Source organism: Rheinheimera sp. A13L (genome assembly GCF_000217935.1).
Classification (GTDB): Bacteria; Pseudomonadota; Gammaproteobacteria; order Enterobacterales; family Alteromonadaceae; genus Pararheinheimera.
Genome location: NZ_AFHI01000071.1, coordinates 57,672 through 115,098, shown reverse-complemented (window position 1 = coordinate 115,098; position 57,427 = coordinate 57,672). Strand labels below are relative to the sequence as shown.

The following is a 57,427-nucleotide window of genomic DNA, read 5'->3' as shown; positions in this document are numbered from 1 at the left end:
GACGGGCTGCATCTTCGCAAAACATCAGGTTTTGACCGTTTAAGCGGGCAAACTCTTGTTCGTCAGCGCGTTTAACTGCAGCCTGAACCGGCGTTTGCAAAGCATCTTCAATAGCGTCTATTAAAGCTATCACAGGGAAGTCAGCCACTTTATTATTCAGCTGTACTTTTATTTCAGCGATGGAGCGCTGACTGTGTGGTGTTGCTACTATGCCCTGAGTGGTGCCTAACCAGTCTTTTACCAGTTCAGCACTCACTTGCTGGTGACCGGCAAACTTAGCGACAAAAGCTTCCTGAATAAGCTGACGGGCTAAAGCTGCAGAGCAAGGGCAAGTGGAAGAGTAAGGTACGTTCACCTTCATCTCTACACCTAATTTTCCGTCTTTTAACTGGCCAGTGATAGTCACAGGGTAGGCTTTCCAGCCTTGTTTTTCTGTGATTAAAGCTTTACGGCGTAAATGCAATTCGAAATCAAACTTTACAAAAGCATGAGTACTTAAGTCTTCGTGACTGCTGATAAATTCGTGCAGCAGTTCGCTTAATGTGGCAAAACTTAAACTGGATTCAATCGACAGCTGATCCAATAACAGATAAAGCCGCGACATATGAATGCCTTTGGCCTTTGGATCTTTTAAGTTCACAAAAGCTTCAACTTTGGCGCTGACCTGGCGTGGTGCTTCGCCTGCCACACTAAACATCAGTGGCAGTTCAATATGGCTCATGCCAACCCAATCCAATACACCTTCAGTGGTGGCGGAAGAATGGTTAGCTACATCTGGCATAGTGGTCGGCATGAATACTCCAATGTCCGTCAAATGCAAGATTTTCTGTCTCCGCCGTTCCTGAAGCCGTAGCATCATTTCGTTGGTTGTATAGAAAACCTTGCTGAAAATTTGGCGCACTTTATACCATATTTTGCTGCGTGGGCCGGTATAAAATATGTGCTCTATAAGCTGATTTTTTTCGAATAGCTTAAGCGAAAAAAGCGAATACCCGACTAAATCTGTCGGATATTCGCTAAATTGGGATGATGGAATGGAAAATCAACTCTTAACGGAGGCTTTTACTTTTCAAAAGTACCTTTTACCAGCGCCTTGCCGTCTTTCACCAATTGACGGCCTTTGGCAAAAACATCACGGATGGTCAAATCACTTTTATGCAAAAGCACTAAGTCTGCGTCCATTCCTGCTGCAATACGGCCTTTTTGCTTCAACCCCAATACTGCTGCTGGTGCTGCAGTAATAGCAGTGATGGCATCAGGTAAAGAGACCCGGTATTCAAGCACTGCCTGGCGGGCGACCTGATATAAAGTTTGTACCTGACCTACCTCAAGCCCAACTAATTCTCCATGGTCGTTATAGACAGGCAAACTGGCATTGCCATCTGAGCTTAATGTCAGATTCATGGCCGGAATACCTGCCTCTAAAGCTCTGGCTAAAGCTGCTGCAGCTGCTACTTCGCCATGTTGTAAGTCGTAGCTGGTGGTGCTGGTGGTAAAATCAATAACACCACCCGCCTTAGCAAACTCAAGACCGGCCTGAAATACAGCTTCATTGCGGTTAATATGAGTAGGGTAGAACTGTGACAGTTTAAGCTCTGTACCTTCAACTGCTTGCCATAGCGGCTGTAATAAAGAATCTCCGCTCCCTACATGCACACTGACCAGGCCAGCTTTGCCTGATAAAATGCCACCCACTTTAGCCGCAGCTGCCACTTTACGAATTTCGTCTTTAGTGGGCTGAGAAGAACGGAAATCGCTGATGGCTATTTCGCCTACTCCAATAAATTTGTCGATCAGGATCAGGTCGTCTGTGATGGAGCCCATTAAAGTCCGGCATGGAATTTCGTAAGAACCTGTATGGCAATAAGTACTGATACCTTCAGTTTCCAACGCATGAGCTTTGGCCAGCAGATTAGTTAAAGTTCTGGTGGTGGCGTCAGTGCCCAAAACGCCAATGGCTGTGGTGACTCCGCCTAAAGTGGCATCTGTTAGCTGCATTTCAGGAGTGCGGCTGGCAAAACCACCTTCACCGCCACCACCAATAAAATGCACTAAAGAATCAACAAAACCCGGCACTAAATAGCAATCGCTGGCATCAATCACTTCGATGGGCAAATTACTGCTGCCGGTATCAAAACCAGGCTGCAAAGCTGCGATCTGTGAACCTGCTACTAAAAGATCCATTGTGCCCAAATCCACAGGGCTTATCAGATGGGCATTTTTAAATAGTTTTACTGTGCTCATTTTATGTCCTTATTGATATCCAATGGCTACTGCTACCAGTATTGCTGTACTTGCAAGCGCAAAAAGCCAAAGCTGCAAGCGCCAGGCAAACTTTGCCCATAACATCCAGTCAACCCGCACTACCCCTAAACAACCAATTAAAGAAGCTGATGTAGGCACTATGCAGTTGGTTAAACCATCACCCAGTTGAAAGGCCAAAACGGCAATCTGCCGAGATACACCCACTAAATCGGCCAAAGGGGCGACCAGAGGCATAGTTAAAGCAGCCTGACCTGAACCTGAGGTGACAAAGAAGTTAAATACCGATTGGAAAATCAACATAAACCAGGCAGAAACATAAGCTGAAAAACCATCAAAGCTACTGCCGGCATAATGCAGTAAAGTATTAAGTATTGAAGGTTCTGTTGCATCGTCTCCCCCTAAAAGCAGCACTATGCCTTTGGCCATACCTACTATCATGGCGGCAGGTAATAACTCAGCTGCGCCGTGTTTAAAGGCATCAGCTGATTCGTTCACCGTCAGTCGTTTGCCAATTACAGCCAATATGGCTGTGGCGACACCCAATGCAAAAAACTGAGTGGCAATTTCAGGAATATAATATCCCCTGGCTACTACACCCCAAATTACCCAGATAATGCCTGCAACAAAGAGCAATAAAATAGCGGCGTCTAAGGTACCGAAGCTACTGCTTTGTTGTTCCTGCTGCACAGCCCGCAGTTTTTGATCTGAAGCAAAGCTGACAGAAAGTTCGGGGTTCTTTTTAATTTTCGCGGCATAACGCATGGTAAAAATAATGCCAAACAAGGTGAACACTGCCCAAAGCGCAATACGATAATCAGCCCCTGACATAGGGGGCAATCCAGCTATACCCTGAGCTATAGACACACTGAATGGGTTCATCCAGGAGGTGGCAAAACCAATTTGGGTCGCTATATAAGTAACCAGTACAGTGGTAATAGCGTCGTAACCTAAAGCCAGCATTAAAGGTAATAAAACGATACAAAAGGCGATGGCTTCTTCACCCATGCCAAAGACAGCACCACCTAAAGAAAACAGAAAAAACATCAAAGGTATAAACAAAAAGTCTATGTCTTTGGTTTTTGCTATTAAAGCCAGAATGCCATTATTCACAGCTCCCGTTTTCATAATGATGCCAAAGGCACCACCTGTCAGCAGAATAAAGGCAATAACCCCTATAGCTGCGCCCATTTTGTCGCCTGAAACCATACCCTCAAAGGCATAGTTCAGAAAGCCAACTTCACCTCCTTCGCCAAACAAAGGCACTGCTTTATTTTGTTCAGCCGCCAGTTGAAAACTATTTGGGTCAATACGTGCTTTAACCGTTTCACCTGCTGCATTTACTGTTTCCGGTAACATCTGAAAGTAACCAGCCGGAATAAGGTGAGATGCAATAGCTGCCGCTATCATCACAAAAAAAAGTATGACAAAAGCGTCCGGCATGCTGACCGGTTTTTTGCTTGTAACTTGCATGAGATTTACCTGTTAAATGCAGCCGGGCTAAAAGCCCGGCTAATTATTCGCCGCCATCCATGGCGTTCTAAGGCCTGTGGGCCATTGTCGCGTTGCTCCGATGTCAGAACTTGTGGCTTAGTGCAATACGGAAGCTGCGGCCTAAAGCATCATGATTAATAGAGTCAAAACCACGGCTTGAACCATAAGCTGCTGGTGGATCCCGATCAAGCAGATTGTCGATATTAAAGCTGATTGTGGTTTGGGCAAAATCATATCCCAGATTCATACGCCAGGTAGTCCAGGATGAGACCTGACGGGTACCTTCTGCGTTTAAGACGCCAAGATCATCAAGTTCTGAAAGCTCTCTGCGGCGCAAGCCGGAGATATCATCTTCATAAGAATCCGTGTAGTTTGCCGAAATACTGCTGAAGAAGTCACCTTTGGACCAGCTAAAACGCACGCCAGCTACGGTTTCAGGGTAACGCCAGCTGCCAATCAGCTCTTCAATTTCATCTGAACCTGCTTTGTTGCGTTCAAAAGATAAATAACGAGTGGCATCCAGGCTCAGGCCAAAGGTTCCAATTTCAGTATTAAACCTGTGATCGTAGGCCAGATCGATACCACTGACAGTTTGTTCACCGGTATTATCCAGTAACAGTACATGGTCACGATAGAGCGGCAATTCCTTATACAGTGGGTTATCTAAAGTAACCCATTCATCCAGTATTTCAGCCATATTGGCGCCGTCTTGCGTTATATTAAGGCCCGCGTTGTCCGTAACATCACAAAGCTCTTCATCAAAAGAAATACCCTGGGCACCTGCTGGCACCAATCCACAATGGCGTAAAGAAGCATCCCCAATAGCGCGGGCCAGAACACCTGTCATATTGGTATCGACCAGATTTTCATGCTCAAAGCGCCAGTAATCCACTGTTAAAGTACTGTCTTCTGTCAGGCTTAAAGCAAAACCTAAACTGATGGAGTCTGATTCTTCAGCCTGCAGTTGTGGGTTCCCCAACTCCAGTACGTTGTTGCCGCTGCGCTCATCACCAAAACCTTCGCAGAATAAATCTGCAACAGCCTGGTTGGCGCCACAATCAAAACTTGCTGTGGTGGTTCTTAGTTTTACTCCAGCCTGAGTTAAGGAAGGTGCTCGGAATGACGTAGCGTAAGAGGCTCTGACAATCAGTTCTTCTATAGGGCGATAACTAAAGCCAATTTTAGGGTTAAATGTACTGCCAAAATCGTCAAAATGATCATAACGTGCCGCCAGTTGCATATCTAAAGTACTGGCCAGCGGTACGTTAAATTCTGAAAACGCAGCCCATTGGGTACGTTCTGCTGCAGACAGACTGGAACCAAAACCAAATACATCAACCAGATAACCATTTTCAGCACGTGCTACAGCATTGTCAGACGGTGTGTCGGTAATTTTTTCTTTACGAACTTCCAGGCCAAAAGCAGAGCTAATGACGCCATCGTTAAATTCCATCAAATCGCCGTTAAAACGCGCATCCCAGCCGACCACAGTGCTTTTACCTTTGCGGCTTGGCATTTCCTGAGCCAAAGCTAACAAGGTATCGTTGTTGCTGTCATTTTGCAGGAAAGGGTTATACATAGCGCCTAAAGAGCCGCTGCTGCAACTTAAGCTGTCGTTATCAGCGTCGTAGCTGGCGATGCTGCCATTGGAGCAAAGTTCTCCTGCTAAAGCTGCATGATATTTATATCTGTTATAAATACCCTGAGTGGCCAACTGATCAGATTTTGATTCAGAGTAGATTACGGCTGACTCCCAGCCCCAATCGCCGATAGAACCAGACAAAGCACTGACTAAACGCAAAGCATCAGTTTCTACTTCTACTGTACGAGGTGTGCCAAAACGGGCATCAAAAGCAAAACCACGAAGCTCGCGGCCAGCCAGTGTTTCAAAGCGGGATATCCTTAACTGGTCGAGTAACTCGTCACGGATGGCCGGTTCAAAAACATCCAGAGCGCTTTCGTCAACATAAGGGCCTTCACTGTCATCCAGTTTGTTAATTGGCGCCGGGCTTGAGATGGCCACTGATTTGGTATTGCTGAAAAATACATCTGTATTCCAGCTGATATCGCCAAAATCTTTTTGGAAAATAGCGCCAGTGGAGTAACTGGTTAAATCTGAGTTCAGTTGGTCATCTTCATTGGGGTAATAAGCGCAAATTTCTTCACCAAACTCTGTGGTTACAAGTGCTGTCGCACAGCCGGGCGTGGCCAGTTCATCACCTGAACGTACTGAGCGGTAATAAATATTAGGTGTGTTTTTTGGCAGATAGGAGTATGAGCTTTGCAAGAGTGGAGAGCGGGTAAAATCTCTGTCCTGAGCACTAAAGGCATTACGGTCAAAATAATCCGCGAATACAGTCAACTGACCACCAGCTACTTGTTGACCAACTACCAGATTCAGGTTACGGCGGCTCTCATCGCTGGACGCCATGCTGTCACCATAAGAGGCATTAAGCTCCACGCCTTCGTAATCTTTTTTCAGTATGTAGTTAATAACACCAGCTACGGCGTCGGCACCATAAACGGCCGATGCGCCTGTGGCTAATACTTCAATACGCTCTACAGCAGCTAAAGGAATGCTGTTAACGTCAACAAAGTTCTGAGTGCCAGCGGCAAAAGAGCTGGCTGCAACACGACGCCCGTTAATCAGTGTCAAAGTAGAAGCCGGGCCTAAACCACGCAATGATGCTGCAGCCTGACCTGCTGGTGTTGAAGTTGAGGTAGCGCCACTTTCAGAGGTAGAAAAAGTGCCTTCGCCGCCTCTCAATTGGCCTACGTCTTTCAATAAATCAAAAATAGTATTAGCGCCGGATTTCTTAATATCGTCGCTGCTGATCACGACCAGTGGCTGAGCGCCCTCTAAATCAACCCCCTTGAGGCGGGAGCCTGTAACTTCGATTTTTTCTATTGAATCGTTTTCTGTTGTAGTTTCAGTTTGAGCAGATACGGAAAAGCAGCAAGCCGCAATGGCCAGCGAAAGCATAGATGGTTTAAACATTTTTTTATTACCTGTTGCTTCATTACAGCACTGTCTGCTCTGGCAACCGGGTTGCAGAGTGATTTTCAGCAGGCTGTTAGTTGTTATGGTTTAGTTTTAAATAGCAAACACCCAGCAGTGAGCTGGTGGTTTGGCTACTCGTTAAACCACTCCGACAGGTAGTAGGACGAGTAGTAATATGTAGAGAGCGATACCGCTTTTTTTAGCATATTACTTTGCAGATGAATAAATTCAGATGGCTTTAAGATTTAACCGCTCTGTCATCTTCTGTCAATCATTCTTCGTCAGTAAAACTGATGTTTGGTTAAAAAATGCTCACAATCATGGGTCTTTACCTGTTTTAGCTCTGTAGAGGACAAAATTTAGCAGGACAAAAAGCTGCAGGATCTGGCAGACTTGCTGGACTAAAACAACACTATGTATCGGGTAGCTTGCCCCTTGTTGTGACGAATTGATTTTCAAAGGCAGATAATGCAGCAAAGTGTTCACCCGCTAGTCCGGCGTTTAGCCGGGTTTTTAACTCAATGGGGCTGGTTACAGTGTTTTTGCCTGTGCTTTATCCTGTTGCAGGCGCTGACAGGTGTAATGACAGGCCTGTACAGTCTGTTGATCCACGATATGGTGCTTTGGTCCATGGTTCTGGGCGCTTTACTGTTTTCTGCTTCTGTAACTCCTGCCTTTTTGTTAAGCAGTTTTTATCTGGTTCGGCATTTAGACGAGGCGTTGTTTTATTTACAGGATTCTATCCGGCAAGAAAAACTACTGAACCAGAACATGCAGGAAACCATTCGTCAGCTGAACTTTGAAATTGAAGAGCGGAAAAAAGCTTTTCAGGCCAAACGCCGCGCTGTGGACGAATTACGCCGTGAAATTACTGAACGCCGTAAAACTCAGCAAGAGCTGGAAGAACAAAGTTTATTAATCCGCTCTATAGTGGACAGCTCGCCTGACTTATTTTATTACCGTGACGAAACCGGCCGTTTTGTCAGCTGTAATAAGATGTTTGAAGTCATTATGGGTAAATCCGCCAAAGAGTTGATAGGTCATTATCCGGCAGAACTCTATGACGCTGAATCAACCCCTATAGCTATCCTGACGGATCAGGAAATTTCTGCCAGTCGGGTAGAGCTGACATTGGATGTGGATTATCAAACCCCTGATGGCCGCATGTTATGGTTTGAAATGCGCAAAGTACCATTTTTTGATAAACAAGGCCGTTATATAGGTTTGCTTGGTTTTGGCCGGGATATCACCTCCCGTAAACTGGCTGAACAGGCACTGGAAAAAGCTTATCAGGACAAAGGCAAGTTTATTGCTACCTTAAGTCATGAACTGCGTACGCCGCTCAACGGTATTGTAGGTTTAACAAGGCGTTTGTTGGAGAGTCCGTTATCCACAGAGCAGCGCAGCTGGAGCAATACTATCTTCAGCAGTGCAGAAACCTTAGGTAATATTTTTAACGATATTATCGACTTAGATAAAATAGATCGTCAGGATTTGGATATTGTTTATCAGTCTGTGCCACTGAATGATTTTGTCCACGATATTTGTAATTTTGCCCACTTAATCTGTCAGCAAAAAGGCCTGTTGTTTATTGAGCCTGCAGCTCTGCCAGGCCAGCTTTATGTCCGTTTGGATCCAACCCGGGTTCGGCAAGTGTTATGGAATCTAATTAATAATGCAGTGAAATTTACCGCCCGTGGTTCTGTGCAACTGGAGGTTTCATTAACTACTGATGATCCGGCTAAGCTTTGTTTTAGTGTCACAGATACAGGCATAGGTATAGCTGAGGCTGAACAGCAGCGTATTTTTGATATGTACTATAAATCCAGCGACGGCAGGCGTTTAAGTATAGTGGGCTCAGGCATAGGTTTATCTGTGTCCCGTGCTTTAGTTGAAGCTATGTCCGGTCAGATTAAACTGAGCAGTGTGCAAGGTCAGGGCAGTACTTTTAGCATGTCTTTACCTGCTCAACTGACATCAGCGCCAGTTGCCGTGCCGCAGGCTATGTATCCGGCTTTAACTATATTGCTGGTAGAGGATGTGCCTTTAAATGCTGAAATTGCCACTAATTTGCTGGAGCAGCGTGGTCATCAGGTCATTCTGGCAGAAACTGGCGAAGATGCTATGGCTTTGCTTGAAACCGAAGATGATATAGATCTGGTGCTGCTGGATATGCAATTACCTGATATGTCAGGTGATCAGGTGGCGCGTTTTATCCGCTCTGAACCCGCTTTAGCCAGACTGCCGGTGGTGGTATTAAGTGCTAATGTGCGTAAAGCCGAGCAACAGTTGCAAGACGTGCGGGTGGATGGCTCTTTAGCTAAACCCATTAATACCAATAAGCTGGACCAAATTTTACATCAGCTGTTTGGCGCTCCTGCACCTAAAGAAATCACCGCTGAAAAAGCTCATGACCAGCAAATTCTTGATCAACAAACCCTGGACGACTATCTGCAATCTTTAGGTAAAAAGACCATGTTACGCAGTGTGCAGTTATTTACTCAATTGTTGCCTGGTTATGTGAATAAAATGATGGAGACTGCTGTGCAGCAGGATGTCACAGAGTTTCAGGAGGCGGCTCATAAACTAAAAGGGGCTGCAGCTTCGGTAGGACTATTGTGGGTGCAACATCAGGCAAAACTACTGGAACAAAGTACTGAACTGCAAGGTATGGAAAATCAGTTGATCAATTTCCATATAACAATAGAGCGGCACCTGGCCGCTCTGGAGGAATATATAGAAAGCTGGACTTAATCCGTTTGTTTCTATTTGAATTTTAGAGGGGCGGGGATAAACCCTATCCGGCATCGGATTGGAATTTGAGACGGGCGGGTACAAGACCCGCCCCTACAGGATTATTTTTCCAGTTTACCTACAAAGCGGTAACCTTCACCGTGAATGGTGCTGATTAACTCCGGGCTATCCACGTCGGACTCAAAATGCTTACGGATACGGCGAATGGTTACATCCACAGTTCTGTCGTTTGCTCTGAGTTCGCGGCCTGTCATATGGCGGATCAGTTGTTCACGGGTGAAAATTTTACCCGGGCTGTCCAGCATTAAACGTAAGGCACGGTATTCACCTTTAGGTAAACGGCGTGACACACCTTCAGGAGATGTCAGGTTGCGGCTGTTTTCATCCAATACCCAACCATTAAATTTCACCACACTTTTATGCTCTTCCACTACTGGTTGAGAGACTGTGCGGTTTAACAGGTTGCGGGCACGAATTGTCAGTTCACGTGGGTTAAAAGGCTTGGTCAGATAATCATCTGCACCAATTTCCAGGCCTAAAATGCGATCGACTTCACTGTCACGTCCGGTCAGAAAAATCAGACCTACATTTTCTTTCTGGCGTAATTCACGGGCAAGGATCAAGCCGTTTTTGCCAGGCAGATTGATATCCATAACAATCAAATTGACTTTGTGTTCGGACAGTTTCTGGTTCATTTCTTCACCATTCACTGCTTCAACCACATCATAGCCTTCGCCTTCAAACAGGCTGACCAGATTCAGTCGTGTTACTTCTTCATCTTCAACAATCAGAATAACAGGGGTCTGCATTATGCTTAAACCTTATGTGAACGTAGTTAAGTATTTGATTTGTATATTTTTAGAAAGAAAGTGACCCATGGTCATTGTCTGAGCAATTATATAGACCACAGATTTTGTTAACAAGTTTATTTGTTAACAATTAGCCGAAGCTAAATTAAGTGGTTGAAAAATATATTGTTGTTATAGAACCTGTTGACGTTTCAGGGGTGTTTTTGCAGCAGTCTGGCCGGTTTTTATGCAAGGCAGCGCGAGTGCAGTGCAGTTAATCTACATAAACGAGTGCTAACGCAGCAGAAAGGCCGGCCAGGCGCTGCCCTTCGGGTTCGTCTGGCGGCGCCCTGAGCTTTGTTGCCTACATGGATGTAGGTAAGGGGCGTGAGCAGGAGCGGAAGCTTCACTCGTCACTCATTTAGAATAACTAAACTTCGCTCCTCCTTTCGCGCTCAAAGCGGCGCCAGAACGAACAAAATTTAATCTCGAAACGTCAACACGTTCTAGCATTTATCTTATTTAGGGATCACAGGGAAGTCGATTTGAATGTCGATACCATGATCCAAAGAGCTTTCCAGCTGAATTTTTCCGTTTAAAGCCTGTGTCACCAGGTTATAAACCAGATGCATACCTAAACCGCTGCCACCTTCGCCTCTTTTTGTAGTGACAAAAGGGTCAAAAATACGCTTTTTAATATTCTCGGGTACACCAGCACCATTATCCTGATAATGCAGGTAACAACGGCTATTGGCCAGAGTCACACTGATGGTCATAGTGCCTTGTTCTTTGTTTTCAAAGGCATGGATCAGGCTATTCATAATAAGATTAATCAGGATCTGGCTGATAGGACCTGGTTTACTTTCCAGCTCCAGTTTTTCATCACAATTAAGTATCACCTGATGCTGAGTTTTTTTCAGGTTAGGCCGCAGTGACAACAGCACTTCATTGAGCAACTGATACATATTAAAGTATCTTCTGTTGTCGTTGGATTGATCCACAGCCACTTGCTTAAAGCTACGGATAAGGTTAGCTGCCCGTTCAAGATTTCGGTAAATAATGCCAAGGTTTTCAGCGCTGTCACCAAGAAATTTTGCCAGTTGATTTGAGGTTAACTTCTTATCGTCAAAAGCTTTTTGTATCTCCGCTAGCTTGTCCTGCATTAAAGTTGAAGCTGTAACTCCAAGTCCTATAGGCGTATTTACTTCATGGGCTACACCAGCCACCATTTGGCCTAAACTGGCCATTTTTTCAGTTTCAACAATTTGATTCTGATACTGGTGCAGAGTGGATAAAGTGTTTAATAAATCCTGATTTGAAGTTTTCAGTGCCAGGGTTCTGTCATTAATTTTTTGTTCTAAATCCTGGTTCAGCTGACGTATTTCACTTTCGGCGCTGCGCAGTTTGGTCATTTGCTGCTCAGTTCTATCCAGCATAGTGTTGATCGCCCTGCCCAGATTATGAAACTCAACTATTTCCATAGAAGGTACACGGATTTGATAATCTTTTTCTTTGGAAATTTTTTGTACTAAAGCCAGCAAGCTGTACAAGGGTTTGGTAAAACGCCGTTGTAATCTGTTGGCAATAATAAAAGCACCTATTAAAGAGCAGAGGGCAATTAAAATATCGAATAACACTCTGTTTTGAACATAGCGGCTCAGTTCATCCAAACTGGCACGCATATAGACATAACCTATTAATTTACCGTCAGACTCTATTTTTTTGGTCAGTTCCATGACCCCATCGCCTATGGTGGCGTTTTGGTACTGTTCTACTTTGTTGAACTGGGTAGGATAGGGGCCAACGTCTCTTCTGTTGTAACTGGCAAAAAAGCTCAGCTCGCCGTTTTCCTGAACTTTATAAATATGAATATTGTGCAGTCTGGATTCGGCGGCAAAAGACGCGATACGTTTGTCTTCTACTTCTGAATCATCTGTTTCGATAGAGCCTACAGCGTTAAAGGCAATGATGGCGGCGTAAGAGTGCAGTTGTTCAGACAGGTTTTTCTTTTCAGCTTTCACATCTTGTAAGGTGGCAATGGTCAGGGACACACACAGAGTGATACTGCAAATCAGCATCACAACCCAGATCAGTGCGCTTTTAATTGAACTCACTTTTAACGCTGGGCCCATTAATCCTTCCGTCATCCGTCAATCTTCTTTCAAAGCTATAATATTGAAGTTACACGCATTTGCAAACTTTCACCAGTAACAGCAGCTAATCCCCTGACAAAAAATAAAAACAGGTTTATAGTTGACGCACTTGTGGCGATGAGGACAAACCATGGACTTATGGGATAACTACAAAACGAGTGTTTTTTTGTGCCATCAACCCCTTGGTGATCAAATTAACTTTGCTATTATCAGTGCCCAAAATCCTTGTGGCCATCTGCAAAATCCTTCCAGAAATCTATTACTTGATAATCACTTTGCCAACACCCTCGACAGCATGAATGTGCCTTACCGCGAAATTGTCGGTTGTTCACCAGATTTAAGTTTTCAGGAAAAAAGCTGGGCTGTGCTTTGTGATAAAACCAAAGCCATTAAGCTGGCTATTATGTTTGAACAAAATGCGATTTATTGGGTAGAGCAGGGCAAGTTATTTTTGGTTCCGGCGCTGTTGCAACAAGCCGAAGAGTATTTAGGCGAGTTTAATCCACGTCAGATTATAGTGGGACAATAAGCAAAATTAGTTTCTCAGTACTTGCAGTATGGGTTCTATTTTTTGACCTAAAGCGTACTCCAGCTTCAGGCGCTTCAGCTTTTGTTTATGGGCTTCGTCTTCGTCGGCAGGTACAGTTAAAAATTCTTTAAAATCAGCGGCGCAGATACATAACATGGCGGGTTTTGCCATGTTCTCCAACTGACCAAGACGATAGATCTGATGAGGACAGGCCTGGGTTCTCTCCGGCGACTGAATACAGTTTGCCAAAGCGCCGGTGCTGAAGGTTAATCCAGCCAGAACAACCAAAACCAGTCTCATCAGCAGATCCTTTTATTTGCGGTCTCTTTTACAATAATAAACCACAAAACCATCGCGACGACCAAGCTCTTTTACCTGCCCAAAAATTTCGGTCAGCTGAGCCACATAGGGTAAATGCACGTTTGCTACTAAAGTTAATGTGCCACCTGGCTTTAATTCATTAAAGGCGTCACGGAAAAACTGCTCACTGATGTGATAGTCCGTTTTTAAGCCTGTATGGAAAGGTGGGTTGCTGACAATATGGTCGTAGGCGGCGCTGCGTGACGGAATACCATCAGCTGCAATAGCTTCGCCTGGCAACTTATTTGCCTTTAAAGTAGCTGCTGTGGAGCTGACTGCCAAAGTACTGATATCAGAAGCTGTCAGTTTAATTTCCGGATGCCTTTTCACTAAAAATGCACCTATAAAACCTGCACCACAAGCAAAATCCAACACTTTACCTTGCTGAATATGGCCCAAATGTTCCAGCAATAAGTTAGTGCCTAAATCCAGTTTGCCGTGGTTAAACACGCCAGGCAGAGAGCATAGTTTTAAGCTGATACCAGCTTTTTCGATACTAAACTCGTTAAACTCCGCGGTTTTTAACTCGCTTTGTAATAAACCATCCAGCTCAAACCATAAGCAGTGTTTGGCATTGTCGTGTTTAAAAGCTTTTAAGCCGAGTTTTTCTGCCTGATTACCTAAGCTTTTAATACCACCTTTGTTATCCCCAACCAGATAAACTTCGGTTTTATCATTCAGTACTGTTTTAATTTGAGCTAAAGAGCTTTGCAGCTGATCTTTGCTTTTAGGGTAAAACAGCACCACTTTGTCTACTGTTAAATCAGCAGGTAAAGCGTCACCCAAATAACAAGGGCTTTTACTTTGCTGCTGCCAGTTATTCGCCACAGCTATGTTGGAGGTTAAACAAAACAGCTCCAGCTCTGGCGCTTTTTGTTTTAACTCTGCCGCCAGACGGTCGGTCATAGGTTCTACCAGCAGCACTTTGCCTGATAAAAAATCAATATTGCGCAGCAACAGCTGACTGGTATTGTCCAACATATTAATCAACCTTCTTAAACATCAGATCCCAAACACCATGGCCTAAATTAACACCACGGTTTTCGAATTTAGTCAGAGGTCTGTGATCAGGGCGAGGCACATAGTCATTGGTTTCTGACAGGTTGCTGTAACCTTCGGCAACTTTCATCACTTCCAGCATATGTTCAGCGTAGTTTTCCCAGTCGGTTGCCATATGAAATACACCACCGACTTTTAACTTACGGCGTAATAACTGGGCAAACTCTGCCTGCACTATACGTCTTTTATGGTGACGCTTTTTATGCCATGGATCAGGGAAAAACAGCTGTACTGTGCTTAAGCTGTTGTCTGCAATAGAGTCGTTTAAAATTTCGATAGCATCGTGTTCAAATACCCGCAGGTTTTTCACGCCTTCAGTTTCGGCTTCACCTAAACAAGCACCTACACCTGGTTTATGTACTTCGATACCAATAAAGTCTTTATCCGGCGCTGCTTTGGCCATTTGCACCAAAGATTTGCCCATACCAAAACCAATTTCGAGTACTAGGTCGGCTTCACGGCCAAAGACTGCTTTCATATCGTAAGGCGTGGCCTGATGTTCAAGCCCCATAGTTGGCCAGAATAAATCTAAACTACGCTGCTGGCCTTTGGTCAGACGACCTTCCCTTAAAACAAAGCTACGGATACGGCGCAGGTATTTGTTTTCCTGAAGCTCTTGGTCCTGTGGCTCTGTGTTTGGTTGTTCCGGGTGGGTCATCTTGGTCTCCAAAAAATGTGATGCAGCTTGTTTTTATAGCGCTGCGAATGCGGCGCACATTATCCTTGTTCTGCCGCTAATGCTCAACCGCTAATCTTGATTCAACAAAAATGGCAAAAAATGCTAGGCTAAGCGCCGTTTCGAAAAACTAATTTTGAGTGCTTACCGCTGTGCTGACTTCTGAGTATTTAACCTGCGCTGATCTTTTTGCCGACACTGTAGTCGACTGGCAAAAAACCGATGGCCGCAATGCATTGCCCTGGCAACAAGACCCAAGCCCTTACAGAGTGATGGTTAGCGAACTGATGTTGCAGCAAACTCAGGTCACTACAGTGATCCCCTATTTTCAGCGCTGGATGCAAAAGCTGCCTGATATTCATGCTTTAGCTGCAGCGGACACCGACACTGTCATGGCGTTATGGCAAGGTTTAGGTTATTACGCCAGAGCCCGTAATTTACATAAAGCCGCTAAATATATAGTTCATGATTTAGGTGAGTTTCCTTTTGAATTAAATGACTTATTAACCATCCCCGGCATAGGCCGCTATACAGCTGGGGCTATCCGCTCCTTTGCTTATGACGCTTATGGCCCCATAGTGGATGGTAATGTCAGGCGTTTATTCTGCCGTTTATTTGGCATTGAAGGTGTACCAACAACTTCTGCTGTAGATAAAAAACTCTGGGCTTTGGCTGATTTATTAACGCCAAAACAAAACAACAGACGTTTCGCTCAGGCCATGCTGGATTTAGGCGCTACTGTTTGTAAGCCTAAGCAGGCCGATTGTTTAAGTTGCCCGCTGAAAACCCAGTGTGTGGCTTTTAATACGGGCCGGGTAACAGAGTTGCCAACAGCTAAACCTAAAAAGATGACTCCAACTAAAGCAGGGCATTTTTTGTGGATAGAGCAAGGCGATAAACTCTTACTGCAAAAAAGACCGGATTCCGGCATTTGGGCTGATTTATGGTCTTTACCCCAAGTGGATGAAAGCGCTGAAGCCTTGTTGCAAGCTAAGCTGCAAGGTCAGTTTCAGCATGTGTTTTCACATTACAAGTTAGATGCTTCGGTCTGGCATCCTGCCTCTGGTGTGGCAGAACCAGCAGCTAGCAGCTGGTATAACAAAGAGCAGGTGATGGAAATTGGTTTACCTGCTCCTATTCGCAGCTGGATTGAAAAAAACTGGCTGAATAAAAACTAACTGCTTGCGATGAAGTCGTTTACAATATCGGCCTTTTTAAAAGCTAAGCAATGAGGTGAATAATGTCCCGTCAGGTATTTTGTGTTTATTTGCAAAAAGAAGCAGCAGGTTTAGATTTTCAGCTGTACCCGGGTGAGCTTGGCAAAAAAATATTCGACAGCATCAGCAAAGAAGCCTGGGCCTTATGGCAGTCAAAACAAATTATGCTGATCAATGAAAAAAAGCTGAATATGATGAATCTGGAGCACCGCAAATTGCTGGAAGAACAGATGCAGCAATTTTTATTTGAAGGCAAAGAAGTTCAGATCGAAGGTTACGTTCCTAAAGCTAAATAATTCTGGCAGATCCCGAAGGCGTGGCTGGTTTAAAGTCGCGCCTTTCTTTATAATTCGCATTAGAAAAATTAATTCTATTTTACCTAAGGCTGCAGGCTATGGCTCGGCGCTTACCCCCACTTAACGCGTTAAAGGCTTTTGAAACTGCGGCACGCCATCTTAGTTTTACTAAAGCGGCTGAAGAGATGTTTGTCACTCAGGCTGCTATTAGTCACCAGATCAAAGCGCTGGAAGACCATTTAGGCTTAAAGCTGTTTATGCGGAAAAACCGCTCCTTGCTTTTAACTGAAGAAGGCCAGAGCTACTTTTTAGATATTAAAGAAATTTTCCTGCAGCTGCATGAAGCCACAGAAAAGTTATTAGCCCGAGGTGCTAAAGGCTCCTTAACCGTCAGTTTGCAGCCAAGTTTTGCGATTCAGTGGCTGGTACCACGTTTAAGTTTATTCAGTGAAGAACATTCTGATATAGACGTAAGGATTAAAGCTGTCGACTCAGACGAAGGTTCGTTAACAGACGATGTGGACGTAGCCATTTATTATGGTCGTGGTAGCTGGCGTAATTTGCATGCCGATAAACTGCATACCGAATATTTGCTGCCTGTTTGTTCGCCTTTGTTATTAAATGGCAGCAAACCTTTAAAAGATGTGGCCGATTTACGCCACCATACTTTATTACACGATGGCTCACGTCAGGCCTGGAAAGACTGGTTTGTCAGTCAGGGCTTTAAAAACTTTAATGTGAATCAGGGGCCAATTTTTTCGCATACAGCTATGGTATTGCAGGCTGCTATTCATGGTCAGGGTGTGGCTTTGGCGCATAACGTTATGGCAAGGCCCGACATTAACTCAGGCCGCTTAATAGTGCCCTTTCACCATGTATTGCTGAGCAAAGACTCGCATTATCTGGTGTGCCGTGAAAACCAGACTGAGCTTGGCAAAATTGTCGCGTTCAGGCAGTGGATGGCCAAGCAAGTAGAGCTGGATCAGCAGGATTTTGCTGAACAACATTTTAATAATTCGACACCGGATTAATAAATGCCAGAGCAGTTAGCCCAGAGTGTTCTTGTTAAAGCCCCAAAACCTGTTGCCAGATTGCTGTTATGCCATGGTGCCGGAGCGCCGGTGCAATCAGAGTTCTGTCAGCTTTTAGCGCAGCAACTGGCAAATCAAGGTATTGAAGTCTGGGGTTTTAACTTTGCTTATATGCAAAAGACGCTGGCTGGCAAAAGGCAACTACCGGCCAAAATGCCGGTATTAATGGCTGAACTTTTAGAGCAAATAAGCCAAATGCCGACAGATTTACCTTTAGTTATTGCAGGTAAGTCGATGGGCGGTCGGGTTGCTACTCTGCTTGCTGCATCTGATTTGCTGCCGGGCGCAGTAAAAGCAGTGATAGCTTTTGGTTATCCTTTTCACCCGCCGAAAAAAGACAGTTGGCGTACAGAACATTTTGTAGATTTAAAAAGGCCTGTATTGGTGTTGCAGGGGGAAAGAGACCCTTTTGGCAGCGTCCAGGAACTGGCAGATAAGAGCTGGCCTTTGATCAATATAAAGTGGCTGGAAACTGGCGATCATGATTTTTCGCCGCTGAAGAAATCAGGTTTTAGCCAACAGCAGCTTATTGAACAAGCTGCTTGTATCAGCAGGAGCTTTATTAATGCATCTATTCTGGAAAATTAACACTAGTCTGGCCGCTTTTTACGGCGCCGTGACTGTAGGTTCAGCCGCTGCTTTAATGCATTTATGGCGTGGCACCATAGCGACAGAACAACTGGCTGTGCTTTTAAGTGCAGGTTTTATTTTAGCTTTTCATGTTGTTGCTTTATTGGCTTTATCAGCCTTTGACAAGCTGCAACAACAAAGTCCATGGCTAAGCCGCATTGCAGTAACTGCGATGCAAGTTGGGCTTTGGTTATTTGTTTATACTCTGGTGGCTGGCGTATTTAAGCTACCTTTACATTTTTCAGCTCTGGCGCCTTTAGGTGGTCAGTTGCTTATTTTAAGCTGGCTGGCTTTGGCCATCAGCCCTTGGATCAGGAAATAACATGAAGCAACTTTTGCTGTACTGCCGTTCAGGTTTTGAGAAAGAATGTGCCGGCGAAATTCAGGATAAAGCAGCGCAGGAAGAGGTGTTCGGTTTTTGCAAACTGACCAAAGACGCAGCTTTTGTCATTTTTGAAGCCTACGACAGTGAGGCATTAGCTGCCTTTTATCGTGACTATGATTTCACTAACTTTATCTTTGCCCGCCAGTGGTTTTTGCTGGTGGAAGACATGCTGCAACTGGATCCGGCCGACCGTATTACTACAGTGGTCGAATCGGCAATAGCTGCTGAATTATCTGCTTTTGGCGAGCTTCGGGTCGAATACCCTGAAACCAACGACGGCAAAACTTTATCTACTTTAGCCCGTAAACTGACAGTGCCACTGCGCCAGTCGTTACGTAAAGCTGGCGTATTGCTGCAAAAAGAAAATTCCCGTGCCCCTGTACTGCATTTGTTTATGCAAAGTGGCAGCAGCGCTTATTTAGGTATTTCTTACCCTGAAAACAACAGCCCGCTGGAAAACGGCATTATGCGGCTGAAATTTCCATCTGATGCACCTAGTCGTAGTACCTTAAAGCTGGAAGAGGCCTTTATTCAGTTTATTCCTAAGGACGAATGGGAAACCCGTTTAACTTCAGGTATGAGAGCAGTGGATTTAGGTGCTTGTCCTGGTGGCTGGACTTATCAGCTGGTTAAACGCAGCATGATGGTAACAGCTATAGATAACGGCATGATGGCCCAGTCTTTAATGGATACAGGCCAGGTTAAACACTTTCAGGTTGACGGCTTTAAATTCAGCCCGGACAAACGCAATGTGTATTGGCTGGTCTGTGACATGATTGAAAAGCCACAACGTGTTGGCAAACTGGTCTGCGATTGGCTGATCAATGACTGGTGTCAGGAAAGTATTTTTAACCTGAAACTACCTATGAAAAAACGCTACGAAACTGTGGTTGAAGTGCTGGATATGATGCAGCATAACTTCAACGAAGCAGGGCTGGACGTTGAAATTCAGGCCAAGCACTTGTACCACGACCGCGAGGAAGTGACAGTGCATGTGCGTAAGGTTTAATGCCGCTTAAACAAAGAGGGCAGGGATAAACTCTGCCCCTTAAACATCAGATATCCCATCAAACATAAGGCTTAACCAGCCCATCATAATCCATCACTTTTTGTACTGCAGGGCGGGCTAATACCTTTTGTACCCAGAGCGCTATAAAAGGGAAATCACGGGCTTTTTTCTCGTTGAAGTGGCGGGTCCAGCGGCATAACATCATGGCGTAAATATCTATCAGCGAGAATTCTTCGCCTAAAAACCATGGGCTGCAGTGGCTGGCTAGATGTTTATCCATTTGCTCCAGCAAGCCTTGGGCTTTTTGTTCTGCATGACGTTTTACATCTGCTGCATTTTGCTCTGAACTCACCCAGCGCTCCGGATAAAAATACACCACTAAAGTGCTTTGTAAGGTGGCGGATAACCAAATCAGCCACTTGTAAGCTTCAGCGCGTTCAAGAGTTCCTGGGGCTGGGAATAAGTTCTTTTCCGGGTGGCTATCCACTAAATGCAGGCAAATGGCTGCAGTTTCAAAAATCACCTGACCGCGATCCACTAAAGTTGGAATAGTGCCATTAGGGTTTAACGCCAGATAGTCAGCTTTTTTATGTGAACCGATGGCTGTGTCTGTTAAAACCAGCTCGTAAGGAACAGAGAGTTCTTCCAGCAGAATATGGGGTGCCATACTGGCTGTGCCTGGTGAATAATACAGTTGGTACATCGATATAACTCCTCAGAGAAAAACCTATCGGAGCATAGTAGTGTGAAGCGCAGATGATGGCAAAACTATCTTTGGAGCGGACTGACGTATAAGGTGGGGGAAAATAAATGGGTCAGAGCCAAGGCTCTGACCCAAAATATTACAAACGTTCCAGCATAGCTGCTGTAAAGTCTGTAGTGCCGTGGCTGCCACCTAAGTCGCGGGTGGTGCGGTCGCCTGATGCAATCACATCAGTTAAAGCGGCCAGAATCTTTTCTGCTTTGTCTTTCATGCCCAAATATTCCAGCATCTGAATAGAAGCTAAAATCACAGAGCTTGGGTTTGCCAGGTTTTTGCCTGCAATGTCCGGCGCGCTGCCGTGTACTGCTTCAAAAATGGCGCAGTCTTTGCCGATATTGGCGCCTGGTGCCATACCTAAACCACCGACTAAACCAGCACATAAGTCAGATAAAATGTCGCCAAACAGGTTGGTGGTAACTATTACATCAAACTGTTGTGGGTTCATCACCAGCTGCATACAGGCGTTATCAACGATCATCTCGCTGGCCTGAATATCAGGGTAACGTAAAGCCACTTCACGGGCTGTTTTTAAGAACAGGCCAGAGGTAGATTTCAGAATGTTGGCTTTGTGAACAATAGTCACTTTTTTGCGGTTTTCGCGACGTGCCAATTCAAAGGCGAACTCAACAATACGTTCAGAACCTTCACGGGTCACTACGCTCATGGCTTCAGCCAGCTCGCCTTCGTTTTTCACGATTTGGCCAGCACCTGAGTACATGCCTTCAGTGTTTTCACGTACTGTAATAATGTCGATATTTTCGTAACGGGCTTTAGTGCCTTTAAACGAAATCACTGGACGTACATTCGAGTACAGGCTGAATTTTTTACGTAAAGTGACGTTGATAGAAGTGAAACCTTCACCTACAGGCGTAGTTAATGGGCCTTTTAAAGTGATTTTGTTACGGGCAATAGCGTCAAGCGTGGTTTGAGGCAGCAACTCGCCAGTAGTTTCTAAAGCAGTTAAGCCAGCTTCAACATATTCATAGTTAAAGTTACAGCCTACTTTATCCAGCACCTGGATAGCTGCTTCTACTATGCTTGGGCCTATGCCATCACCTTTGATAACAGTAATAGTTTGTGAACTCATAACCTTCCTTAATAACTTAATCTGATGTGGACTCTGGTACTCAACACAACGCTGGATTTATACCCGTCGCCCTTGAAGTTGCTGCTTTGTTGACTGTGCCATCTCGCCCCAGTCACATAGCTTTACTATGCTCCTGGGGTCTCACTGGCTTGTCGCTTCGCCGAACCTTCAAGTAACTTGGGTATATACATTATTCTTATGACAGCTGTTGTAGCAGTGGTTGTGGAAAAACGCCGAAAATATACCAGTTTTGGTGTTTATTTTCCAGTTTATGCCGATATCTGCGACAAATCTGTCACTTCCTGCGGCATAACTTTAGAAAATGGAGAAATAAAACTACAACTGGCAATAAGTTGGGTAACAGGCTGAGTTTGTTCAGTCAATAAAGCCTGCCAGGCTGCTGCGGAGCTTGCTGTCTCTGGTTGTGTTGTGAAATGAGGTTCTACAAATTTATAGCTATGATCCAGCCTGCTCTGATCTTCCTTGTCGGAGAACACTGAATCTGTCAGATCAAAAGCAAAAGCCAACACAAAAGCCATAGGGTAAGAATGAGTGGCTGTCGGCAAGGCTCTGTAATGCAGGCAGGCATCTTGCCAACTTTGATTAAACTGCAAATGCTTCAGAGTTTTTACTGCCAGTTGTTGGTAGTGTTCACTTTGCCATAACTGCTGTTTTAACCAGGGGCTGATAAGGCTGACGGGCTCTGCAGGATGCGACAAGGCCAAAAAACGCAGATCGGATTGTTGCCACAAAGGCCAGCATAAACACCAGGCCAAAAGCTCAGCTTGTTGTGAAGTTAAGGCATAAAACTTTACGGGTTGTGTCAATAAGTACAGAGCTTTAGCTAATACCCGTCTGAACTCCAGCAACCAGTGGTGATGAGGTTGGTGTTGCTGCTGGCAATGTTGCTCCAGCCAGGCCTGTTTTAATAAGGGGAGTAATTGCTCCTGTCCCAGCATGGCAATAGCATGTTGAGTGGACTGAATTTTCTGTTGTTGCCTGCTTTGTGCTGAAGCCTTTTCCTGTAGTTGTTGCATCAACCAGGGATGTTGCTCAATCAGTTCTGCCTGCTGGCTTACTTTGGCTGCATGACACAATTGCTGTAACCAGCTTAAAGCCGGTAAGTCAGTGGCTTCTGGCCATTGTGGCAGTAGTTTATTCTCTTGTTGCCAGCCGTTTAGCCAGTCATCCTGACTGTATTGTCTGGGGTTTAGTAACTGCCAGTCTGCTGCAGTTACAGTCTGTGCCGGCAATAGTTGTTTTGTACTTTTATCATAAGGTTGCAGCAGTAACTGCATTTGTTCTGTGGTTTGAATTTCACAAAGCAGCAAGGCAAGGTTGGCATCAGAGTCACGCACAAAACGCCCTGTGCTGTAGCTGCTGCTGTTTAAACAAGACAGAGCCTGCCAGAACTGCTGCTCTGTAGTTGTGGCTTGTGGCAGCAGCATAACGGCAATTTTTTCCAGTGCTATCAGTTTGCCGGCACCTGGTAACATCAAACGTGTGACCTGCCAGCAAAAACTAATCAACTGGCTGAAATAGGGGCTTTGCCAGGTCGCCAAGCCTTTATTTTTGCCATAACACTGGCGCAGCAGCTTTAATACTCCAGCTTTTTCCGCTAATTCTTTATGTTGTTTAATAGTCACTACAGCAGGAAATTTCAGCTGTTGTTGTTCTAAAGCGCTTAGCTCTTCAGCTTTGGCCGACTTTTCCAATAAAGCAGTGACAGACAAATGCTGTAGCAGACAACTTTTTAACAGAGGTATTAATAATTCTTCAGGCCAGCGCCCGGCCATAGCAATAGCTGTCAGCAGCGCCGCTTCTTTGATAAAGACTTTACTTGAAATGCAACCAGTGGCTGGGGTCAGAGATAACTGGGATAACAGCAACAAAGGAGACTGATACGCCAGTTGAGTGCAAAGCTGGCAGATCTGTTGCAGCAAATTTAGTTGCTTAGCTAAACTAAACTCATGATTTTTTGAGTAAAAATCACTGCAGTCCTGATAGAGTGCTGTTAAAGATCCCAAAGTTGCCATCTTAATCCAGTTGGTTAAATTGCGCGACTGCGGTTTCACCTATAGCAATGAGTTGCTGATTCTTAAATAAAATAGCGGTGCATTCATCTTTGGTGGTGATGCCGTCAGTTTTTGTTCTGTGAGTGCGGTAATACAGTACCTGATAAACCTGTTGCTGGTGCTTTTTAGCTTCAGTAATGTCAGGCCCACCTAAATAATCAATCACCTGATTTCGGCTGATGGCTTTGGTTAAATCCAGTTTATAAATATATTTGGTGTTAAAGGCTTCTCTGTCCTGCCAGTTCATCTGATCAGGATCGTCTTTGTAAAACATCAGGGTAATACTGGTTAAACCGGCATACAGCACTAATCCTGCAAGTAAGAAGGCTATGGTTTTTACTTTCATCTTCTGCCTCAGCATGCTGTAAAACGTACTTGCTGCAAGTTAAGCCCCAACTGCAAATCAGTTTTCAGGCTTAAGATCTGCATAAACAGCTGCAGTTCAGCACGTGACGCCACAATCTTGTCTTTTAGTTTGGCCGGACAATCCGGATGAGCCAGAGCCGTTTTAATATCGGGCCCCAGTTTTAACAGTTCTGTTGCCGTTTTTGGCCCTATACCTGTCAGACCACTAATGTTATTCGTTTTATCACCCACCAGGCTCCAATATCGGACTAACTGCTCTGGTAACACGCCAAACTTCTGCTGCACTGTCTCAGCGCTATGCTGCTGGCGATTAAAATGGTCGTACACAGCCACACCTTCGGCCAGCAAAGGTAAATAACCTTTGTCAGTTGAAACTATAGTGACTTGCTGCTGATGTTTACACATCGTCATAGCCAGGCTGGCTATTACATCATCGGCTTCCTGAGCGGGCATTTGAAAGCTTTCGATGCCTGTATCGGCCAGTTTTTGCTTCAGTGCAGGCAAAGCCGTTTGTAAATGCTCCGGCATGGGCAGGCGATCTGCTTTGTAAGCAGGGTACAGCTGGGTGCGCCAGTTCAGGTGAGTCACTTCAAACACCGCCAGTGCGTGGCTGGGTTTAAATTGCCGTGTCAGCTTAACTACGATTTGTTGCAGTTGCTCTGCTGTATTGTGCAGCAGTTGTTGGCCTGTGGCTTCGCTGTATGGGGCAGGGGAGTTATGAAAAGGTCGTTCCTGTGCTGCGTATAAACGACGGACTAAGTTGAGTCCGTCGAGTAATAACAAATGTGCCATATCAGTTCAGAATTTGATAACAAGGCTCATATTTTGAACCTGGTAATTTCATCCGGCCCTGAGCAACAAAAGCCTGCAGCAGTTTATCCATCAGGTTCATTAACACAGGTTCACCTGACAGCTGAAAAGGCCCGTTTTGTTTGATGGCTCTTATACCTTCATCTTTGACATTACCTGCCACTATGCCAGAGAAAGCACGGCGCAGATGAGCTGCTAATTTTGCTTTATCTTGCTCCAGATGCAGATCCAAAGACGCCATATTCTGGTGAGTAGGAGCAAATGGATGCTGGAAGTCAGGCGCTATATGTAAGGTCCAGTTAAAGTGATAGGCATCACCACAACTCTTGCGATACTGCCGCACTTCAGTACAACCATGTTTCAGTTTGCGGGCTACTTCAGCCGGGTCGTCTATCACTATTTCAATCAGATCCAGTGCTTCTTTACCTAAAGTTTGTTCAATAAAACTGGCTAATTCAGCAAAATAAGCAGCGCTTTGTTGTGGTCCTGTCAGGATCACTGGCAACTTCTGATTTTTGTTTTTTTCGTGCAGCATAATGCCCAACAAATACAGCAGCTCTTCTGCTGTGCCTGCACCACCAGGGAAAATAATAATGCCGTGTGCTACCCGGATAAAAGCTTCAAGACGTTTTTCGATATCAGGCAAAATCACCAGCTCGTTCACTATAGGGTTTGGTGGTTCAGCTGCAATAATGCTTGGCTCTGTTAAACCTAAATAACGGCCTTTGGTATTACGTTGTTTGGCATGGCCTATGGTTGCACCTTTCATCGGGCCTTTCATAGCGCCAGGGCCACAGCCAGTGCAGATATCCATGCCACGTAAACCTAACTGGTAACCCACTTCTTTGGTGTATTTATATTCTGCTTCGTTAATCGAATGGCCACCCCAGCAGACAATCATATTTGGCTCTACTGCTGAATCTATCACGCGGGCATTACGCAAAATGTCATATACCGTATGGGTAATATGATCGCTGTTTTGTAAATCCAGTCTGTTAGCGTGGGTCAGTTGAGTGTGGAAAAACAGAATGTCACGCAAGACTGCAAATAAATGCTCATGAATACCACGGATGATTTGGCCGTCAACAAAAGCGCTTTCTGGTGGATTAAATAGCTCAATTTTGATACCGCGTTCACGGGCTAATAAATTCACATCAAAGCTTTTAAATTGATCATAAATTTCGCTGGAACTGTCGGTGTGGCTACCTACGTTTAATACGGCAAGGCAACAATTACGGAATAAGCTAAAGGCGTCAGTGCTGGTGTTATTCTTCAGGCGGTCAACTTCAAGTTGAGACAAAAGCGCCATGGCGCCCAACGGATTCAGTTGTACATGCATAGATTACTTCCTTATGACCCGGCTTGCGCCGATGCTTAGCTTTTTAATACGACTAAATCCCTGCCTGCACGTTTGGCTTCGTATAAAGCTTCGTCTGCACGGTCAAAAGCTGCTCTGTTATTGTCAGAGGCCTTGAGTTCAGTCGCACCAAAAGAAATTGAAATGGGCACGTTCTGGTCTTTGAATTTAAAGGGGATTTTCTTGATCCTTTCCCTCAGATTATTCAGAGGCTGTTTAAGTTCAGATAAATGTGTTTCCGGGAACAAAATAATAAACTCTTCGCCACCATAACGGGCGATAAAGTCAGTTTCACGTAAGCTTTGTTTTAACGCCTGAGCTATGACTTTTAAGGTTTTATCACCAGCGCTATGGCCATAGTTATCGTTAATTTGTTTAAAGTGATCCACGTCAGCCAAAGCTATAGCCAAAGGTTTACCATAACGTTGAGCGCGGCGGATTTCCAGCTCAAAACGTTCGTCAAAAGCTGCTCTGTTAGGTAATTCTGTTAAGGCATCCTGCAGGCTTCTGAATTTTTGCTCGGCCAGACGTTTTTTAAATTGTGTTGCTTCCTGTTCCAGTTCAGACAGGCGGGATTCCATTTGTCGTAAGGTGGTTAACATCAGCTCACGTTCGTCTTTTTCCAATTGCTCTTTTTCACGCAAAGAATTGGTAATAGCACCCAGTTTAGTGCTGACCAAAGACTGCAACTGCTCCAGCGAAGTGGCTGATTTAGTGTCTGCAGTTAAATTGGTGATTTGCAGCTCTATTTGCTGGTTCAGCAGCTGCATTTTTTCTTTAATGCTGTTGGAGCTATTTAGCGAAGAAACAACAGCTTGCTGCACCCCGGTCAGGGCTTCGTTTAGTTTTAGCAGAAAATGTTGAGCCGACTGACGCTCGTCTGTCACTGAAGCAATAATAATTTCAATAGTGCGTAAGCAGGACTCCAGCAGGGACTCAATGCTGACATCGGACAATAAAGTTAAGCGAATTCTTTCTATATCCTGGCCATATTTACCTTCAAAGGCCAATTCACTCAGCAGGTTAGTCAGTTCAACAGAAATTTGCCGGCAAATAGACTGATACTTCTTGTCGTCCTCAGTACCGCTTTGCTCATTTTGTTGTTTAGTGGCCAAAGCTGATTGATACAACTCTGTTAAACGGGTGATATGAGGTAAAAATGCCTGCACAGTAGAAGAAGGCTCTTCGACTTTCGTCAGCAAATCACGTAAGTCGCGCCTTAACTGATCCGGTAAACCACGTTGTTTCTGCAACATTTTTCCGGCATCTGTTAAAGTGCTTTGGGCTTTTTTCAGATCGGATAGCTGCCGGGCTTCCAGTGTTTTCAGAGTTTCAACGGCGCTTTCTACCAAAGGCAGAATTTTTTCCAAATCAGTACCCTTGGCAAACTCCTGACGCAAACGCGCCAGCTTATTATCCAGCTCAATATCTATGCCTTTACAGGCCAAAGACAACCTGGAGACAAATTGAGACAAAATTTTAAACTGACTTTCGTAAGTATCTTCCAGCTGTTTGCGTGCTTTTACTGCATTTGCCAGCTGTTGTTTTACATCACTTTGCTGCTCGGCCACCAGAATCATTCCCCAGGTACAAAACCCGCTCGGTTTGAGCTAAGTATATCTGCAATAATGATAAAAGCGACAGCTTAATCTGGCAGGAAATGAAAAAAGCGGACTAAAAGTCCGCTTAAAATCAGCAATTATGTAGGGTATTTTTTTGTGGTTACTTTTTGGTTAAATAGTATGGTAACCAGCTTTGTTCTTCAGCAGAGGTCAGATAGTTCATCTTGTTCACTTTTGGTCTGAAGTTAATAGGGTTGTCCCTGTCAGGACGAGGTGCATTAAAGCAGAATTTGATCTGAAAGTAAAAGTTAAAATGTAATAGTACGAAGTGGGTTACATAATTTTGATCGCTTTTATTGGGCCTTTGGTGGTGTTTTATTAGCTATTTGTTTGAATTTATGGTTGTTTTTCATTTTTGGTTTTGGAGGTTACAGCGTGAGATTTCTGAAAGTATTTTTTGCACTGATCATAATTTGCAGCTCAGCTTACAGTTGGGCACAAGTGGATTATCAAATCAGTATCACTGAACCAGAGCATCATTTAGCAAAAGTCCGGATGGAGCTGAATGTAACAGAGGCCAAAGCTCTGACTTTGATGCTGCCGTCCTGGCGCAGTGGTAAATATAAAATTCTGGATTTAGCTAATGGCATCAGTGGCTTCAGCGCTGTAGACGCGCAAGGCAAGGCCATCAGTTGGCAAAAAACTGAGAAAAGCAGCTGGACTTTAGAGCCAACAGCAGCGGGTAAAGTTGTAGTGGAATATACAGTCTATGCCAATCAGCTGGTGGAACGCACCCGCCATATTGATGAAACTCATGCTTATATCAACGCCAGCGCTTATTTAATGTTTAGCCAGCCACACAAAGCTGAGGCTGTATCAGTGCAGTTGGAAGTACCACAAGGCTGGCGCTCTTTTTCCGGTATGGATAAAAAGGATAACGAGCATAAATTTATTGCCGCTAATTATGATGTGCTGGCTGATTCACCTATAGAAACAGGCATCAACCAGCACCACAATTTTCAGGTGGATGGCCGTGATTACGATCTGGTGATTTGGGGCGAAGGCAACTACAACGCGACCCAGATGCAAAAAGACTTAGCAAAGCTGGTGCAGCAAACGGACTCTATCTGGCAAGGTTATCCTTACAGCCGTTATTTGTTTATTGTGCATGCCACAGACGGCGTTCGTGGAGCCACTGAGCATTTAAATTCAACTGTGATCCAACGCGACAGATTTACCTTTGCACCCCGGGCTAATTATCTGGAGTTTTTAGGTACGGCCTCACATGAAATAGTGCATACCTGGAACGTCAAAGCTTACAGGCCGGCTGAGTTAGTGCCTTATGACTATATCAACCCTAACTACAGCAAGCTGTTGTGGCTAGCTGAAGGCTCTACCAGTTATTTCCAGAACCAGTTGTTACTGCGCGCAGGTTTAATGACAAAAGCCGAGTTTTATCAGGATCTGACAAAACGTCTGCACAGATTTATGCATAGCCCTGGTCGTTTAGTGCAGTCGGTGGCTGAAGGCAGTTTTGACAGCTGGATAAGCTCTGGCGGAGATCACGGCGCTAACTTTAATGTCAGTATTTACTCTGAAGGTTATATCGCCAGTTGGCTGATTGATGAATTAATTTTACGGCAGTCAGGGCGCAAAGCCAGCTACCGCGAATTGCATAACCAGCTGTATCAGCGTTTTGCTAAAACCACAGCTTTTACCGCCGAAGACGTGATCCAGATTGCTTCCGAGCTGACAGGTGAAGATCAAAACTTATGGTGGCAACAACAAATAGAGCAGCCGATGAAATTTGAGCCTGAACAGCTGTTAGCCAGCTTTGGTTTGCAATGGCAAAGGGGCAAAGAACGTGAAACCTTTGCTGGTATTACAGCTGAAGACAAAAGCGGTTTTGCGCTGGTGCAAAGGGTTGAACGTGATAGTCCGGCCTGGAAAGCTGGTTTTACTTCTGAAGATTTAATTGTTGCTATCAATGCTTTGCAGTTAAAAGGCGATTTGAGCCATCGTTTGCAGGATTTTAAAGCGGGCGACAAAGTACAAGTCAGCTATTTCCGCCAAGGCAGATTACAGCATCAGCAACTGGTGTTGTCTGATAAGCCTAAAGGGATGGGGAAAATTGAGCCTGTGGCTAAACCAAGCCGTCAGCAAAAGGCGATGCATAAGGCGTGGTTGGGTGTGGATTTATAGGGATATGTTGGGGCAGGGTTTATCCCTGCCAGTTTGTACTATCCAATCTTAAATTAATTGCTTCTGTACCTCAGAGAGCCAATGTTCTTCCTAACAGCCGAAAGCATGTCTCAGTTTTTTCTTATTGTGATTATTTAGTTATTGCAACTTTACCTGAGAGGCTCTCAATTTCGGCCACTTTCTTTAAGGCTATGGCGAGGTCACGTAATACTTGTGGGGAATCGCCGAGACTGGCTTGTAGCTGCTGACGAATGGCCAAGCTTTGAGTATAGGCCGCTTTAGCGGCGTGTAAATCGCCTAGTTGCTGCTCGATATCACCCACTTTCTCCAAAGACACCGATAAATCGCGCAATACTTGTGGAGAGTCGCCCAGACTGCTTTGCAGCTGCTGAGAAATGGCCAGGCTTTGTGCATAAGCCGCTTTCGCGGCATGTAAATCGTCTAGTTGCTGCTCTATATCACCGACTTTCTCCAATGACACCGACAAGTCGCGCAATACTTGTGGAGAATCGCCCAGACTGCTTTGCAGCTGCTGACAAATGGCCAGGCTTTGTGCATAAGCCGCTTTCGCTGCTTGTAAATCACCTAGTTGCTGCCCGATATCGCCGACCTTATTCAATGACACCGACAGGTCACGCAATACTTGTAGGGAATCGCCCAGACTGCTTTGTAACTGCTGACGAATGACCAGGCTTTGCGTATAGGCCGCTTTAGCGGCTTGTAAATCACCTAGTTGCTGCTCGATATCACCGACTTTATTCAATGACACCGACAGGTCACGCAATACTTGTAGGGAATCGCCCAGACTGCTTTGTAACTGCTGACGAATGGCAAGGCTTTGTGCATAGGCCGATTTCGCGGCGTGTAAATCGCCTAGTTGCTGTTCGATATCTCCGACCTTATTTAATGACACCGACAAGTCGCGTAATACTTGTAGGGAATCGCCCAGACTGCTTTGCAGCTGCTGACAAATGGCCAGGCTTTGTGTATAGGCCGCTTTCGCCGCTTGTAAATCGCCTAGTTGCTGCTCGATATCACCGACTTTCTCCAATGACACCGACAAGTCACGTAATACTTGTGGGGAATCGCCCAGACTGCTTTGCAGCTGCTGACAAATGGCCAGGCTTTGTGCATAGGCCGCTTTCGCCGCTTGTAAATCACCTAGTTGCTGCCCGATATCACCGACTTTCTCCAATGACACCGACAGGTCACGCAACACTTGTGGAGAATCGCCCAGACGGCTTTGTAACTGCTGACGAATGATCAGGTTTTGCGTGTAGGCCGCTTTAGCTGCTTGTAAATCGCCTAGTTGCTGCTCGATATCACCGACGTTATTCCAAGATACCGACAGGTCACGCAACACTTGTGGAGAATCGCCCAGACTGCTTTGCAGCTGCTGAAAAATGGTAAGGCTTTGCACATAGACCGCTTTCGCGGCGTGTAAATCGCCTAGTTGCTGCTCGATATCACCGACGTTATTCCAAGATACCGACAGGTCACGCAACACTTGTGGAGAATCGCCCAGACTGCTTTGTAACTGCTGACGAATGGCTAAGCTTTGCGTGTAGGCTGCTTTAGCTGCGGGTAAGTCACCTAGCAGCTGTTCGATATTACCCACTCTATCCAATGATACGGATAGATCGCGTAATACCTGTGGGGAATCGCCAAGGCTGCTTTGTAACTGTTGGCAAATGGATAAGCTTTGTGCATAGGCAGCCTTAGCCTCTGTGTATTGGCCAACGTTACAGAGTAAGTCTCCTAGACTACTTAAAGCAATACAATATTCCCGTTTGGTTTGGATTGAGTTTACACTTTTCAGTTGCTCAACCTTAGTTCTTACTTTATAGAGTGCCGCATCCAGCTGAACCGACGATAATATTGGCTCATTAGCAGCTTGTTCAATATTGGGTCGTACCTGGCTGTCGTTAGAGAGGATATTCAACTTTAACTCAATTGTTTGCTGCCTTACACTCCACAGGTCAGGAGCCCAAGTCACTATATGAGCAGCACATGCATAGGGGAGCTCAATAAAAATAGGACTCTTGATGGTTTTTTCTAACTGTGAGCGACGCTTGTTTAGAGTTGCTAAGGTTTTGGCCCTGAGAGCGTCCCATTCCCCGTTATTATCTAATTCAGTTAAGTCTAACCAAATGGGAAGGCTTTGAGTATCGTTCAGCGAAAAAACTGTATCAATAGTATTGCTTGGCAAATCACTTTTTGTTTGAGGCTTAATACGCCGCAATGGTTTACTATGGCTACGCATGTAATCGTCAAGGCGTTGCTTTAGGGCAATGCTGGCTTGAGTGTCTTCAACGAAGACAAAAAATAATGAGAAATCATCATGCCACTCAAGAGTGAGTTTTAGTTCAGCCCAAATGGCTTCAAAATCAGGGTTGTGCATCAAAAAAATCGTTCATGATTGGAGGAACCTGATACCAGATATTACCATTTTGGTAATTGAGTACTAATGAGTGATCAAATAAACGAATGATAGGCGATAAGTCGGCTGTGAGATCATTTATATGTTGTGCCAAATTACCGCTGTCGTTTTTACAGTGGCGCAGCCACTGTCGATCCTGAGCATTTAACCATTGGTAATTTTTGGTTTCTTCTAAAATAGCTTGCTGTACGGGCACAGATTTCACACTATCTACCGGAAATGTCACTTTACCCAGCACCGCCTTTTTGACTGTATGTCTGATTAAAGCAAACATGCGGCGTATATTACCGCCACAAAGCCAGGCGAATTCTTCAATCACTGGTTTGGTTATAAATTGTTCCCATTCTGCAAAGCGCTTCTCAACCACTTTCACCATTTTTGCTATTCCGTCAGGGTTAGGCTCAATTTTTTTATCTTTTTCAGGCGTTTTCATAATTTTAAAATTTGGTAATGAAAAACAGCCTGAATAAAACTGATTAATGCTTGGCAGTACTGCGTGAATATAAGGCGGTACTGTATAAATAACAGTGATGTTGGCAAAAGACAAACGGGCAGGAAAGTTGAAAAACAGATCTTTTAAAGATTCAAACAACGTATTTTCTTGACCATTGGGTGCTGACAAGCGCTCTAAAGAGTCCACGATAAGAACAATTTTCTGTTGTCCAGTTTTCTGCTGGATTAAACGTGCCACATCGTTTGCAAATAAAGTTGCATCTTGAAAAAACTTGTTAGAGCTATTGGCGAACTTGACAAGTTCTTGTTTAAAAGTTGGATTTTCTTTCAATGTAAACTCAACTTCGGCTGCGGGAGTTGTTACTTTTGATTTTAACTCAACCTCGGAGTTCATGGTTCGCTTGGTACGTTCCCAGATGGTTTCTTTAAGAAAATCTTTACCGTAGGTGGCATTAACCGCACGCGATAAACCCGCCAAAGCGGTAAATATAAGCTCGGTTTGTGTTATCTGAGGTTCGTTTAGGTCTAAAAAATCGTCAGCGTCACAGAAAAATACGGGGATATTTTCAGCTTCCAGCTCTGCTTGTAGGCGCAGTAATTCAGTGGTCTTCCCCGCGCCTCTAAGACCTGAAAACAAGTAACAGCCTGGAGTTTCCTCCCATTCGATGGCTTGTTTCATCTCTGCAACACTATCATGAGCAGCATCAGGAGCACGATTTACATAATAGGACATAACATCAGCTGGTCTAGAGGTATCGATAAATGCATTATGAAAGTCTTTAGCTGTGGATATAGTCATTACCTGTCCTGCTTATTTGTAATTACGAATATATACAGTGCGAGGTTAACATGGCGCTAAAGTAAGAGTCACTATAGCAATTTTCTTTTTAACCCCATAACCTGCAACTTATTGAAACTCACTGAGTTGGAGCATGCTCAAAGGCTCAGTCAACATAGAGCTGTGGGCAAGTGTATTTTGGGATTAAATCTTTCTAACACAAGTGCTTTTTGACCCATAGTTGTTTTTACAGTATGAAGCCACCATAGATGGTTTTTAATAACGGAAAACCATGGCAATCCAACTGAATGTTGCTTCAGAATGTGTATGAACAAACAGCTGGATCGGAATTCCCTAAAAAGCATATGCAGACATAAGGCACCAATTTTACTATCTAAATAAAAAACGCTGTTAGCCAATGAACAGAAGATTTTCTTTCAATTGGCACAAAACCGCCTTTTGGGTTCGATTTTACTCTGGCACTTTGGGGGCAATAAAACTTACCCCCACTTATCACTGCCGTGTTAACCGTAAATTAGGCTGGTCGCAAGCTTCGCTGCTGCGTAGTGGGTTGATATCCAGGCCGCCTCTTCTGGTGTAGCGGGCGTATACCATTAGAAATTCTGGTTCGCACAGCTTCCATAAATCGAGATAAATTCGCTCTACACATTGCTCGTGAAACTCATTGTGGCTTCTGAAGCTAATCAGGTACTTCAGCAAGGAAGCATGATCTATAGCCTTGCCTTTGTAATGAATATAAACACTGGCCCAGTCGGGTTGGGACGTGATTAAGCAGTTGGACTTGAGCAAGTGCGAATGCAGCTTTTCATCCACCAAAGCGCCTGTAGGGTTTAGTTGCAGCAGCTCTGGTTTGTAGTCGTAATGCTCAACTTCAATATCTAAATCGTCGATGCAACGGCCTGGCAACCAGGTCGGTTGAAAGGCGGTCAGTTCATTGACGTTATGCAAAGTGATTTGCACAGGGCCACCGGCACAGGCCGATAAATCGGTTTTCATAGTGCGGTACAGCTGGCTGATATCGGCAAATTTACTTTGGTTTAAGCTGTTTAAATACAATTTAAAGGATTTGGATTCAATCAGGTTCGGCGTATTAAAAGGCACCACAAAAGTGGCTAAAGCCACCATAGGTTTACCTTTAGGGGTCAGCCATGACAACTCGTAGCCATGCCAGGTATCCTGACCAACAAAAGGTAATTCTTCGCCTAAACCTATAGCCTGACGGCCTAAAGTGCGTGGCACAGCCTGCAATAATTCAGGACTGTAGTGATCAATATAAGCAGTGGCCTGGCCTAATGTCAGTCCAGATAACTGCTCTGTTTGTATTTTTGTCATAACACCAACAACCAAGTTAGAATGGCGGCAATTTTAGCACAGAAGCGAATCACCATGCCGGGCCAATTCCATCAGCAATTCACAGAATTTGTAGAGTCTTATCAAAAACAACATCCGACACTTCTCAGTTGGCTTGACCCTGAACATCATTCTCCTTGTCAGTATGGTGATGTGGTGGACGGTGAAGTGCATTGGCGCCCGGTAAAAGCTGAACCCAAATTAGATTTAGCTAAAACTCAGCAAGCATTGGAGCTGGAATTTCCTGAACAGCTGACAGAGTTTTACACCAGCTATTTTGGTGGTGGTTTAAAGGTTCAGCACGAAAGGGGAGAGCTGGAGCTGTTGATGAGCTGGCATCAGGCTGATTTTGAGCGGTTGCAGCAAAATATCATCGCCCATATTCTGATGAAAAGACGCTTAAAGCAGCGTGAAACTGTATTTATTGCCGCCACCGATCACGACGATTATTTAATTTCAGTGTTAGTGGCGACAGGTGAAGTGTATCTGGAAAAAGTAGGGATGGAAGTCAAGGACCTGTTGGCGCCGGACTTAGCCACTTTTTTACAGCAGCTAAGTTTCTGAGCTGATTTAAGGCTGACAGTCAAAAGCTATATTCGATACCAGCTGGCAAGGTTCACAACAAAAATCAAATAGGCCATGCCAGCTCTGATCTAATGTCCAGTCTGCGCCACAGCAAGGGCATTTTTTCTCAGCTTCAGCTGCACAGTCGTTACTGCTGCCACTGTACAGATAATAATAAACCGGCTTGTTCAGCTCTTTGCTAAGAGCTTTGGCATGTTTATAACCTTGTTGGTTTAGGCCACTGTAAAAGCCCTGTACACTTTGTTCTGCACTTTTAAACAGCACTCTTGCTTCCTGCATCTGAATTTCATCCAGTGCCTGATACTGCAATTGCCAGCGTATTAAAGGCTCAAAATCTTCACCTGATATTCGGCCCACTTTATACAAAGGCACAGGGGCAAAATGTTCAGCGCAGTACAGCACTGAGTTGGTGGCTGAAAAGCTACAAAATAAAATCAAAGCAGAGTGATTGGGACAGGGGTCGGTATGATTTGACATTAAATCATCGCCAAGAACCGTCAGCCTGGGATAACTTAAACCCACTTGTTGCAATTGATCTAAAGCACTAAGGCCAGCTTTGCTGTGTGACTTTTTGTCTAACGCATCAGCTTGTGGCAAAACAACACGGCTGAAAAAACTGTCTTTGGCCTGATAGGTCGGGAATTCACGGCCTAAGATCTGGCCCTGAAAAATCAGCTTTTCCAGATAATGGCGAATACCCTGTTCCGCTTCATCAAAGCTGGTGTCGGCAATAATTTTAAATTCCAGCTCTGCAACTAACATCAGATCCCCAGCTTTTTGATAATCAAATCAAGTTTGGCTTCAATGCGTGCCAGGTCGGCCTGCAGATCTGAAGGCTGTTCACTCACCGGCTGAGATGCTTGCTCTGCAGTGTTTTGTACACTAACACCCCCATTACGCCAGGCCTGATAGGCCTGTAATAAAGCTGGGCTCATAGTGGCTATGCCTAAACGGGCTTTCACTAAAGCCAGGCTGGGTTCTTTACCTTCTTGCTGTAGTTGAGCCGCAATTTTTGCGACTTGTTGGCTTAGTTGTTCCATTATTTTCTTATTTCGCTAAAAGTTAGTGAAATTTACCACTTAAATTGCTTTCATCACTAGCGTGATTTTTTAAGCTGTTGTTTTATATGTATTTTAAAAGTTGGCCCCAGTTTTGCTTTTGGCTATCAACAAGTTAAGATCCACAAGTTAAAACTCTAAGGACAAGCAATGAACTATTTAAAGGTATTAACAGTAGCTACAGCCATGATGGCATTATCTGGTTGTGTTGTGGCTATAGGCGGCAAGGATGAGAATGGCAGCAATAATTCATCCTGGAAAAAAGCGCAAAAATTAAATAATCAGGTGATCAGCCAGTTAAATTTGGGCACAGCATTAGATTCAGTTCGTGGTCAGTTAGGCACACCTGATTTCAGTGAGTCTTTCCGTGAAGGCGATAACGAAACTGTAGTGCTGTTTTACCGCACTCATCATCAGCATAGCGACGGTGAAACCAGCAAAGATGAATGCACTCCGTTAGTATTTAAAAACGGTGTGTTATCTGGTTGGGGTGACAAAGCCTATCGCCAGTTGTAACAATCCCCGGACCGGGGAAGTGTTGCCAATGCGGCAGCACTTCCCTTTATCACAGTATTAGTGCCTTAACTGCACATTTAACTGATCAATCACTACACACCAGTCAGCGTCCTGCCTCCAGTTTTCTTTAAGAAAATTTGCCTGAGCCTCTGTCCAGAAAGCTGCCTCAGATAAAGATAATTCTGCGGGAAGTTTATGATTGGCGATAAAAGCTGTGATGGCGGAAGGGCTATTCTCCAAACCAAGCTGAGCAAATAAAGTGGCCATATCGTGAGTGGTCATATCCATAATGAAATCCCTCTGTTGTGTTCTGTTTACTATAGTTGGTTGATCGGGCCGACGCATTGGCAATCCGTCTCTTCGCTGCTATGTTGATACTCAAACTACAATAAATAACAGGGACATATGATGCCAAACCAACCTGCTCTTGATCTTAGTCAGCTTAAAGCACAGTTGTTAACCCCCGATGAACTGAAAATAGCAGCTTCTTTGTTATATCAGTCTTATCACGACGATCCGGTGTTTATGGATATTTTCCAGTCGGAAAAAAGCGACTATGAGCAACGCTTAAGAGCGGCCATCCGTGAAGAGCTGAATGTGTTCTGGCAGGAAGAGCAACCTGTGATAGGTATTTTTATTGATCAGCAGTTGTTAGGTGTGGCTTGTGTCACAGAACCGGGTTCTAAATTAAGTGGCGACAGATTCTGGCATTGGCGGCTAAAAATGTTACTGACAGCTGGTTTTGTTTCGACCAAACAATTATTAGAAAAAGAACAACGAATTCATGCAGCTATGCCGGTAAAGCATTACCATATGCTGGCTTTTATTGCTATTTCTCCCAAGTATCAACATCTGGGCTTAGGTCATTATTTAATGCATGCAGTAGACTCTATAGTAGAGAAAAATCCTGCATCTTTAGGTACAGGCGTTTTTGTCACTCTGGATAAAAACAAAGCCTTTTTTAGTTCGGATCATTATCAGCAGGTTACAGAGTTGAGTTTCAGCAAAGTCAAAGGTACGTTAATGTTCAGACCAAGGCAAAGTAGCCCTTTAACGCTGGTGGAGTCATAACAGATGTCTGGCTTTCGTAGTTTTTCTGAGTTTTATCCTTATTATTTATCTGAACATAAAAACCCTGTTTGTCGCCGTTTGCATTACATCGGCTCTACTTTAGTGCTGCTGATTTTGGCCACTTTGTTGGTTACAGGCTTGTGGAGTTACTGGTGGCTGATGTTGCTGGCGGGTTATGGTTTTGCATGGGTAGGGCACTTTAAGTTTGAACATAATAAACCCGCTACCTTTAAATATCCCTTTTATAGTCTGGCAGCGGATTGGGTGATGTATAAAGACTTTCTGACGGGGCAGTTGGAGCAAAAATTACAAAAGTTGCTTTAAACTCTGTAAGGTGGCAATTGAAAACTCAGGTAACGCAGGCCGGATAAACGTAATTCGGCCTGATACCGACTTTCGCCATCGCCACTAAAATCCACCTGATAGCTGGTAAACCAGCGCCATCTGTTATCCACTTTTGAAAATTGATGTTTGCCTCTGGCGCATTCCAAAAACTGCAATTCTTGTTGCTTACACAGATGTTTGGCCAGCTTCACGGCAGTTTCATCCTGCTTACGTTGCAGCAAAAACGCATAGACAAAAGCCATACCTAACAATAATAACCAGACAAAATCCATCACGACTCCTTTATTATGAAACAGCATAATGGCGACGTGCAGCTGTTTTTGCAAGGTAAGGCTGGCGCTGGCTGTGATAAAATCGACCAGTATCAAGCCCATATGAACAGAATTATGCACTTACAAGTAGATTTATTGTTGGATCAGATTGAGACGGAATTAAAAGCCAGTGGGCTTTGGACGCTTATCTCACCAAGCACTGAGGCAATGCAAAGCACAGCGCCATTTTTCTGCGACACTATGCCACTGGAAAACTGGCTGCAATTTGTATTTTTGCCGCGTATGCGTGCTTTAGTGGCAGGGCGTTTGCCATTGCCCCAACAAATTGCGGTCTGTCCTATAGCTGAAGAAGCTTTTAAACCTGTAGACAGGCAAAGATTGCTGCTGATTAATCGTATTGCAGATTTGGATGAATTATTAAGTGGTAAACGTGAGCAAACAACACACAGAGTCTGAACTGATTGCAGCTCCTGTACTGACGATTTTATATCAGGATCAGTACCTTGTGGCGATCGATAAACCGGCTGGCATGCTGGTACATCGCTCTTTTTTAGACAGACACGAAACTGTATTTGTGATGCAAACCCTGCGTAATCAGCTCGGTCAGCATGTATTTCCGGTGCACCGGCTCGACAGACCTACCTCTGGTGTGTTGTTATTTGCTTTGTCTGCTGATGTAGCACGTTTACTGACAGAACAACTCACAGAGCAGCACTGGCGTAAATTTTATCTGGCGGTTTGCCGTGGTTTTGTTAAACAAGCGGGCATTCTGGATTATCCGTTAAAAGAGCAACTGGATAAAATAGCCGATAAATTAGCAGATCAGGATAAAGACAAGCAGGAGGCAGTAACGGCCTTATGGCCGCTGTCTGTGGTGGAGTTGCCTATAGCTATAGGTAGATATCCGGTGGCACGTTATTCCCTGGTCGCTTTGCAACCTTTAACGGGTCGTAAGCATCAGCTGCGCCGGCATTTATCGCATTTACGCCATCCAATAGTGGGGGATACCACTCATGGTGAAGGCAAACATAACAGATTGTTTGCAGAGCATTTGAATAGCCACAGATTGTTGCTGATTGCCAAACGACTGGAGTTAAAACATCCGGTAACGGGCATTGATTTAGTGATCGAAGCACCGCTTGGTGAAGTAGTACAGTTATTTACAGAATTCGGTTGGCCTGCGGATGACAGCTGGTACAGCAATTTTTTTGAGCAGTCAGAACTTAGTGTTTTGACGCCGCTTTAACGTACCAAATATAAAGCGACAGTTATGAAACAGAGGATTTATGAAAAAAGTAGCTATTATGGTGGGCACTGTGTACGGCGGTGCTCAGTTTGTTGCCGAAGAGGCAGAAAAAATTTTACAGGGAAAAGGTTATAGTACTCAGTTAAATGCTGAGGCGAAACTTAATGATGTATTGGCTTTTGCGCCAGATATCTGGCTGGTGATCACATCCACCACAGGCCAGGGTGATGTTCCGGATAACCTGTTGCCATTTTTTATCGACGTAAAAGACAGATTCCCATTGTTAACAGGCAAACACTACGCTGTGATTTGTTTGGGTGACAGTGGTTATGGCGATACCTTTTGTGGCGCTGGCAAGCAGTTTTCTGAATTACTGGCTGAATTACAAGGCACAGCTTTAGCGCCGGCCTTAGAAATTGATGCAGGCGAAACCTTACAGGCAGAAGATATAGCTTTACCCTGGATAGAACAGCAGTTTTAATTTCAATTTTGGAATTTGAGTCTGCGTTTTCGCTATCGTCAACGCAAAGCCAAAATAATTGGAGTTGCAGCAAGGCGACAAACGAGCGAGACCCCAGAAGCATAGCGTACTATGCGACTGGGGCGAGAACGTGAAGTCAACAAAGCTGCAGCTTCAAGTATGAAGGCTTTAGTCGATGCTGCGCAGCAGAGCGTTTATCCCAACTTTAGCGCGGGTCTGGGCATCTACTTTTTTGACGATAATAGCGGCGTACAGGCTGTGTGACCCATCTTTAGATGGAATAGAACCTGGCACTACGACTGCGCCTGCTGGTACACGGCCATAAGTGATTTCGCCGGTTTCACGGTCGTAGATACGGGTCGACTGGCTGATATAGACACCCATAGAAAGCACTGCGCCTTCTTCGATGATCACGCCTTCCACTACTTCAGAGCGGGCACCGATAAAGCAGTTGTCTTCAATAATAGTTGGGTTGGCTTGCAGTGGCTCTAATACACCACCAATGCCTACGCCACCGGATAAATGCACGTTTTTACCTATCTGAGCACAGGAGCCCACAGTGGCCCATGTATCCACCATAGTGCCTTCACCAACATAAGCGCCTATATTGACGTACGAAGGCATCAGCACCACGTTTTTGTCGATAAAGCTGCCTTTACGCACAGCGGCTGGTGGTACCACACGCACACCTTCAGCCACAAAACGCTCGTGCGTATAGTCGGCAAACTTCATCGGGACTTTATCGAAGAAACGGTTTTCCGCGCCGTCCATCACCTGATTGTCATTGATACGGAAGGACAATAACACGGCTTTTTTCAGCCACTGGTGCGTCACCCATTCGCCTGCTACTTTTTCGGCAACACGGGCTTTGCCGCTGTCCAAAAGTTCAATGGCAGCAGTCACTGCAGCTTTTACTTCTGCACTTACAGTGGCTGGAGTAATGGATGCACGTTGTTCAAACGCGGCTTCGATAATGGATTTTAAATCTGACAAAACTTTATCCCTCTGTCACATGAGTTAATTGTTCGACAAGAACACGGCGCAATTGTGATTGTTGATCAGCATCAAGCGCCTGATCCTGTCTCGTTGAAATCATAAAAAAGTCTTCGGCTTTTTCGCCTATGGTGGTGATTTTGGCGGCGTGAATACTGATTTCACACTGCTGGAATACCGAACCTATATCAGCCAGTAAACCCGGCATATCTAAGGCGGTAATTTCTACCATAGTACGATGTTTATTAGCTCCCGGAATAAACACCACTTTGGGCGCTATATTAAAGGGCCGCATCTGACGGGATAAACGGGGTTTACCGCGTGACAGCTCCGGTTTGCCGCTAATATAAGTTTCCAGTGCACGTTTGAGGCTTTGTAAGCGTGAAGGCGAAGTAACAGGTTCACCATTTTGCTCCAGCACCACAAAGGTATCCATGGCATAACCGTCTTTATTGGTCATGATCTGGGCGTCAAAAATATTGACCTTTTTGCTGTCCAGTGCTGCCACTAAGTGAGCAAATAAGTTGTCCTGATCAGGTGTATAAATAAAAACCTGAGTGCTGCCGCGAAACGGCGTTTTATCTACCAGCACTAAAGGTTCATCCGGGTCTTTGTGACGCAGAATATGTTCACAGTGCCAGACAATTTGTTTTGGATTGTAGCGGGCAAAATAATCCGCTTTGATCCGGCCCCACAACTGCAGCACTTCTTGTTCGCTAAAACCTTGTTTTTGCAATAGCTTCATGGCTTCTGCCTGATTTTCACGGATCAAATCGCGTAAATCCATAGGCTTCTCGAGTCCGCGGCGGAAAGCTTTTTGCGTGCCTAAATAAAGCTCTCGTAATAACGAGCCTTTCCAGTCATTCCATAAATTGTCATTGGTGGCGCGAATATCGGCCAGAGTCAGGCAATAGAGGTAATTCAGCCTGGTTTCGTCACGCACTTTATCGGCAAATTCTGCGATCACAGCAGGGTCGTGAATATCGCGGCGCTGTGCTGTCACCGACATTAATAAATGACTTTCGACCAGCCAGGCCAGCAGTTTGCTGTCAAAGTCACTCAACTTATGCAGCTTGCCAAATTCACGTGCATCAAGGGATCCGAGCTCTGAGTGATCGCCACCTCTGCCTTTGGCAATATCGTGGAAAACACCAGCCAGATACAGAATTTCGGGTTTTTCCATGCGTTTGACTATGTCGGTACAAAGCGGAAATTCGTTTTCAAAACCTGCTTGCGAGTAGCGGTATAAATTTTTCAGCACCCTGTGGGTGTGTTCATCCACTGTGTAGGCATGGAATAAATCGAATTGCATCTGACCAACAATATTGCGCCAGGCTGGTAAATAGGAGGCCAGAATACCGTGGCGATGCATCAGTGTAATAGCTCTGTCCATACCACGAGGATGGCGCATTATGGTCATAAACAGCTGACGGCAGGCTTCATAATCCTGCAAGTCGCCCATCAGACGACGCCTGACTAAACGTAATAAACGAATAGTGTCGGAGTGAATGCCGGTGATATTGGAATTGTTTGCTATATGCCAGAACAGACGCAGGATATTTTCACGACGGGCAAAAACGGCATTGTCGGTGGCGCGGATTAAATGACCGGTCAGCTCAAAAAAGTCATCCAGTTTTTGCTGTTTCAGTTTGCTTTGGCTGTTAAGAATACTGCCGTCAAAATGCTGCAGCAGCATATCGTTCAGCTCAGCCACACGTTGCACCGTCTGGAAAAATCGTTTCATCATCCGCTCAACGGACGCTTTACCGTCATCACCAAAACCTAAACGTTTGGCAACGGCTGGCTGATAGTCAAACAAAATACGGTTTTCGTTACGGCCGGATTCAACGTGCAAAGCGAAACGCATTTGCCACAAATAGGCTTCACACTCCATCAGCTCCTGATATTCATCTTCGGTCAGGTACTGATAAGCCACCAGTTCACGCATGGTTCTGGTATTAAAGTGTTTTTTTGCCACCCAGCCTATGGTTTGAATATCACGTAAACCACCAGGGTTGGCTTTTAAATTTGGTTCTAAGTTGTAGGCAGTGCCGTGGTACTGAGCATGACGTTGTTGTTGCTCATCACGTTTGGCCTGGAAAAATGCCTGTGAAGTCCAGAAACTGTCTTTACAAACCTGCACCTGCAGCTCATCAAACAGCTCTTTACTGCCCGTCAGCAAGCGCATTTCCATCAGGTTGGTGGCTATAGTGATGTCTTCTTTGCCCAGGCTGACAGATTCTTTGACGCTACGGACACTGTGACCCACTTCTAAACGTAAGTCCCACAGCAGGGTAATAAACTGGCTGATTTGTTCTTTTTGCGTGTTATCCAGCCTGCTGTCTGTCAGCAATAACAAGTCGATATCAGAGCAGGGGTGCAATTCACCCCGGCCATAACCACCTACGGCTATCAGACTGATTTTTTTATGTTTATGCAGATCAAAATGCTGCCATAAGGACACCAGCACCTCGTCGATAAAACGGGCGCGGGCTTTGACCAGACTGCCAACGGTCTGATGTTCAAAGGCATGTTTCAGCCAGTCGTTAAATTCGACAAAATGTTTTTTATAACTATCAAGAGTACATAAACCAGGTAAAGACTTATTAAACGCCAGAGCCATGTTCATTTGCTTTACCTCAAATCTTAAACGGCCGCCTTCTGTCTGAACCCGACTTATTCGGCCGTAACTATTCGTTCTATGGTGTCGTCGGATCTCAGAGTTAAAATTTCGCAGCCAGTCTCTGTAACGACAATAGTGTGTTCAAACTGCGCTGATAAACTACGATCTTTAGTTACAACCGTCCAGCCGTCTTTTAACAATTTGCTATGACGCTCACCTGCGTTGATCATTGGCTCTATGGTTAAACACATACCGGTTTTTAGCGTATCGCCTGTACCCGGGCGGCCATAATGCAGCACTTGCGGGTCTTCGTGGAATACCTGACCTATGCCATGACCACAGTATTCACGCACTACTGAGTAGCTGTGCTTTTCGGCATGTTGCTGAATAACAAAACCAATATCACCTAAACGGGCGCCGTTTTTCACTTTACGAATGCCCATATACAGACATTCCTGCGTCACTCGTATTAAGCGGTCCGCCAGAATACTGGGTTTGCCAATCACAAACATTTTTGAGGTGTCGCCGTGAAAACCATCTTTAATCACAGTGATATCGATGTTGATAATGTCGCCTTCTTTGAGCTTTTTCTCCGCAGACGGAATACCATGACAAATTACCTGATTGACTGAAGTACAGATGGATTTTGGAAAACCGTGGTAATTCAGTGGGGCAGGGATAGCTTGCTGCACATCCACAATATAGTTATGGCAAATCGTATTCAGTTCTTCGGTGGTGACACCGGCTTTGACGTATGGCTCAATCATCTCTAATACTTCGGCTGCTAATTTGCCTGCCACACGCATTTTTTCGATCTGATCTGCTGTCTTAATAATCGCGGCCATGCCAACTCTCTCTGCTGTAAAAATACACATTTCATTGTGTTTCAAGGGTGTCTATGGTATAAAGCGCGCCGCGATTTGGCAAATCAGATTCTGCTAAAAACGCAAAACGCAGATTAAAACTGCAATTAACTAAACAACACACATACATCGACACATAATCCGGGGTGCTGTAACTCATTGAGTTTCGGTCGGTTTTATGGGGTGTATGGAGGCCCAACCCCATTACTAAGGAATATTTATAATGGCAAAAGTTTCTATGCGCGATATGCTCCAGGCGGGCGTACATTTCGGTCACCAAACACGTTACTGGAACCCAAAAATGAAGCCATTCATTTTCGGCGCTCGTAACCGTGTTCATATCATCAACCTGGAACAAACTGTTCCTATGATGAACGATGCTCTGGCTTTCATTCAGTCTGTTGCTGCTAAAAAAGGCAAAATCCTGTTTGTTGGTACTAAGCGCGCTGCCTCTGAAGCGATCAAAGAAGCTGCTTCTCAAGTTGACCAGTACTATGTAAACCACCGTTGGTTAGGTGGCATGCTGACTAACTGGAAAACTGTTCGCCAGTCTATCAAGCGTTTAAAAGACCTGGAATCTCAAAGCCAGGACGGTACTTTCGACAAGCTGACTAAAAAAGAAGCTTTAGACCGTACCCGTGAAATGGACAAGCTGGAAAAAAGCTTAGGCGGTATCAAAGACATGGGCGGCTTGCCTGATGTTCTGTTTGTGATCGACGCCGACCACGAACACATTGCAATTAAAGAAGCCAACAACCTGGGTATCCCTGTTGTATCTATCGTTGATACTAACTCTGATCCTAAAGGTGTTGACTATGTGATCCCAGGTAACGATGACGCTATCCGCGCTATCCAGTTATACCTGGGCGCAGTAAATCAGGCCATCACTGAAGGCCGCAGCAAAAACATCGAAGTTCAGGCTGAATCTGAAAACTTCGTAGCTGCTGAGTAATTGCATTGTCTCTGTAGCCTTGTAACTAAGGCTACATAAAGCAAGTTTAAACTTACAGGGGCATTTGCCCCTGTTTGTCCACGAAAAAATTTTGCGAGGAACTCCCCATGGCTGTAACTGCCGGTATGGTAAAAGAATTACGCGAGCGCACTGGCGCTGGCATGATGGACTGCAAAAAAGCTTTAGAAGAAACTGCAGGTGACATCGAAGGCGCAATCGAATTAATGCGCAAAAACGGTCAGGCTAAAGCTGCCAAGAAAGCTGGCCGTATTGCTGCTGAAGGTACTGTAATCACTCGCGTTGGTAACGGTTACGCTGTTGCAATCGAATTTAACTGTGAAACAGATTTCGTAGGCCGTGACGCAAGCTTCCTGGCTTTCTCTAACGCTGCTGCTGATCTGGCTCACGCCAACAAGCTGTTCACTGTTGAAGAGCTGTCTGCAGCTCAACTGGGTGACACTACAGTTGAAGAAGCTCGCGCTACACTGGTTACTAAAATCGGTGAAAACATCAACATCCGTCGTATCTCTGTAGTTCAGGGTGACGTGATTGGTCAGTACACTCACTCAGGCCGTATCGGCGTGTTAGTGGTACTGGAAGGCGGTAACGAAGATATCGCTAAAGACGTTGCTATGCATGTTGCTGCTAACAACCCTTCATTCCTGACTCCTGAGTCAGTGCCGGCTGAAGTTGTTGCTAAAGAGCAGGAAATCCAGATCGAAATCGCTATCAACAGCGGCAAGCCAAAAGAAATCGCTGAGAAGATGGTTGCTGGTCGTATGACTAAGTTCACTGGCGAAGTTTCTTTAACTGGCCAGATGTTCGTAAAAGATCCTTCAATCACTACAGGTGAATTCCTGAAGCAAAACGGTGCTAAAGCTGTTAGCTACATCCGTTTAGAAGTAGGTGAAGGCATCGAAAAAGCAGAAACTGATTTCGCTGCTGAAGTTGCTGCTCAAATCGCTGCTGCTAAGAAGTAATTTACGCTTTAGCAATGCTTTGAAACCAGCTAGAATAACCGCGACCTGACCTTCGTCTGTCGCGGTTTTTTTTGACCATCTTTTGGTCAATTTGTTGTCGCAGCTGTCTCTGTATTAAGCAGGTTGCGTTCACAGAACCCGACTTCAAGGTCGTACTATCCAGATTAAAGAGGACCACATGAGCAATCCAAAACTCGCCTATAGAAGAATTTTATTAAAACTCAGTGGTGAAGCCCTGATGGGTGAAGAAGGCTTTGGCATAGATCCAAAAGTGTTGGATCGGATGGCTCAGGAAATCAAAGAGCTGGTTGAATTAGGTATTCAAGTCGCCATAGTGATTGGTGGCGGCAATATTTTCCGTGGTGAAGGCCTGGCCAAAGCAGGTATGAACCGTGTGGTCGGTGACCATATGGGTATGTTAGCTACAGTGATGAACGGTCTGGCAATGCGTGATGCGCTGCACCGAGCTTTTGTAAATGCCCGTTTGATGTCTGCCATCCCTTTAAATGGTGTCTGTGACAATTACAGCTGGGCAGAAGCCATTAGTCTGTTAAAGTCTGGCCGTGTGGTGATTTTCTCTGCCGGTACTGGTAACCCGTTTTTCACGACTGATTCAGCAGCCTGTTTACGTGGTATTGAAATTGAAGCCGATGCGGTTTTAAAAGCCACTAAAGTAGATGGTGTGTATTCAGCTGATCCGGTGAAAGACCCTACAGCAACACTGTATAGCAAGTTGAGCTATACAGAAGTACTGGAAAAAGAATTAAAAGTTATGGATTTAGCCGCATTTACGCTGGCTCGCGACCATAATATGCAAATTCGTGTATTCAATATGAATACGCCTGGCGCACTGAAACGTGTGGTGCTGGGTGAAGAAGAAGGCACAGTGATCGACCACGCTGAAAAATTACAGTAAACTAACTGCCACTTTTTTGGTGTAGCAAAAAAAGGAATAGCCAAAGTGATTAACGATATTCTCAAAGACAGCAAAACCCGGATGGAAAAAAGCGTTGATGCGCTGAAAAACCAATTGTCAAAAATCCGTACCGGCCGTGCTCACCCAAGTTTATTAGACGGCATTCAGGTGTCTTATTACGGTGCAAACACACCATTACGCCAGGTTGCTAACGTGTCGGTGGAAGACGCCCGTACTCTGAGCATCAGTGTGTTTGATAAAACTCTGGTTCAGCCTGTTGAAAAAGCCATTATGCAGTCAGATTTGGGGTTAAACCCAATGAGCGCTGGTACTACTATTCGTGTGCCTTTGCCTCCACTGACAGAAGAACGTCGTCGTGACTTAGTCAAAGTAGTGCGTAACGAAGCTGAAGGTGCCCGTGTTGCGGTGCGCAACATTCGTCGTGACGCTAATGCTGAACTGAAATCTTTATTAAAAGATAAAGAAATTGGTGAAGACGATGAGCGTAAAGCCGTAGATGAAGTTCAGAAACTGACCGACGCCTTCGTAAAGAAGGTTGACGAGGTTTTAGCCGACAAAGAAAAAGAGTTGATGGAAGTCTAGGGCGTGTTCACGTTTCGAGATTGAATTTTGTTCGCTCTGGCGACGCTTTGATCGCGAAACGAGGAGCGAAGTTTAGTGAATCTAAATGAGCGACGAGAGACAAAAAGCAAGGCGCCGCCAGACGAACCCGAAGGGCAGCGTCTGGCCGGCCTTTCTGCCGCGTTAGAGTCTGCTGATGTAGAATAACTACACTACGCAGTCTCTGCCTTGCATAAAAACCGGCCAAACTGCTGCAAAAACAACCCTGAAACGTAAACACGCCCTAACACCCCACCCTGATTAGGGAAATAGCGCCGTGTAGGGTATACTTCGCGGCGTTTTTTATTATTGTGACAAGGTCAGATTCAGATGACAGAAGTGCAAACCGCGTTACAAAACGCGTTGCCACAACATGTCGCCATTATCATGGACGGCAACGGACGCTGGGCTGAACGGCAAGGCAGACCCCGGGTATGGGGTCATAAAAAAGGCGTTGACGCAGTGCGTCGTGCTGTGAGCTTTTGTCGTAAATTAGGCATCCAGTCTCTTACCTTATTTGCTTTTAGCAGTGAAAACTGGCGTCGGCCTGAAGACGAAGTCAGTGGTTTGATGCAACTGTTTTTACTGGTGTTACAGCAGGAAGTGAAAACCCTGCATAAGAATAATGTACGGCTGAATATTATTGGAGACTTGTCTCCTTTTAGCGACAAACTCAAACAACATATTAAAGAGGCGCAACAGCTTACAGCTCAGAATACAGCTTTGACCCTGAATGTTGCCGCTAATTACGGCGGACGCTGGGACATAGTGCAAGCAGCACAGCAATTAGCTCAGAAAGTAGCTGATGGTGAAATGACAGCTGCACAGATTGACGAACAATTGTTATCAGGCTGCATGCAAATGCACGACCAGCCAGAACTGGATCTGATGATCCGTACTGGTGGTGATGTACGCATCAGTAACTTTTTGTTGTGGCAAGCTGCTTATGCTGAGTTATGGTTTACCGAAACTTTATGGCCTGACTTTGATGATCAGGTATTTTCGGAAGCTTTGGCAACCTACGCCAGTCGTGAACGGCGTTTTGGTTGTACCGGAGCACAAATCCGTGAGCTGGCAATGCGTCCGATACAAGGATAACCAATTTGTTTAAGCAACGAGTTATTACAGCCCTGATCATGGCGCCTTTGGCGTTAGCCGCAGTTTTTTTTCTTCCTTTGCACTATTTCGCTATTTTTATTGCTGCTGCTTTTTTGATTGGAGCCTGGGAGTGGAGTTTATTCTGCGGCTACACCAACAAAATCAGCCAATACGGTTTTGTTACTGTGATTGCTGTGAGTATGGCGCTGATTTACTGGCAGTTGCCTGATACAACCTATTGGCCAGTGCAAATGGATAAACTGAGCAACAGCTTATTGGCTATGGGCGTGGTCTGGTGGCTCATTGCTGTTTTGCTGGTATTAAGTTACCCACGAAGCAGTCAAAGCTGGTCTAAGGGGCATATCCGCAGAGCTCTTATGGGCTGGTTCACTTTAGTTCCTGCCTGGGCAGCTTTGTTATTGATACGTTCTGTTGATTTTCATCAATCCAGCTACACAGGTGCCTGGTTGATTTGTTTGTTGTTGGGTTTGGTTTGGGCTGCTGATATTGGTGGTTATTTTATTGGCAAACCTTTTGGCAAACGCAAACTATTGCCAGCTGTCAGTCCGGGAAAAACCCTGGAGGGCATGTTAGGTGGTGTTGGTTTTGTCATGCTGCTGGTGACAGCTGTGGCTTACTACCACGACTTTCCGGAGGAAATGGCCACCTGGTATCTGGCTGCTTTAGTGCTCACTGTGTTATCAGTCTTCGGGGATTTAAGCGAAAGTATGTTTAAACGCGTAGCTGGCTTAAAAGATAGCGGCTCCATTATTCCAGGTCATGGCGGCATATTAGACCGTATTGACAGCCTGACGGCCACAGCGCCACTTTATGCTGTATTAGTGGCTTTGATTGGAGGGTTCGCGTAATGCGGACTCTCGTGATCCTTGGTGCTACGGGGTCCATCGGCTGCAGCACTTTAGATGTTGTAGCACTGCACCCGGATGACTATCAGGTGCTTGGGTTAACAGGTGCAACTCAGGTTGAAAAGCTGTTTGTACAAGTTCAGCAATTTAAGCCACGTTATGCTGTGATGACTGACCTGCAGGCAGCAAATAAATTAAAACAGCTGGTCAAAGATGCCGGGCTTACTACAGAAGTCTGGGGTGGCCCGCAAGCGCTTTGTGATTTAGCAGCTCATCCAGATGCTGATATTGTTATGGCGGCTATTGTGGGGGCTGCTGGCTTATTACCTACTTTGGCTGCCGTCGAACAAGGCAAAACTGTATTACTGGCGAACAAAGAAGCGTTGGTGATGAGCGGTGAGCTTTTTATCAATAAAGTGCAACTTCATGGTGCTACTTTATTGCCAATAGACAGCGAACATAATGCCATTTTTCAATGTTTACCTTCAGCTTTACAGCAAAATACCGCCACCCAAAAATTATCTGATTACGGCATCAGTAAGCTATTGCTGACTGGCAGTGGCGGCCCGTTTTTACGTAAAGAACTGACAGAGTTCGCAAGCATTACACCTGCTCAGGCTGTGGCGCATCCAAATTGGGTGATGGGACAAAAAATCTCAGTCGACAGCGCCACCATGATGAATAAAGGTTTGGAATTTATTGAAGCTCGCTGGTTATTTAACTGTGCTGCGGACGATATTCAGGTGGTGATCCACCCCCAAAGTATTATCCATTCAATGGTGCAATACACAGACGGTTCCGTACTGGCACAATTAGGTCAGCCGGATATGCGCACTCCTATTGCTCATGCTTTGGCTTTCCCCAGACGTATTCAAACTGATGTAAAACCACTCAATTTCTTTGAACTGGCCGACTTTAGTTTTTCAAGACCAGAACCTGCACGTTACCCGAATTTATATCTGGCCATAGCAGCTTGTGGTTATGGTCAGGGCGCAACAACAGCATTAAATGCAGCGAATGAAATGGCAGTGGCTGCATTTTTGGCAGGGCAAATTCGGTTTACCGATATAGCACTATTAAACGAAAAAGCATTGGAGCGTTTTGCCACTATAAAAGCGCCTGATTTAGAAAGCATTCTGGCTCTGGACCAAGAGGCAAGAATATACATGCAAGACCAACTGAAAAAGGTGAGTTAATGTCGGGTTTTGTCTGGAATTTAATCAGTTTTGTCATTGCAATTGGTCTTCTGGTGACTGTGCATGAGTTTGGCCACTTCTGGGTGGCACGTAAAAATAATGTGTTAGTAAAACGCTTTTCTATCGGCTTTGGCAAAGCACTTTACCGCTGGCGCGACAAACAAGGCACAGAGTTTGTTATTGCGATGATCCCTTTAGGCGGTTATGTCCGCATGCTGGATGAGCGGGTTGATCCTGTATTGCCTCAACACAAAGATTTAAGCTTTAACAGCAAAACTGTCTGGCAACGTATGGCCATTATTGCGGCCGGCCCAGTCGCTAATTTCCTGTTTGCCATCCTGCTGTTGTGGGGCATGTACCTGATAGGTGTGCCCAATATCAAGCCGATGATAGGCCAGATAACTGCAGAGTCTATTGCCGCTAAAGCTGGTGTGCCTTCAAATGCTCAGATTGTTGCAATCAATGGTGAAAAGGCTGAAGACTGGCGTGCTGTCAGTCTGTTGCTGGTGGAGCAGGTGGGTAATTCAGCTGTTGATATTACAGTGCAGCAACTGGAAGGCAGCGACCAGAGTTATCAACTGGATTTAACCGAATGGGTGTTTGACCCTGATACACAAAGCGTATTTGGCAGTTTAGGCTTAGAGCCATTAAGACCAGAAGTGCTGAATGAAATCAGTCAAATCCAGCCTGACTCAGCAGCACAAGCCGCAGGCTTGCAGTTGGGTGACAAACTGCTTTCTGTCGATGGCAAAACAGTCTCTGACTGGAATTCTGTAGTAAGCCTGGTTCAGAATAGTCCGGAACGAGCCTTGCTGTTTGGCATTGAACGTGCCGGTCAGCCGATGGATATTCTGGTGACACCACAAAGCCGTGAAACGGCAGACGGTTTTCACCAGGGTTATCTTGGTGTCAGTCCCAAAGTACTGCCCTGGCCTGAACATTTATTGTTCACTCAACAATATGGCCCTGTACAGGCGGCCTGGGTTGGGGTAGAAAAGACCTGGCAATTGGTACGATTAAGCTTCTCAATGATTGGAAAATTCATTTTTGGTGATATTTCTGTCAAACATTTAAGCGGACCAATTTCGATAGCGCAAGGCGCTGGAAGCAGCGCAGATATTGGCCTGATCGCCTTTATCTCCTTTTTAGCACTGATTAGCGTCAACCTTGGGGTGATAAATTTACTGCCTCTGCCTATTTTGGATGGTGGCCATTTAATGTATCTTGTGCTGGAACTAATACGCGGCAAACCTGTCTCTGAGAAGGCGCAGGAGCTGGGTTTCCGGATCGGAGCTCTGTTGCTGCTGACATTAATGGGAATTGCGCTGCTCAACGATATTTCTCGTTTGTAATAAACTAATCAAAAGTAGTCCAAAACAATGACAATTAAACGATTAGTAGCTGCGATGTTACTTGCTGGTTTAAGTAACTCGGTGCTCGCTGAACAATCATTTACTGTGCAAGACATTCAGGTTGAAGGCTTGCAGCGTGTTGCGCTTGGTGCAGCATTAAATAATTTGCCGTTTAATATCGGCGATACCATCACAGATGCGACTTTATCACGCAGTATTAAAAGTCTGTATGCAGCTGGCCATTTTGATGACATTCAGGTGTTTCGTGATGGCAACGCTGTTATTTATCGCTTAAAAGAGCGTCCAACCATCAACAACATAGAGTTTGATGGCAATAAAGACATCAAAGAAGACCAGTTAAACGAAAGTTTAATGGGTCAAAAAATTATAGTAGGTGAGCCTTTAGATAAAACCGTGATCAAAGAAGTTGAAAACGGTTTAACTGAGTTTTACCACGGCGTAGGTAAATACAACGCTGAAGTTGAGATGAAGGTGACCTACCTGCCTCGCAACAGGGTTAACCTGAAAATTGAGTTTGAAGAAGGTGACGCTGCCTCTGTTCGCCAAATCAATATTGTAGGGAACGAGATATTCGGTGACGACGAGTTACTGAAAAATATCGAGTCTATGTACGATTTGCCATGGTGGCGCTTTTTATCTTCAGATCGTTACCAGAAGCAAACCTTACAGGGTGACTTCGAAAAAATTCGCAGTTACTACTTAGACCGTGGTTACCTGCGCTTTAACATTGATGCCAATCAGGTGTCAGTCAGCACGGATAAAACCTCTGTATACGTGACTCTGAACGTGACTGAAGGTGAGCAATACACTATTACTGATGTTGATTTTGTCGGTGATCTAATTGGTCAGGACGCTTTTATCAAGGCGTTGTTACCTTTAAAAGCTGGTCAGTTGTATAACGGTGCTTTGGTGACTTACACCGAAGAAAGTATCGCCAAGTTACTGGCACGTTTTGGTTACGCCAATTCTAAAGTTCGGACTATTCCAAATATTGATGACGATACCAAAGAAGTTGCGTTGACCATCAGTGTCGACCCGGGTAAACGTGTTTATGTGCGTCGTCTTGATGTAGCTGGTAATGCGTCAACTAAAGATGAAGTGATACGCCGTGAAATCCGGCAAATGGAAGGCGCCTGGTTATCTAACGATGCGCTGGAATTGTCAAAAGACCGTATTCAACGTTTGTCTTATATAGAGAAAGTTGACTTTGAAACCAAAGAAGTTCCAGGTGTGGATGACAAAGTAGACGTCACCTACAAAATTAAAGAACAGCCTTCAGGTAACTTTAATGCCGGTATTTCGTATGGTGACTTCCAGGGCTTATCATTCCAGATCGGTGTTGAGCAGCAAAACTTCTTTGGTACAGGGAATTCTGCAGGTATCAGCTTAAGCACCAACAAATACAATAAACAAATTCAGTTGTCTGTTACTGATCCCTATTTCACGCTGGATGCAATCAGTTTAGGTGGCCAGGTGTTTTATTCGGATACGGACTACTCCAGTTTGTCGTCTAACTTAGAAGCTTATAAACAAAAACGTTATGGTTTTGGTGCTTCAGTGGGTTATCCGGTCAATGAATACAACAGACTCAACTTCGGTACCAACTATGCGGTGAATGAAATCAGCTCTTTGTCTGAATACGACCAGTTGCGTCATTTCAGAGCTGTGCTGATGGATAAAAATAACCCTGATGGTGGTTATAAGTTTACTAACTATGAGCTGATTGCCAGTTGGGTTCAAAGCACCTTAAACCGGGGTTTATTTCCTACTGCTGGCCATGAGTTGGTATTAAGTGGTCGTGTGACCACACCAAACTCAGATTTGCAGTATTACAAAACTACTTTTGAAGCGCGTAAGTATATCCCGCTGAGTAATGATCATCGCTGGTCATTCTTAAGCAAACTGGAACTGGGTTATGGCAATGGTTACGGTGATAAAGATGGCTATGATTATACCTTGCCATTTACCGATAACTTCTATGCAGGTGGCCAGAATTTACGTGGTTTTGAAGCCCGTATTGTAGGTCCACATGCGATTTACCGTACCTTGACCACAGTACCTGGATTGCCTGATCCTGTTGGCCGACCAGTCAACGGATTACCTACAAGTCCGAACTTCGACACTTATATAGTGTCTCCACGGTCAACGGGTGGTAATGCCATGGCAATTGCTACCCTTGAGTTAATCACACCAACACCTTTTGTTGGTGAGGATTATGTGAACCAGATACGCACCAGCTTGTTTGTGGATGCGGGCAACGTCTGGGACACAGAGTTTGACCTTAGTCGTTACGACAATTTAAATCCGGCTAATAACCAGGGATTCGACAGCCCACCGCTGCTTGATTACTCTGACGCTGGGTTAATTCGGGTTTCGGCTGGTGTGTCAGTGCAATGGATTTCGCCTATGGGTCCATTGACATTCAGTTTGGCGAAAATCATCCGCAAAGAAGAGGGTGATGAGCAAGAAAACTTTAGTTTCAATATTGGTACTACATTCTAATTTTATGGGAAAGGGAAACACATGTTTAAGCAAAGCTTAGCAAAAACTGCATTGGTATTAATGGCTGGTCTGTTGATGGCTGGTACCGCTGCGGCAAAAGAAATGAAAATTGGTTTAGTGGATGTGCAAGCTATTGTTGCTCAGTTACCTCAGACCACCACTATTCAAAATACATTAAAAGCTGAGTTCGAAGGCCGTATTGCTGCAGTGCAAAAGCTGGAGAAAGACATCGCTTTTAATCAGGAAAAATTAAAGCGCGATGGCGCCACCATGAACGACAAGCAGAAAAAAGATCTGCAAGACGAAATGGAAAAGCAAATGCGCAGCTACGAGCAGTTAGCTCGTCCTTTGGATGAAGACTACCGTAATCGTCAGGCCGAAGAGCGTAACAAGCTGATGGCTTTAGTGAAAACTGCCATTGACGCTCTTGCGAAAAAAGACAACTACGACCTGATCTTAAGTGCTCAGGCTGGTGTGTTTGTTAAGCCTGAATATGACATCTCTAATGCTGTTGTAGCTCAGGTGAGCAAAGCCAAATAATGGCAAAGCTTACTCTGGCATTTATAGCTGAGCAGTTAAATGCTCAGCTAGTTGGGGACGCCACGGCACTGATTAGTGCCGTTGGTACTTTGGAAGATGCAACAAGTCATCAGATCAGCTTTTTATCTAACAGCAAATACCGCAAATTTTTGCAGTCCACTCAAGCTGGTGCTGTGCTGATTAAAGCAGATGATCAAAGCTATTGTCCGGTCAATGCACTGATAGTGAATGACCCTTATGTGGCTTTTGCCAAAATAGCTCAGTTATTAGATTCAACACCTGCTGCCGCTTATGGGCGGGGGCAGAATATAGTGATAGACCCTTCAGCTACAGTGCCTGATTCAGTTGTAATTGGCCCCAACGTGGTGATTTCCGCTGGCGCTGTAATAGGTGAAAATACCCAAATTGGCGCTGGTTGTTTTATTGGTGAACAGGTTCAGATAGGTGAACACTGTAAAGTCTGGCCTAACGTAACCTTTTACCATGGCGTAAGGCTGGGTAAAAACTGTCTGATCCATAGCGGTGCTGTGATAGGTGCAGATGGTTTTGGTTTTGCCAATGAACGTGGCAACTGGTTAAAAATTCCTCAGGTCGGTACAGTCATCATAGGTGACGATACTGAAGTGGGCGCCAATACCACCATAGACCGTGGCGCTTTAGGCGACACAGTGATTGGCAGAAACGTGATTCTGGACAATCAGGTACAAATTGCTCACAACGTGCAGATTGGCGATCATACAGCCATTGCAGGTTGCACAGTAGTGGCCGGCAGCACTAAAATTGGCAAGTATTGTATTATCGGTGGCGCCTGCGCTATTAATGGTCATATGGAGATATGTGACGGTGTGCAAATTACCGGCATGTCGATGATCATTAAATCTATTACCGAAAAAGGTATCTATTCATCCGGTACTCCGGCCAGCACTAATCTGGAATGGCGGAAAAATAGCGTCCGGTTTCGTCAACTGGACCAGATGTATCAAAAACTACGGGAACTTGAGCAGCAAATGGCCGCTTTGTCCCTACCGCCTTCAAAAGACGAATAAAATAAAAGAGGTTCACTTTGGCTAACCAATTGAATATCCTTGAAATACAGGAAATCATGGCCTTGCTGCCACACCGCTATCCATTTTTAATGATCGACAGAGTATTGGATTACACTCCTGGCGAATCTTTAACTGCTATTAAAAATGTCACTATTAACGAACCGATTTTTACCGGTCACTTCCCTAATATGCCTATTTTTCCTGGCGTGTTAATTTTGGAAGCTCTGGCTCAGGCCACTGGCATTTTAGGTTTTAAGACAGTGACTGAACGCTCAGAAAACGAGTTGTATTTATTTGCTGCTATAGACGAAGCCCG

The 57,427-nt window shown here is 44.9% G+C and carries 54 protein-coding genes (2 of these 54 only partly in view); 28 read left to right on the top strand and 26 right to left on the bottom strand.

The genetic code is table 11. The features are described 5' to 3' along the window. The 4 genes from folE2 to RHEIN_RS19320 form a co-directional block, all read right to left on the bottom strand. On the bottom strand, nucleotides 1–793 hold the 5' portion of the coding sequence (folE2, locus tag RHEIN_RS19335) for a GTP cyclohydrolase FolE2 (protein ID WP_008900673.1). Its footprint begins 134 nt before the window's first position; 793 of the gene's 927 nt are visible here — the first part of the coding sequence; its start codon is at nucleotides 791–793; its stop codon lies beyond the left edge, outside the window. Nucleotides 794–1,062: 269 nt separating this feature from the next. Beyond that, nucleotides 1,063–2,244, bottom strand: coding sequence for a beta-aspartyl-peptidase (iadA, locus tag RHEIN_RS19330; RefSeq protein ID WP_008900672.1), 1,182 nt, complete (start codon nucleotides 2,242–2,244; stop codon nucleotides 1,063–1,065). 9 nt (nucleotides 2,245–2,253) lie between these two features. Then, nucleotides 2,254–3,735 (bottom strand): putative basic amino acid antiporter YfcC, encoded by a 1,482-nt coding sequence (gene yfcC / locus RHEIN_RS19325; RefSeq protein ID WP_008900671.1) that lies wholly within the window; start codon nucleotides 3,733–3,735, stop codon nucleotides 2,254–2,256. Nucleotides 3,736–3,838: 103 nt separating this feature from the next. Continuing rightward, the gene (locus tag RHEIN_RS19320) at nucleotides 3,839–6,754 is read right to left on the bottom strand and encodes a TonB-dependent receptor plug domain-containing protein (RefSeq protein ID WP_008900670.1); all 2,916 of its coding nucleotides are present in this window, start codon (nucleotides 6,752–6,754) and stop codon (nucleotides 3,839–3,841) included. Between the two features lie 471 nt (nucleotides 6,755–7,225). On the opposite strand from RHEIN_RS19320, the gene RHEIN_RS19315 reads away from it, so the two are divergent. Next, complete coding sequence (locus RHEIN_RS19315; protein ID WP_008900669.1) at nucleotides 7,226–9,511, top strand: ATP-binding protein; 2,286 nt, start codon at nucleotides 7,226–7,228, stop codon at nucleotides 9,509–9,511. A gap of 101 nt (nucleotides 9,512–9,612) precedes the next feature. Here RHEIN_RS19315 and arcA read toward each other — a convergent pair whose 3' ends face one another. Both arcA and RHEIN_RS19305 read right to left on the bottom strand, forming a co-directional pair. Continuing rightward, nucleotides 9,613–10,320 (bottom strand): two-component system response regulator ArcA, encoded by a 708-nt coding sequence (gene arcA / locus RHEIN_RS19310; RefSeq protein ID WP_008900668.1) that lies wholly within the window; start codon nucleotides 10,318–10,320, stop codon nucleotides 9,613–9,615. A 497-nt stretch (nucleotides 10,321–10,817) separates the two neighbouring features. After that, entirely contained in the window at nucleotides 10,818–12,446 is a 1,629-nt protein-coding gene (locus RHEIN_RS19305) for an ATP-binding protein (RefSeq protein ID WP_192826717.1), read from the bottom strand. Between the two features lie 136 nt (nucleotides 12,447–12,582). On the opposite strand from RHEIN_RS19305, the gene RHEIN_RS19300 reads away from it, so the two are divergent. Continuing rightward, nucleotides 12,583–12,981 carry a DUF3293 domain-containing protein gene (locus tag RHEIN_RS19300; protein WP_008900666.1) on the top strand — a complete coding sequence of 133 codons (399 nt, stop codon included), beginning with the start codon at nucleotides 12,583–12,585 and terminating at the stop codon, nucleotides 12,979–12,981. Nucleotides 12,982–12,987: 6 nt separating this feature from the next. On the opposite strand, the gene RHEIN_RS19295 is transcribed toward RHEIN_RS19300, so the two are convergent. The 3 genes from RHEIN_RS19295 to trmB are packed head-to-tail and all read right to left on the bottom strand — an operon-like array spanning nucleotide 12,988 to nucleotide 15,058. Further along, nucleotides 12,988–13,281: a hypothetical protein gene (locus tag RHEIN_RS19295; RefSeq protein WP_008900665.1), complete on the bottom strand. Its 294-nt coding sequence runs from the start codon at nucleotides 13,279–13,281 to the stop codon at nucleotides 12,988–12,990. Nucleotides 13,282–13,293: 12 nt separating this feature from the next. Continuing rightward, complete coding sequence (locus tag RHEIN_RS19290; RefSeq protein WP_008900664.1) at nucleotides 13,294–14,322, bottom strand: class I SAM-dependent methyltransferase; 1,029 nt, start codon at nucleotides 14,320–14,322, stop codon at nucleotides 13,294–13,296. A gap of 1 nt (nucleotide 14,323) precedes the next feature. Beyond that, nucleotides 14,324–15,058 (bottom strand): tRNA (guanosine(46)-N7)-methyltransferase TrmB, encoded by a 735-nt coding sequence (trmB, locus tag RHEIN_RS19285; protein ID WP_008900663.1) that lies wholly within the window; start codon nucleotides 15,056–15,058, stop codon nucleotides 14,324–14,326. 170 nt (nucleotides 15,059–15,228) lie between these two features. Between trmB and mutY the strand changes: the two genes are divergently transcribed. The 6 genes from mutY to rlmM all read left to right on the top strand — a co-directional run bounded on the left by mutY (nucleotide 15,229) and on the right by rlmM (nucleotide 19,704). Then, the gene (mutY, locus tag RHEIN_RS19280; RefSeq protein ID WP_008900662.1) at nucleotides 15,229–16,254 is read left to right on the top strand and encodes an A/G-specific adenine glycosylase; all 1,026 of its coding nucleotides are present in this window, start codon (nucleotides 15,229–15,231) and stop codon (nucleotides 16,252–16,254) included. 62 nt (nucleotides 16,255–16,316) lie between these two features. Beyond that, complete coding sequence (locus RHEIN_RS19275; RefSeq protein WP_008900661.1) at nucleotides 16,317–16,589, top strand: oxidative damage protection protein; 273 nt, start codon at nucleotides 16,317–16,319, stop codon at nucleotides 16,587–16,589. 98 nt (nucleotides 16,590–16,687) lie between these two features. Beyond that, nucleotides 16,688–17,620 carry a transcriptional regulator GcvA gene (locus RHEIN_RS19270; RefSeq protein WP_008900660.1) on the top strand — a complete coding sequence of 311 codons (933 nt, stop codon included), beginning with the start codon at nucleotides 16,688–16,690 and terminating at the stop codon, nucleotides 17,618–17,620. A gap of 3 nt (nucleotides 17,621–17,623) precedes the next feature. Further along, nucleotides 17,624–18,268, top strand: coding sequence for an alpha/beta fold hydrolase (locus RHEIN_RS19265; protein ID WP_008900659.1), 645 nt, complete (start codon nucleotides 17,624–17,626; stop codon nucleotides 18,266–18,268). Further along, nucleotides 18,246–18,632, top strand: coding sequence for a DUF423 domain-containing protein (locus RHEIN_RS19260; protein WP_008900658.1), 387 nt, complete (start codon nucleotides 18,246–18,248; stop codon nucleotides 18,630–18,632). Before RHEIN_RS19265 ends, RHEIN_RS19260 begins: the two co-directional genes overlap by 23 nt. 1 nt (nucleotide 18,633) lies before the next feature. Beyond that, the gene (gene rlmM, locus RHEIN_RS19255; protein ID WP_008900657.1) at nucleotides 18,634–19,704 is read left to right on the top strand and encodes a 23S rRNA (cytidine(2498)-2'-O)-methyltransferase RlmM; all 1,071 of its coding nucleotides are present in this window, start codon (nucleotides 18,634–18,636) and stop codon (nucleotides 19,702–19,704) included. A 58-nt stretch (nucleotides 19,705–19,762) separates the two neighbouring features. Here the strand turns inward: rlmM and RHEIN_RS19250 are convergent, their stop codons facing one another. The 7 genes from RHEIN_RS19250 to RHEIN_RS19220 form a co-directional block, all read right to left on the bottom strand. Further along, a complete protein-coding gene (locus tag RHEIN_RS19250) occupies nucleotides 19,763–20,407 on the bottom strand; it encodes a glutathione S-transferase family protein (protein ID WP_008900656.1) in 645 nt (214 codons plus the stop codon). Between the two features lie 139 nt (nucleotides 20,408–20,546). Next, nucleotides 20,547–21,554, bottom strand: a complete 1,008-nt coding sequence (locus RHEIN_RS19245; protein ID WP_008900655.1) for an isocitrate dehydrogenase — start codon at nucleotides 21,552–21,554, stop codon at nucleotides 20,547–20,549. A 269-nt stretch (nucleotides 21,555–21,823) separates the two neighbouring features. After that, nucleotides 21,824–23,590, bottom strand: a complete 1,767-nt coding sequence (locus RHEIN_RS19240) for a hypothetical protein (protein WP_008900654.1) — start codon at nucleotides 23,588–23,590, stop codon at nucleotides 21,824–21,826. 1 nt (nucleotide 23,591) lies between these two features. Next, entirely contained in the window at nucleotides 23,592–23,975 is a 384-nt protein-coding gene (locus RHEIN_RS19235; protein WP_008900653.1) for a DUF3192 domain-containing protein, read from the bottom strand. An 8-nt stretch (nucleotides 23,976–23,983) separates the two neighbouring features. Next, entirely contained in the window at nucleotides 23,984–24,787 is an 804-nt protein-coding gene (xni, locus tag RHEIN_RS19230; RefSeq protein ID WP_008900652.1) for a flap endonuclease Xni, read from the bottom strand. Nucleotide 24,788: 1 nt separating this feature from the next. Beyond that, a complete protein-coding gene (gene ppnN, locus RHEIN_RS19225) occupies nucleotides 24,789–26,144 on the bottom strand; it encodes a nucleotide 5'-monophosphate nucleosidase PpnN (RefSeq protein WP_008900651.1) in 1,356 nt (451 codons plus the stop codon). 35 nt (nucleotides 26,145–26,179) lie between these two features. Next, nucleotides 26,180–27,742: a GGDEF domain-containing protein gene (locus RHEIN_RS19220; RefSeq protein WP_040555487.1), complete on the bottom strand. Its 1,563-nt coding sequence runs from the start codon at nucleotides 27,740–27,742 to the stop codon at nucleotides 26,180–26,182. Nucleotides 27,743–28,159: 417 nt separating this feature from the next. Here RHEIN_RS19220 and RHEIN_RS19215 point away from each other — a divergent pair, with 417 nt between their 5' ends. Further along, on the top strand, nucleotides 28,160–29,926 hold the full coding sequence (locus tag RHEIN_RS19215) for a M61 family metallopeptidase (RefSeq protein ID WP_008900649.1): 1,767 nt from the start codon (nucleotides 28,160–28,162) through the stop codon (nucleotides 29,924–29,926). A 130-nt stretch (nucleotides 29,927–30,056) separates the two neighbouring features. On the opposite strand, the gene RHEIN_RS19210 is transcribed toward RHEIN_RS19215, so the two are convergent. From RHEIN_RS19210 to queF, 3 genes are all read right to left on the bottom strand, one after another. Next, entirely contained in the window at nucleotides 30,057–31,868 is a 1,812-nt protein-coding gene (locus tag RHEIN_RS19210; protein WP_202797845.1) for a tetratricopeptide repeat protein, read from the bottom strand. Between the two features lie 445 nt (nucleotides 31,869–32,313). Beyond that, complete coding sequence (locus tag RHEIN_RS19205; RefSeq protein WP_008900647.1) at nucleotides 32,314–33,618, bottom strand: ATP-binding protein; 1,305 nt, start codon at nucleotides 33,616–33,618, stop codon at nucleotides 32,314–32,316. Nucleotides 33,619–34,110: 492 nt separating this feature from the next. Continuing rightward, nucleotides 34,111–34,950 carry an NADPH-dependent 7-cyano-7-deazaguanine reductase QueF gene (queF, locus tag RHEIN_RS19200; RefSeq protein WP_008900646.1) on the bottom strand — a complete coding sequence of 280 codons (840 nt, stop codon included), beginning with the start codon at nucleotides 34,948–34,950 and terminating at the stop codon, nucleotides 34,111–34,113. A 54-nt stretch (nucleotides 34,951–35,004) separates the two neighbouring features. Between queF and syd the strand changes: the two genes are divergently transcribed. After that, nucleotides 35,005–35,532: a SecY-interacting protein gene (gene syd / locus RHEIN_RS19195; RefSeq protein ID WP_008900645.1), complete on the top strand. Its 528-nt coding sequence runs from the start codon at nucleotides 35,005–35,007 to the stop codon at nucleotides 35,530–35,532. A 6-nt stretch (nucleotides 35,533–35,538) separates the two neighbouring features. Here the strand turns inward: syd and RHEIN_RS19190 are convergent, their stop codons facing one another. Further along, nucleotides 35,539–36,315, bottom strand: a complete 777-nt coding sequence (locus RHEIN_RS19190) for a Zn-ribbon-containing protein (RefSeq protein WP_008900644.1) — start codon at nucleotides 36,313–36,315, stop codon at nucleotides 35,539–35,541. Further along, entirely contained in the window at nucleotides 36,315–36,593 is a 279-nt protein-coding gene (locus tag RHEIN_RS19185; RefSeq protein ID WP_008900643.1) for a hypothetical protein, read from the bottom strand. Before RHEIN_RS19185 ends, RHEIN_RS19190 begins: the two co-directional genes overlap by 1 nt. Nucleotides 36,594–36,761: 168 nt before the next feature. Here RHEIN_RS19185 and RHEIN_RS19180 point away from each other — a divergent pair, with 168 nt between their 5' ends. Then, complete coding sequence (locus tag RHEIN_RS19180; RefSeq protein ID WP_008900642.1) at nucleotides 36,762–37,127, top strand: DUF3192 domain-containing protein; 366 nt, start codon at nucleotides 36,762–36,764, stop codon at nucleotides 37,125–37,127. Nucleotides 37,128–37,184: 57 nt separating this feature from the next. Here the strand turns inward: RHEIN_RS19180 and RHEIN_RS19175 are convergent, their stop codons facing one another. Next, a complete protein-coding gene (locus tag RHEIN_RS19175) occupies nucleotides 37,185–37,415 on the bottom strand; it encodes a DUF2789 domain-containing protein (protein ID WP_008900641.1) in 231 nt (76 codons plus the stop codon). Nucleotides 37,416–37,535: 120 nt separating this feature from the next. Here RHEIN_RS19175 and RHEIN_RS19170 point away from each other — a divergent pair, with 120 nt between their 5' ends. Continuing rightward, nucleotides 37,536–38,198, top strand: coding sequence for a GNAT family N-acetyltransferase (locus RHEIN_RS19170; RefSeq protein WP_040555486.1), 663 nt, complete (start codon nucleotides 37,536–37,538; stop codon nucleotides 38,196–38,198). A 3-nt stretch (nucleotides 38,199–38,201) separates the two neighbouring features. Then, nucleotides 38,202–38,522, top strand: coding sequence for a DUF962 domain-containing protein (locus RHEIN_RS20980; protein WP_008900639.1), 321 nt, complete (start codon nucleotides 38,202–38,204; stop codon nucleotides 38,520–38,522). On the opposite strand, the gene RHEIN_RS19160 is transcribed toward RHEIN_RS20980, so the two are convergent. Further along, a complete protein-coding gene (locus RHEIN_RS19160; protein WP_008900638.1) occupies nucleotides 38,519–38,815 on the bottom strand; it encodes a DUF3301 domain-containing protein in 297 nt (98 codons plus the stop codon). The genes RHEIN_RS20980 and RHEIN_RS19160 overlap by 4 nt on opposite strands. A gap of 15 nt (nucleotides 38,816–38,830) precedes the next feature. Between RHEIN_RS19160 and RHEIN_RS19155 the strand changes: the two genes are divergently transcribed. From RHEIN_RS19155 to RHEIN_RS19145, 3 genes are read left to right on the top strand one after another with little or no spacing between them, the layout of a single operon-like run. Then, complete coding sequence (locus RHEIN_RS19155) at nucleotides 38,831–39,271, top strand: YqcC family protein (protein WP_008900637.1); 441 nt, start codon at nucleotides 38,831–38,833, stop codon at nucleotides 39,269–39,271. Beyond that, nucleotides 39,246–40,061, top strand: coding sequence for a tRNA pseudouridine(65) synthase TruC (gene truC, locus RHEIN_RS19150; protein WP_237704466.1), 816 nt, complete (start codon nucleotides 39,246–39,248; stop codon nucleotides 40,059–40,061). Before RHEIN_RS19155 ends, truC begins: the two co-directional genes overlap by 26 nt. 40 nt (nucleotides 40,062–40,101) lie before the next feature. Further along, a complete protein-coding gene (locus RHEIN_RS19145) occupies nucleotides 40,102–40,542 on the top strand; it encodes a flavodoxin (RefSeq protein WP_008900635.1) in 441 nt (146 codons plus the stop codon). Between the two features lie 168 nt (nucleotides 40,543–40,710). Here the strand turns inward: RHEIN_RS19145 and dapD are convergent, their stop codons facing one another. From dapD to map, 3 genes are read right to left on the bottom strand one after another with little or no spacing between them, the layout of a single operon-like run. After that, nucleotides 40,711–41,535 carry a 2,3,4,5-tetrahydropyridine-2,6-dicarboxylate N-succinyltransferase gene (gene dapD, locus RHEIN_RS19140; RefSeq protein ID WP_008900634.1) on the bottom strand — a complete coding sequence of 275 codons (825 nt, stop codon included), beginning with the start codon at nucleotides 41,533–41,535 and terminating at the stop codon, nucleotides 40,711–40,713. A gap of 4 nt (nucleotides 41,536–41,539) precedes the next feature. Then, the gene (gene glnD, locus RHEIN_RS19135) at nucleotides 41,540–44,164 is read right to left on the bottom strand and encodes a [protein-PII] uridylyltransferase (RefSeq protein ID WP_008900633.1); all 2,625 of its coding nucleotides are present in this window, start codon (nucleotides 44,162–44,164) and stop codon (nucleotides 41,540–41,542) included. A 47-nt stretch (nucleotides 44,165–44,211) separates the two neighbouring features. Then, nucleotides 44,212–45,003 (bottom strand): type I methionyl aminopeptidase, encoded by a 792-nt coding sequence (gene map, locus RHEIN_RS19130; RefSeq protein ID WP_008900632.1) that lies wholly within the window; start codon nucleotides 45,001–45,003, stop codon nucleotides 44,212–44,214. Between the two features lie 241 nt (nucleotides 45,004–45,244). Between map and rpsB the strand changes: the two genes are divergently transcribed. From rpsB to fabZ, 12 genes are all read left to right on the top strand, one after another. Further along, on the top strand, nucleotides 45,245–45,973 hold the full coding sequence (gene rpsB, locus RHEIN_RS19125; protein WP_008900631.1) for a 30S ribosomal protein S2: 729 nt from the start codon (nucleotides 45,245–45,247) through the stop codon (nucleotides 45,971–45,973). A gap of 107 nt (nucleotides 45,974–46,080) precedes the next feature. Then, on the top strand, nucleotides 46,081–46,953 hold the full coding sequence (gene tsf, locus RHEIN_RS19120; RefSeq protein ID WP_008900630.1) for a translation elongation factor Ts: 873 nt from the start codon (nucleotides 46,081–46,083) through the stop codon (nucleotides 46,951–46,953). A gap of 178 nt (nucleotides 46,954–47,131) precedes the next feature. Then, nucleotides 47,132–47,869: a UMP kinase gene (gene pyrH, locus RHEIN_RS19115; protein ID WP_008900629.1), complete on the top strand. Its 738-nt coding sequence runs from the start codon at nucleotides 47,132–47,134 to the stop codon at nucleotides 47,867–47,869. A gap of 45 nt (nucleotides 47,870–47,914) precedes the next feature. Beyond that, nucleotides 47,915–48,472, top strand: coding sequence for a ribosome recycling factor (frr, locus tag RHEIN_RS19110; protein WP_008900628.1), 558 nt, complete (start codon nucleotides 47,915–47,917; stop codon nucleotides 48,470–48,472). Between the two features lie 348 nt (nucleotides 48,473–48,820). Beyond that, complete coding sequence (gene uppS, locus RHEIN_RS19105) at nucleotides 48,821–49,588, top strand: polyprenyl diphosphate synthase (RefSeq protein WP_008900627.1); 768 nt, start codon at nucleotides 48,821–48,823, stop codon at nucleotides 49,586–49,588. A gap of 5 nt (nucleotides 49,589–49,593) precedes the next feature. Next, complete coding sequence (locus tag RHEIN_RS19100) at nucleotides 49,594–50,457, top strand: phosphatidate cytidylyltransferase (RefSeq protein ID WP_008900626.1); 864 nt, start codon at nucleotides 49,594–49,596, stop codon at nucleotides 50,455–50,457. After that, on the top strand, nucleotides 50,457–51,650 hold the full coding sequence (gene ispC / locus RHEIN_RS19095; protein WP_008900625.1) for a 1-deoxy-D-xylulose-5-phosphate reductoisomerase: 1,194 nt from the start codon (nucleotides 50,457–50,459) through the stop codon (nucleotides 51,648–51,650). The genes RHEIN_RS19100 and ispC overlap by 1 nt, the downstream gene beginning before the upstream one ends. Further along, nucleotides 51,650–53,002 (top strand): sigma E protease regulator RseP, encoded by a 1,353-nt coding sequence (gene rseP / locus RHEIN_RS19090; protein WP_008900624.1) that lies wholly within the window; start codon nucleotides 51,650–51,652, stop codon nucleotides 53,000–53,002. The genes ispC and rseP overlap by 1 nt, the downstream gene beginning before the upstream one ends. A gap of 27 nt (nucleotides 53,003–53,029) precedes the next feature. Further along, nucleotides 53,030–55,525 carry an outer membrane protein assembly factor BamA gene (gene bamA / locus RHEIN_RS19085; protein ID WP_008900623.1) on the top strand — a complete coding sequence of 832 codons (2,496 nt, stop codon included), beginning with the start codon at nucleotides 53,030–53,032 and terminating at the stop codon, nucleotides 55,523–55,525. Nucleotides 55,526–55,546: 21 nt separating this feature from the next. Next, a complete protein-coding gene (locus RHEIN_RS19080) occupies nucleotides 55,547–56,065 on the top strand; it encodes an OmpH family outer membrane protein (RefSeq protein WP_008900622.1) in 519 nt (172 codons plus the stop codon). Beyond that, nucleotides 56,065–57,111 (top strand): UDP-3-O-(3-hydroxymyristoyl)glucosamine N-acyltransferase, encoded by a 1,047-nt coding sequence (gene lpxD, locus RHEIN_RS19075; protein ID WP_008900621.1) that lies wholly within the window; start codon nucleotides 56,065–56,067, stop codon nucleotides 57,109–57,111. Before RHEIN_RS19080 ends, lpxD begins: the two co-directional genes overlap by 1 nt. A 17-nt stretch (nucleotides 57,112–57,128) precedes the next feature. Further along, nucleotides 57,129–57,427, top strand: partial view of a 3-hydroxyacyl-ACP dehydratase FabZ gene (gene fabZ, locus RHEIN_RS19070; RefSeq protein WP_008900620.1) — the 5' portion only. It continues 154 nt past the right edge of the window; only the first 299 of its 453 coding nucleotides appear in the window; it begins with the start codon at nucleotides 57,129–57,131; its stop codon lies off the right edge, out of view.

Excerpts from the sequence above, each read along its gene's own strand:
- iadA (WP_008900672.1), bottom strand. The coding sequence starts at position 2,244 with ATGAGCACAGTAAAACTATTTAAAAATGCCCATCTGATAAGCCCTGTG.
- yfcC (WP_008900671.1), bottom strand. The coding sequence starts at position 3,735 with ATGCAAGTTACAAGCAAAAAACCGGTCAGCATGCCGGACGCTTTTGTC.
- RHEIN_RS19320 (WP_008900670.1), bottom strand. The coding sequence starts at position 6,754 with ATGTTTAAACCATCTATGCTTTCGCTGGCCATTGCGGCTTGCTGCTTT.
- RHEIN_RS19315 (WP_008900669.1), top strand. The coding sequence starts at position 7,226 with ATGCAGCAAAGTGTTCACCCGCTAGTCCGGCGTTTAGCCGGGTTTTTA.
- arcA (WP_008900668.1), bottom strand. The coding sequence starts at position 10,320 with ATGCAGACCCCTGTTATTCTGATTGTTGAAGATGAAGAAGTAACACGA.
- RHEIN_RS19305 (WP_192826717.1), bottom strand. The coding sequence starts at position 12,446 with ATGACGGAAGGATTAATGGGCCCAGCGTTAAAAGTGAGTTCAATTAAA.
- RHEIN_RS19300 (WP_008900666.1), top strand. The coding sequence starts at position 12,583 with ATGGACTTATGGGATAACTACAAAACGAGTGTTTTTTTGTGCCATCAA.
- RHEIN_RS19295 (WP_008900665.1), bottom strand. The coding sequence starts at position 13,281 with ATGAGACTGGTTTTGGTTGTTCTGGCTGGATTAACCTTCAGCACCGGC.
- RHEIN_RS19290 (WP_008900664.1), bottom strand. The coding sequence starts at position 14,322 with ATGTTGGACAATACCAGTCAGCTGTTGCTGCGCAATATTGATTTTTTA.
- trmB (WP_008900663.1), bottom strand. The coding sequence starts at position 15,058 with ATGACCCACCCGGAACAACCAAACACAGAGCCACAGGACCAAGAGCTT.
- RHEIN_RS19275 (WP_008900661.1), top strand. The coding sequence starts at position 16,317 with ATGTCCCGTCAGGTATTTTGTGTTTATTTGCAAAAAGAAGCAGCAGGT.
- RHEIN_RS19270 (WP_008900660.1), top strand. The coding sequence starts at position 16,688 with ATGGCTCGGCGCTTACCCCCACTTAACGCGTTAAAGGCTTTTGAAACT.
- RHEIN_RS19265 (WP_008900659.1), top strand. The coding sequence starts at position 17,624 with ATGCCAGAGCAGTTAGCCCAGAGTGTTCTTGTTAAAGCCCCAAAACCT.
- RHEIN_RS19260 (WP_008900658.1), top strand. The coding sequence starts at position 18,246 with ATGCATCTATTCTGGAAAATTAACACTAGTCTGGCCGCTTTTTACGGC.
- rlmM (WP_008900657.1), top strand. The coding sequence starts at position 18,634 with ATGAAGCAACTTTTGCTGTACTGCCGTTCAGGTTTTGAGAAAGAATGT.
- RHEIN_RS19250 (WP_008900656.1), bottom strand. The coding sequence starts at position 20,407 with ATGTACCAACTGTATTATTCACCAGGCACAGCCAGTATGGCACCCCAT.
- RHEIN_RS19245 (WP_008900655.1), bottom strand. The coding sequence starts at position 21,554 with ATGAGTTCACAAACTATTACTGTTATCAAAGGTGATGGCATAGGCCCA.
- RHEIN_RS19240 (WP_008900654.1), bottom strand. The coding sequence starts at position 23,590 with ATGGCAACTTTGGGATCTTTAACAGCACTCTATCAGGACTGCAGTGAT.
- RHEIN_RS19235 (WP_008900653.1), bottom strand. The coding sequence starts at position 23,975 with ATGAAAGTAAAAACCATAGCCTTCTTACTTGCAGGATTAGTGCTGTAT.
- xni (WP_008900652.1), bottom strand. The coding sequence starts at position 24,787 with ATGGCACATTTGTTATTACTCGACGGACTCAACTTAGTCCGTCGTTTA.
- ppnN (WP_008900651.1), bottom strand. The coding sequence starts at position 26,144 with ATGCATGTACAACTGAATCCGTTGGGCGCCATGGCGCTTTTGTCTCAA.
- RHEIN_RS19220 (WP_040555487.1), bottom strand. The coding sequence starts at position 27,742 with ATGATTCTGGTGGCCGAGCAGCAAAGTGATGTAAAACAACAGCTGGCA.
- RHEIN_RS19205 (WP_008900647.1), bottom strand. The coding sequence starts at position 33,618 with ATGACTATATCCACAGCTAAAGACTTTCATAATGCATTTATCGATACC.
- queF (WP_008900646.1), bottom strand. The coding sequence starts at position 34,950 with ATGACAAAAATACAAACAGAGCAGTTATCTGGACTGACATTAGGCCAG.
- syd (WP_008900645.1), top strand. The coding sequence starts at position 35,005 with ATGCCGGGCCAATTCCATCAGCAATTCACAGAATTTGTAGAGTCTTAT.
- RHEIN_RS19190 (WP_008900644.1), bottom strand. The coding sequence starts at position 36,315 with ATGTTAGTTGCAGAGCTGGAATTTAAAATTATTGCCGACACCAGCTTT.
- RHEIN_RS19185 (WP_008900643.1), bottom strand. The coding sequence starts at position 36,593 with ATGGAACAACTAAGCCAACAAGTCGCAAAAATTGCGGCTCAACTACAG.
- RHEIN_RS19180 (WP_008900642.1), top strand. The coding sequence starts at position 36,762 with ATGAACTATTTAAAGGTATTAACAGTAGCTACAGCCATGATGGCATTA.
- RHEIN_RS19175 (WP_008900641.1), bottom strand. The coding sequence starts at position 37,415 with ATGGATATGACCACTCACGATATGGCCACTTTATTTGCTCAGCTTGGT.
- RHEIN_RS19170 (WP_040555486.1), top strand. The coding sequence starts at position 37,536 with ATGCCAAACCAACCTGCTCTTGATCTTAGTCAGCTTAAAGCACAGTTG.
- RHEIN_RS20980 (WP_008900639.1), top strand. The coding sequence starts at position 38,202 with ATGTCTGGCTTTCGTAGTTTTTCTGAGTTTTATCCTTATTATTTATCT.
- RHEIN_RS19160 (WP_008900638.1), bottom strand. The coding sequence starts at position 38,815 with ATGGATTTTGTCTGGTTATTATTGTTAGGTATGGCTTTTGTCTATGCG.
- RHEIN_RS19155 (WP_008900637.1), top strand. The coding sequence starts at position 38,831 with ATGAAACAGCATAATGGCGACGTGCAGCTGTTTTTGCAAGGTAAGGCT.
- RHEIN_RS19145 (WP_008900635.1), top strand. The coding sequence starts at position 40,102 with ATGAAAAAAGTAGCTATTATGGTGGGCACTGTGTACGGCGGTGCTCAG.
- glnD (WP_008900633.1), bottom strand. The coding sequence starts at position 44,164 with ATGAACATGGCTCTGGCGTTTAATAAGTCTTTACCTGGTTTATGTACT.
- map (WP_008900632.1), bottom strand. The coding sequence starts at position 45,003 with ATGGCCGCGATTATTAAGACAGCAGATCAGATCGAAAAAATGCGTGTG.
- rpsB (WP_008900631.1), top strand. The coding sequence starts at position 45,245 with ATGGCAAAAGTTTCTATGCGCGATATGCTCCAGGCGGGCGTACATTTC.
- tsf (WP_008900630.1), top strand. The coding sequence starts at position 46,081 with ATGGCTGTAACTGCCGGTATGGTAAAAGAATTACGCGAGCGCACTGGC.
- pyrH (WP_008900629.1), top strand. The coding sequence starts at position 47,132 with ATGAGCAATCCAAAACTCGCCTATAGAAGAATTTTATTAAAACTCAGT.
- uppS (WP_008900627.1), top strand. The coding sequence starts at position 48,821 with ATGACAGAAGTGCAAACCGCGTTACAAAACGCGTTGCCACAACATGTC.
- ispC (WP_008900625.1), top strand. The coding sequence starts at position 50,457 with ATGCGGACTCTCGTGATCCTTGGTGCTACGGGGTCCATCGGCTGCAGC.
- rseP (WP_008900624.1), top strand. The coding sequence starts at position 51,650 with ATGTCGGGTTTTGTCTGGAATTTAATCAGTTTTGTCATTGCAATTGGT.
- bamA (WP_008900623.1), top strand. The coding sequence starts at position 53,030 with ATGACAATTAAACGATTAGTAGCTGCGATGTTACTTGCTGGTTTAAGT.
- RHEIN_RS19080 (WP_008900622.1), top strand. The coding sequence starts at position 55,547 with ATGTTTAAGCAAAGCTTAGCAAAAACTGCATTGGTATTAATGGCTGGT.
- lpxD (WP_008900621.1), top strand. The coding sequence starts at position 56,065 with ATGGCAAAGCTTACTCTGGCATTTATAGCTGAGCAGTTAAATGCTCAG.